Genomic DNA, 57,671 nt, shown 5'->3' with positions numbered 1-57,671 from the left:
CGATGATTGGCGGAAGCTTGCAAAAGATCAGCGCACACCTCGCCGGCCAGTTGCATGGCAATGACGCAAAATTCGCCGGCGTGTCTATCGACAGCCGCAAGGTGTCTGCCGGAGAGCTGTTTATCGCAATCCAGGGAGAACATTTCGATGGCCACGATTTCGTACTTGCCGCCGCTGGTACAGGGGCGGCTGGCGCGCTCGTTCATCGGTTGCAGCAGGTTGACCTGCCTCAGGTCGGCGTCGGTGATACGCGGCTGGCGCTGGGCCAGCTGGCGGCTGCGTGGCGGCAGGAATTCGACATTCCGGTGATCGCCGTAACCGGCAGCAACGGCAAGACCACGGTCAAGGAAATGCTGGCGTCGATCATGGGGCGGCGCGGACCGGTACTCAGTACGCGCGGCAACCTGAATAACGATATCGGCGTGCCGCTGACATTGCTGCGGCTGGCGAAGGAGGATCGCTCCGCGGTGATCGAGATGGGCGCGAACCATGCCGGCGAGATAGCTGGACTGACCGCGCTTGCCTGCCCGACGATCGGCGTGGTCAACAACGCAGACAGCGCACACCTCGAGGGTTTTGGTAGCCCGGAAGGAATAGCCCGGGCGAAAGGTGAGTTGTTCGAGGGGTTGCCGGCCGACGGCACTGCGATCATCAACACGGATCAGGAATACACCGGGCTCTGGAAGCAACTGGCCGGCACGCGGGAGATCATCAGTTTTGGACTGGGCAGGGACGCCCGGTTCACCGCCGGCGACGTGTCCCAGGGCGTTCGCAATGGACAACCCTGGCTCAGTTTTTCCATGACCACACCGCTTGGCAGTTTTCCGCTTGAATTGAATTTTGCCGGTACCCATAACGTGATGAATGCGCTGGCCGCGGCGGCAGCGGCATCCGCGGCGGGTGCGGGAATCGATGATATTCGTGATGGTCTGCAGGCTGCCCGGCAAATGGGCGGACGCCTGCAATTACTCAGTCGAAAAGGCGGCGGTTGGTTGATCGACGATTCTTATAACGCCAACCCGGTATCCGCCCGCGCCGCAATGGAATTCGCAGCCAGTCTTGGCGGGCGGCACTGGCTGATCCTTGGGGATATGGGCGAACTCGGGCCCGATTCCGAGCTCATGCATCACGAGCTGGGGCTGGCAGCCGGCGAACTCGGCTTCGATCGGATTTACAGCTGCGGTGAGTTGGCGGCCAGGGCGGCGGCAGCTTTCCCGGGCGAGAGCCGGTGCTTCGACGGGCTTGACGCATTGATCGATGCACTCAAAAAGGATTTGCCGGTGGTGCCGGAAAATGGCGGCGGCGCACAGGTTATTCCTTTGCTCAAGGCATCGAGGAGCATGCGTTTTGACAAGGTCGTCGATGCGCTTTGCAAGAACGCAACGGCAAGCGACGACTCTCTGGGGGATTAAAAGGTGCTGCTGTATTTAACGGATTATCTCAGCCAGCTTTATTCGGGCTTCAATGTATTCGGTTACCTGACCTTGCGGGCGATTCTCAGTGCGTTGACCGCGCTTAGCATTTCTTTGTTGGTGGGCCCTTTGATGATACGCCACCTGAGTATTCGCCAAATCGGTCAGCAGGTTCGCGAGATCGGCCCGGAAACCCACTTGCTCAAGGCGGGCACGCCGACCATGGGCGGCGCCCTGATTCTGATCGCGATCGTGCTGAGTACGCTGCTGTGGTCCAGGCTCGATAATTATTATGTCTGGGTCGTACTCGGGGTGACGCTTGCATTCGGCACCATCGGTTTCGTCGATGACTACCGTAAATTGATTTTGAAAGACTCGCAGGGCCTGTCGGTCAGGGCGAAATTGTTCTGGCAGTCGGTGGCCGCGATCTCGGCCGCGCTGATCCTTTATTACAACGCGCAGGACCCGGCCATCGAGCATGCTTTGCTGATCCCCTTTTTCAAGGATTGGCTCATTCCGCTGGGCGGCTTTTACCTGGTGTTCACCTATTTCGTCATCGTCGGCACCAGCAACGCGGTCAATCTCACCGATGGCCTGGATGGCCTGGCGATCATGCCTTGCGTGCTGGTTTGCGGTGCGCTGGGAATTTTCGCTTATGCATCGGGCAATATCGTCATCGCCGAGTACCTCGGTATCCCATACATCGCCGGTTCGGGTGAAATGATGGTGTTCTGTGCCTCGCTGGCCGGCGCCGGGCTGGGCTTCCTTTGGTTTAACACTTATCCGGCACAGGTTTTTATGGGCGATATCGGTGCGCTTGCGCTGGGCGCCGCCATCGGTGTTGTTGCCGTCATTGTGCGCCAGGAATTAATCCTGCTGGTGATGGGCGGTGTATTCGTCATTGAAACGGTCTCGGTCATGTTGCAAGTGGCTTCGTTCAAGCTTACCGGCAAGAGAATTTTTCGCATGGCGCCTTTGCATCATCACTATGAGCTCAAGGGATGGGCGGAGCCCAAGGTTATTGTCCGGTTCTGGATTATTACGGTGATCCTGGTGCTGGTCGGTTTGTCGTCGTTGAAGATTCGCTGACAGGTTTTTCCAATGCTAGGTAGCGGGCAAAAAAATAACTTGATGGCAGGCGCCGAGCCGGGCGGTAATGGCGTGCGTTGCCGCAGCCTGGTGATCGGGCTCGGCGCCACCGGTTTGTCGCTTGCCCGTTTCCTGTCGGCGCGGGGCGATGCGGTGCTGATCGCCGATACCCGGGAGAAACCGCCGGGACTGGAGGCTTTGCAAAAAGAAGGCCTGGATGTAGAACTGGCGCTGGGGGCATACCCGGCAGGCTGGCTGGATCGGGTCGATCGTATTTGGGTTTCGCCGGGCGTTTCCCTCGACCACCCCGTGTTACTGGAGGCGAAGGCCCGCGGCCTGCCGCTGGGTAACGACATCGGGCTGTTGGCGCAGCGCGCCCGCGATACGGGCGTGCCGTTGGCCGCCATCACCGGCTCCAACGGCAAAAGCACGGTCACCACCATGCTGGCCACGATGCTCGAGAGGGCCGCGGTCCGGGTAAGGACCGGTGGCAACCTGGGCCCGCCCGCGCTCGAGTTGCTGGGCGGAGACACGCCCGAGCTGTACTTGCTGGAATTGTCCAGCTTTCAGCTTGACCTGGTGTCCGGCCTGCAGGCAAAAGTCGCGACGTTGCTCAATGTGTCGGCAGACCACCTGGATCGCTATGCGGACTTTGCCGCCTATGCGGCCAGCAAGGCGAGGATTTTCGAACGCTGCGAAAAAGCCATCGTCAATCGCGACGATGCCACAGTGATGTCGCTGCTGCCGCCTGGCTGCGAGTACCTGAGTTTTGGCCTGGATGCACCCGCCGGAAATAATTTTGGATTGCTTGGCAATGGATTGAATGGCGCGGATTGTTTTCTTGCGCGCGGCAATGAAGAGCTGCTCGCCGTAGCCGAGTTACCGCTTAGCGGCCGGCACAACCTGGCCAACGCGCTGGCGGCACTGGCGATGGCCGATGTCTTGTCCGTGCCCATGGATACCTGTGCGCGCGCGCTACGCATGTACACCGGCCTGCCCCACCGAACCCATCTTGTTGCCGAACAAGATGGCGTTCGCTGGGTCGATGATTCCAAGGGAACCAATGTGGGTGCTGCGGTCGCCGCGGTCGAAGGCTTGCAAGGTCCGTTGCTGCTGATCGCCGGGGGTCAGGCCAAGGCCCAGGATTTTGCCCCGCTGGCGGCGGCGCTGGCCGGCAAAGCGAGGTCTGCGATCCTGCTTGGCCAGGACGCTCAGGTACTCGCCGAGGCGCTGCTGCCGATTTGCCCGGTCAGTCATGCCGGCAGTATGCGTGAAGCGGTTGAGATCGCCCACGCGCAGGCGCGTCGCGGGGACACGGTGCTGCTGTCGCCGGCTTGCGGCAGCCAGGACATGTTTGACGATTTCCGCGATCGCGGCCGGGTTTTCTCCGCTGCGGTGGCAAAGGCGCTTTCGTGAACACGCCGGCGATCACCCTGCATAACGCCGGACTACCGCGGCGAACCAGCCTGGACCCAGTGCTGGTTGGGCTGGCGGCAACCCTTTTACTGCTGGGCCTGGTCATGATGACCTCGGCCTCGATAAGCATTGCCGAAAGTGAAACCGGCAATGCGTTTTATTACCTGCAAAAACAGGCAATGTTCCTTTTGCTCGCTCTCACCGGCGGCTTCATGGCCATGTTGATCCCGACCCAGGTCTGGCAGCGGACGGGCCCGTTGTTGCTGTTGTCCGGGCTGGCGTTGCTGGTCCTGGTTTTGTTGCCTGGTGTCGGCAACACGGTCAATGGGGCGACTCGCTGGATAAGTTTCGGGCCTGCTTCGCTGCAGGTTTCTGAACCGGCCCGTTTGTTGATCCTGATGTACCTGTGCGGGTACCTGGTACGGCGGCGCGAGGCCCTGCAGACGAGTTTTACGGGTTTGGCCGGGCCGGTATTCCTGGTTGGCCTGGCCTGTGCCCTGTTACTGGCGCAACCGGACTTTGGCGCGGCGACGGTGCTGATGGGAACGACCCTGGGCCTGTTGTTTCTCGGTGGCGTGCGCTTGCGCGATTTTCTGATGCTGTTTGTCGCTGTGACGGGCGCCCTGGCAGTCCTCGCAATCTCTGCGCCATACCGGCTCAAAAGACTCACCGGATTTCTTGATCCTTGGGCAGATCCGTTCGATTCCGGCTTTCAGCTTACCCAGTCGCTTATCGCTGTGGGTCGCGGCGAATGGCTGGGTGTCGGGCTGGGGAACAGCGTGCAGAAAATGTTCTACCTGCCTGAGGCGCACACCGATTTCGTGTTTGCGGTGATTGCCGAGGAACTGGGTCTTGCCGGTGTGCTGCTGATTGTCTGTCTGTACCTGCTGGTGGTCTGGCGCGCTTTCTGGCTGGCACGATATTCGGCCGAGGCCGGCCGCTATTACCAGGCCTACCTGGCTGCCGGCCTCGGTATCTGGCTGGGGCTGCAGGCGTTCATCCATATGGGCGTCAACCTGGGCCTGCTGCCCACCAAGGGCCTGACTTTACCCATCCTCAGTTACGGTGGCAGCAGCCTCCTGGTGACCTTTATCGCGCTCGGATTGTTGCTGAGGATTCGCCTGGAACTGGGCCAGGTCGGTAGCCAGGGTGGCGCCCGAAAACGGCAGGTGGTCCGCAGCCGGAGGCCTCGCCGATGAGCGGCCCGGTCATGATCATGGCGGGGGGGACGGGAGGACACGTGTACCCGGCGCTGGCCGTTGCCCGCGGCCTTGCCGCCATGGGCAGGGATGTCGTTTGGCTGGGTACGCGGCGCGGGCTGGAAGGCAGGGTCATCCCGCAGCAGCAAATACCGATCGAATGGATTTCGGTCTCCGCTTTGCGCGGCAAAGGCGTGGTCAGCTGGTTACTGGCGCCGTTTCGATTGCTAAGAGCGCTTTTTCAGTCGCTATCCATTCTGCGAAAAATCAGGCCGGCGGTGGTGCTCGGCATGGGTGGTTTTGTTTCTGGCCCCGGTGGGCTGGCGGCGCGCCTGCTAGGTCGCAGGCTGGTTATACATGAGCAAAACGCTGTCGCCGGTCTGACCAACCGCTCGCTCGCACGAATTGCGGATCGTGTTCTGGAAGCTTTTCCGAGTAGCTTTCCAAACCCGGAGCGCATCAGCTCCGGGGTCGAGACGGTCGGCAATCCGGTTCGCGATGAAATCCTTTCGCTGCCCGAACCGGTCCTGAGAATGGCGGGCCGGAGCGGCAGCCTGCGCCTGCTGGTGCTGGGCGGCAGTCAGGGTGCGTTGCGTCTCAACACGATGGTGCCGCTGGCGCTGGCGCAGATAGATAGCGGCCAGCGGCCGCAAGTCTGGCATCAGGCCGGCGAGAGGACCCTGGCGCAGGCAAAGGCCGCCTACCGGCAGCATGACATCGATGCGCGCGTGGAACCGTTTATCGAACAAATGGCCGATGCCTATGGCTGGGCGGACCTGGTGGTTTGCCGTGCCGGTGCACTGACCGTATTCGAGCTGGCGGCCGCCGGGCTGGCAGCGGTGCTGATACCGTTTCCGTCAGCCGTCGATGATCACCAGAATCTCAATGCCAATTGGCTGGTTCGCGCGGGGGCCGCGGTACTGCTGCCCGAAGCGAATCTGTCGGCAGATTCGCTGGCCGCCATAATTCTGAGATTTGCCGGCGACCGGCAAAGCCTGCTTGAGATGGCTGGCCGGGCCAGGTCGCTGGCTGCTCCCGGCGCCTGTGGCAAGGTCGTGCGGGCGTGCCTTGGCGCCATGGCCGATGGGCCGGGTTTTTCCCCGGACCGGCACAAGGGGGTGTCATGAACACTCGTATGCGGCAGATTAACCGGATTCACTTTGTCGGTATCGGTGGGGTCGGCATGGGCGGGATCGCCGAGGTGATGATCAACCTGGGTTACCAGGTTCAAGGCTCGGATCTGCGCCACGGTCGGGTTACCAGGCGGCTCGCGTCGCTGGGCGCGAGTATTGCGATCGGTCATGCGGCTGAGAATGTCGGTGCTGCGGATGTGATTGTCGTGTCCAGTGCGGTTAGCGAAAACAACCCCGAGATCGAAGCGGCCAGACAGCGGCGTCTGCCGGTCGTACAGCGTGCGGAAATGCTGGCTGAGTTGATGCGCTTCCGCTATGCGATCGCGGTCGCCGGCACCCACGGCAAGACCACGACGACCAGCCTGATCGCGTCAGTGCTGGCCGAAGGCGGCGAGGACCCGACATTTGTCGTCGGTGGATTGCTCAAGAGCGCCGGCACCAATGCGCGCCTGGGTACCGGCCGCTACCTGGTTGCCGAAGCCGACGAGAGCGACGCGTCTTTTATGCATCTGCAGCCGATGCTCGCTGTGCTGACCAACATCGACGCCGACCACCTGGAATCCTATGGCGGCGATTTCTCCAGGCTGCGGCAGAGCTTTATCGAATTCATCCATAACCTGCCTTTTTACGGGCTCGCCGTACTCTGCCTGGACGACGAGGGCGTTGCCGATGTGCTCGATGAGATCGCGCGACCGGTGACGACTTATGGCCTGAGCGCGGCTGCCGATGTGCGGGCGGAGAATGTCCGGCAACAGGGTGCGATTTGCAGTTTCACTGCGCTTCGGCCGGACCGTGAGCCGCTGGCGATTACCCTGAATCTTCCCGGTGTGCATAACGTCAGAAACGCCCTGGCGGCGATCAGCGTGGCCCATGAACTCGATATCGCCGACGATGCCGTAGCGCGGGCATTGCGGGAATTCGCCGGCATCGACCGGCGCTTCCAGGTCCAGGAAATTCAGTTGGGCGGTCGTCAGGTTCTGCTGATTGACGACTACGGCCACCATCCGACCGAAGTGAGCGCAGTATTGGAAACTATCCGCACCGGCTGGCCGGGCCGGCGCCTGGTGCTCGCCTACCAGCCACACCGGTATACCCGGACCCGGGATTTGTTCGCCCGGTTTGCCGAAGTCTTGTCCGGCGCCGACGTATTGCTGTTGTGCCCGGTCTATCCCGCCGGTGAAGAGCCGATAGCTGGTGCCGACAGCAAGGCGCTGGCCGAAGCCATACGCTCGCGCGGAGAGCTAGAGCCGATATTGTTGGGCGAACTCGATGACTTGCCCGGGATGTTGACCGAAATCCTCGCCGAGGATGACATTCTTGCCCTGCTGGGCGCAGGCGATATCGGCATACTCGCTGCAAATCTGCAAAAGCAGTCGCCCAACGACCTGCCGACCGCGGAAACCGGATCATGAATGCACTGGCCGGCATCTCGATCCGCGGGCGGATACGGTACGACGAGCCGATGAGCCGACATACATCCTGGCGTGTGGGCGGTCCCGCCGATATTTATTTCCAGCCGGCCGATGCGCAGGACCTGGCCGATTTTCTGGTCGGGCTGGACAGCGGCACCGAAATTCATTGGCTCGGCCTCGGCAGTAATTTGCTGGTTCGCGATGGCGGATTGCGCGGGGTCGTAATCGCGACCCACCCCGGCCTGTCAAATCTGCAGCGGCTCGACAACGGGTTGGTGCGGGCCGAGGCCGGCGTTGCCTGCGCCAAACTAGCCAGACAATGCGCCCGCTGGAAACTCGGGCCGGCCGAATTCTTCGCTGGGATACCGGGCACCGTTGGCGGAGCGCTGGCGATGAATGCCGGGGCCTTCGACGGCGAGACCTGGCAACAGGTTGCCGCGGTCGAGACGGTTGACCGGGCCGGCCGGATTCGGACCCGGCAACGGCTTGAATTCGAGGTGTCCTACCGCGAAGTTAAAATGCCAGCCGTTGAATGGTTTGTCGCCGGCTTGTTCGAATTCGACGAACAGGCGGATGCCAGCGTAGCCGGAATTCGCAGATTGCTCGCGCGGCGCAAGGAGAGCCAGCCGATCGGACTGCCCAGCTGCGGCTCCGTTTTCCGCAACCCGCTGGACGATCATGCGGCACGCCTGATCGAAGCCTGTGGGATGAAGGGCATGCGCCTTGGCGGTGCGGAGGTTTCCGGCAAGCACGCCAATTTCATTATTAACACCGGCGATGCGACAGCGGCCGATGTTGAACGCCTGATTGAAAAAATACAGGAGCAGGTGCGCCAGGAGCAGGGCGTGGAGCTGGTCGCCGAGGTCAGGATTGTGGGAGAGAGTCTTGCAGACTGAATCGCGTACCAGGATTAGCGATGCAGACGCCTTTGGCCGCGTCGCCGTGGTCTATGGCGGACTCTCGCCCGAGCGGGAAATTTCCTTGTTGACCGGCAAGCCCGTGCTCGCGGCGTTGCAGGAGAAAGGCGTGGACGCTCACGGTATCGATGCCGGCGTCGATTTGCTCGAGGTGCTGGCGAACGGCCGTTTTGATCGGGCCTGGATCGCGTTGCACGGGCGCGGCGGTGAAGACGGCAGTCTGCAGGGCGCGCTGCAGCTCATGGGTCTGCCGTATACCGGAAGCGGCATACAAGGATCGGCGCTGGGGATGGACAAATACCGCAGCAAGCTGCTGATGATCGGTTGCGGCCTGCCGACGCCACCGTTTCGGGTGTTGGCGGGCGTGGCCGATCTGGCTGGCCTGGCAGACGAACTCGGTTTGCCGCTGGCAATCAAACCGGCCTGCGAAGGCTCCAGCCTGGGGATGGCCAAAGTCACCGATGCCGCGGATCTCGAGGCGGCATACGAGTTGGCTTGCCGGCATGACGATTGCGTCATCGCGGAGCTTTGGCTGGATGGCGGCGAGTACACGACCGGCATATTGCAAGGCGAAGCCCTGCCGATCATTCGCATTGAAACACCCCGCAGTTATTACGATTACCAGGCCAAGTACTTCAGCGACAGTACCCGGTATCACTGCCCGGCAGGCCTGTCCGCTGAGCAGGAGCTTCGTTTCCGCAAGATGTCCTTGCAGGTCTTTGCCGATATCGGCGGCGAAGGATGGGGGCGTGTCGATTTCGTACTCGATGATCGGGGCGAGCCGCAGATCCTGGAAATCAACACCGTGCCGGGCATGACCAGCCACAGTCTCGTGCCAATGGCGGCACAGCGGCAGGGGATCGATTTTCCCGAGTTGTGCTGGCGCATACTCGAAACCAGCTTCATCGCCCGCCAGCCGGCAGGGGGTGGCCATGCTTAACAGACGCAATCGCAAACGCCCGCAGCAGGAACCGCTGTTCGACTGGGTTGCGATCAGGCGGTTTGCGCTGGCTGGCGGGACCTTGCTGGCTATCACTGCCTCGGTGATCTTCGTGTTCTTGCTGCTGGACCGGCCGGTCGCAACCATCCAGGTGGATGGCCCGTTCGCAAGGGTCAATGCCAGCCAGATCGAGGCCGAGGTTCTCGCCAACCTGCATGGCGGCTTCATATCGCTGGATCTCGATAGATTGTCGACGACCATAAGGCGATTGCCGTGGGTGGACCAGGTTCGCATCAGCCGGCAATGGCCGAACGGTTTGCACATTACGCTGATCGAGCAACGCCCGGCGGCTCGCTGGGGTGCATCGGGCCTGCTCAATGTTCGCGGCGAGTTGTTTATAGCTGACAGCCGTCATGTGCCGGCTGGCTTGCCCTTGCTGGCCGGACCGCCAGGAACGGAAGCTGAAGTCGTCAAAGTTTTTCTGGCGGCGCGTTCATATTTATTGCCGCATGGACTGGATGTCGTGGGACTGGTGCGCGATCCGCGCGGCGCATGGGACATGACGCTCAGCAGTGGTGTAGTCATCAGGTTGGGGCGGCATCGCGTCGACCAGCGGATCAGGCGCTACGGCGACCTGGTGCTGGAGATTGTTGGCGCGGATCCGGGAAGGGTTGAATACGTCGATATGCGCTATAGCAACGGGTTCGCTATCGGCTGGCGGAAACAGGATGAGGCGGCAGTTGCCGCCCGGTTAACCGCACACAGCGGCTAAGGAAAAAGAATGTCGAGAAAAGGTGACAGAAATCTGATTGTGGCGCTGGATATCGGCACCTCAAAGGTGGTCGCGATAGTCGGTGAAATTACCGACGAAGGCGGGGTTGAGGTTATTGGTCTTGGCAGTCACCCGTCCCGCGGACTGAAGAAGGGTGTGGTCGTGAACATCGAGTCCACAGTCCAGTCGATTCAGCGTGCGGTGGAAGAGGCCGAGCTGATGGCCGGCTGCGAAATCCACACCGTCCATGCGGGAATCGCCGGTAGCCATATCCGCAGTCTGAATTCCCACGGCATCGTCGCGATACGCGACAAGGAAGTGACCCGCGGCGATGTCGAGCGCGTGATTGAAGCTGCGCAGGCCGTCGCGATACCGGCGGACCAGAGAACGATTCACGTTTTGCCGCAAGAATTCATCATCGATCACCAGGAAGGCATACGCGAACCGATAGGCATGTCCGGGGTCAGGCTTGAGGCCAAGGTTCACATGGTGACCGGCGCCGTCAGCGCGGCGCAAAATATCATCAAGTGCGTGCAGCGCTGCGGACTACAGGTCGAGGACGTGGTTCTCGAGCAGCTGGCATCGAGTTACGCGGTACTGACCCAGGACGAAAAAGAGCTGGGCGCCTGCCTCGTGGATATCGGCGGCGGCACCACCGATATTGCGGTTTTCAGCGGCGGCGCCATTCGCCATACGGCGGTGATCCCAATTGCGGGAGACCAGGCGACGAACGATATAGCGATCTCCCTGCGCACGCCCACCCAGTATGCGGAGGAGCTCAAGATCCGCTACGCCTGTGCCTTGTCGCAACTGGCCAACCCGGACGAAACGATCGAAGTTCCCAGCGTGGGCGACCGGCCACCGAGGAGACTGGCGCGGCAGACGCTGGCCGAAGTCGTCGAGCCGCGCTACGAGGAATTATTCATGCTGGTCCAGGACGAACTGCGACGCAGCGGTTTCGAGGAGCTGGTTGCCGGCGGCATTGTCCTGACCGGTGGCAGCGCGAAAATGGAAGGTGCGATCGAACTTGCCGAAGAAGTTTTTCACATGCCGGTGCGCCTAGGCGTTCCGCAATTCGTTCAAGGATTATCCGATGTGGTTCGTAACCCGATTTACGCAACCGGCGTGGGCCTGCTGCTCTACGGACAGGAGGCGCTGGCCGACAAGGCGGCTTCTACGCCACTCGGTGGCGATCTCAGGGATGTCTGGGAGCGTATGAAAACATGGTTTCACGGAAATTTCTAAAGGGTATTTGTTGTGTTAAGTGCTGATGCTAAGGAGGGGAGTGATGTTTGAGTTAATGGATTCGTACAGCCAAACCGCGGTTATCAAGGTCATCGGAGTCGGTGGCGGGGGTGGCAATGCGGTCATGCACATGGTCGCGGCGGGAATCGACGGCGTGGACTTTATTTGTGCCAATACCGATGCACAGGCGTTGAAACATTCAAGGGTGAAAACATCGTTGCAGATTGGTTGCAACATCACCAAGGGGCTTGGAGCGGGCGCCAATCCTGAAGTCGGCCGGCAGGCCGCGATGGAGGACCGTGACCGTATTCAGGAAGTGATCGAAGGCAGTGACATGCTTTTTATCACCGCCGGCATGGGTGGCGGAACCGGTACCGGTGCTGCGCCCGTGGTCGCGCAAACCGCCAAGGAGATGGGGATTCTGACCGTCGCCGTGGTGACCAGGCCATTCGAAATGGAAGGCGTGAAGCGGCGCGCGGTTGCTGATCAGGGTATCACCGAACTCAGCCGCTATGTCGATTCGCTGATCACGATTCCCAACGAAAAATTGCTGTCTGTACTTGGCAGTGAAACCACTTTGCTGGATGCATTCAGAGCAGCCAACGATGTCTTGCAAGGAGCGGTCCAGGGAATCGCCGAACTGATCACGCGACCCGGCCTGATCAACGTCGATTTCGCGGATGTCAGAACAGTGATGTCTGAAATGGGTATGGCGATGATGGGTTCGGGAACGGCCTCGGGCCCTGACCGCGCCAGGGAAGCGGCCGAGGCTGCCGCATCCAGCCCGTTGCTTGAGGATGTCAACCTTGCCGGTGCAAACGGTATTCTGGTCAACGTCACCGCGGGCGAAAACCTGTCAATCGGCGAATTTCAGGAAGTCGGCAATACGGTGAAGGAATATGCCTCGGAAAATGCGACGGTCGTGATTGGCACGGTGATTGATCCGAAAATGAAGGACAGTATCCGGGTGACGGTCGTTGCGACCGGGTTGGGAGAAACCGCCCAGGCAGCGCGGCCGCAAATGGAGGTCGTCAAGAAAGCCGCGAACGGCGATCCCAATTACTCGTACCTGGAGACACCGACTGCGGCCCGGCGCAACAAAATGTATGAATCCGGCAGCCGGGCGATGCCCAGCGAAGAAGTACTGGATATACCCGCGTTCCTGCGCCGACAGGCGGATTAGCAGCGCCGGCGTCGCTGGCGGCGTGAGCCGCCGCCGCCAGTTGATGGCGCGATTTTCGCGACTGTGGTATTTTCCGCGGTCTGGAACATATGGCAGGATTATTCAGCTGGGTTTGGCGGACGAGTTGATGGACCGGCACGGATATCAACGGGTCGGTGCGGGTGCGTGTCCTGGCCATTTTTTTTCGCCCAAACGACTGATTTGAAAGATTTATTTGGTAAGTTCATTGCGGCAAAGAACGCTCAAAAATTCGATCCGGGCCACCGGTGTGGGTCTGCACACCGGCAAGAAAGTCTTTATGACGCTGCGCCCGGCTGCGGAAAACACTGGTGTGGTGTTTCGGCGGGTCGATCTGGATCCGGTTGTCAATATTCCCGCCCGGGCTGAATATGTCGGCGATACGATGCTGGGTACTACCCTGGTCAGTGGAGATACCCGCGTCGCGACCGTGGAGCACCTGTTGTCAGCGTTTGCGGGCCTGGGCATCGACAATGCGATCGTCGACGTCAGCGCACCCGAAGTACCGATCATGGATGGCAGCGCCGGGCCATTTGTGTTTCTGATTCAATCGGCAGGCATCCAGGAACAAAAAAGCGCGAAAAAGCTCATTCGTATCAAGCGCCCGGTGCGCGTGGTAGAGGACGATAAATGGGCGCAGATCGTTCCGTTTGAAGGATTCAAGGTCAAATTCCGGATCGAGTTCGACCATCCGGTTTTCAAGAGCCATGTGCAGGAATCGACAATCGATTTTTCTACCTCTTCCTTCCTCAAGGAAGTAAGCCGCGCCAGAACATTTGGTTTTATGCGCGATATTGAAGCTTTACGTGCCAGGAAACTAACTTTGGGCGGCAGCATGAGCAATGCCATCGTGCTGGACGATTTCAGGGTGCTGAACGAAGACGGTCTGCGTTGCGAGGATGAGTTCGTCAAGCATAAAATTCTTGACGTAATCGGCGATCTTTATCTTCTTGGCCATAGCCTGATTGGCGAGTTCAGCGGGTACAAGTCAGGGCACGCACTAAACAATGCATTACTCAGAGCGTTAATTGCCGATCAGGAAGCATGGGAGGAAGTGACTTTTGAGGATGCCGCGGAATCGCCGATTTCCTATGCAACGCCGGTGATGGCAATCTAGGAGCCAGGAAGAGAATTATTTGCTGGGGGCCGCACTTTAATGATGATTCTACCGATCGCCAGACCGGTTTTCGTTTTCAAGCCCTGGCGAACGGTAGACTCGAGATAACGAAAACGACTGGCCCAGGCCGCAGATTCAGTTAGCAAGGTCAGGCTCTGATCTTCTTGCAGCGAGACGCCGTGTAAATGTGCGCGGTGGTCCTGCGGCAGCAGTTCTGCGACCGATTCGCGCAAGGCAGCCATTAGGCTGGCTTGGTGGATTACCCGGGAGAGCCCGCTGCTATTGTCTCGCAGGACTTTGTCCAGCGATCGGAACGAGGGTTTTTTCATAATGAGGACCAGGTCACAAAATTTGGGTTAATCGCTTGTTTTACTTAAATTTTCTCGGCATATTGGTGGAACTGAAAAGAGCAAACCCACCGAAAGACGGGGACGCAAAACCACCGATCTACGGGAATACCTAGGATAGCGGGGTTGCCAGTGTGAGGATAGTTGAACATTACAGATTTGTACCGCCGGTTTCCTGCCGGGGGTCGATGCCTGTTCGCCAGGCTATGCCCGCCTTGCAATCGAATCTGAAACAGCGGGGCGCGGCATGAACCTGATATTGGTCACTCGTCGCCACGGCGTGGCGCGGCAGGTCAATCTGCAGCATCCGGTCAATTTGCTGCTAGTGGTCCTGGGCCTTGGCTTGGTCCTTGCCGCGGCCTTTTCCCTGGGCCGGGTCAGCGGTCTGATCAGCGCCGGTGGTCCTGAGGAGCAACTCGCGGCCTGGCGGGCCGAACTGGATACGCAAGAACAATTGCTCGAAGAAACCCGCAAGGTGAGCCGGGAGAAGATCGACGCTCTTTCCGTAAAACTGGCACAGATGAACGCCCAGGTGATTCGGTTGGAGGCCCTGGGCAGGCGTCTGACGCAAATGGCGGATCTGGACGACGGCGAGTTCGATTTCGACTCCTCGCCGGCCCTGGGCGGCCCCGAACCGGAGGCGCCGGGCCGATCAGTCGCAATGCCGGATATGGAGTTCTTGCTGGATACGCTGGCCATGCAGATCCAGGATCGCCACCGGCAACTCGACATACTCGAAGACTTGATGCTTAACCGCACCCTCAGCGACGAAGTTCATCCCGAGGGCCGGCCGGTTACCGCAGGCTGGATTTCATCCTATTATGGAATGCGCACCGACCCGTTTACCGGCAAGGCTACCAGGCACAAAGGGGTGGATTTCGCCGGCAAGGAAGGCGCGGAGGTAATCGCCGTCGCCGCCGGGGTGGTCACCTGGTCCGGCGATCGCTTCGGCTATGGCGAGATGGTGGAAATCAATCACGGCAACGGATTTTCCACACGCTACGCCCACAACTCCAAAAACCTGGTCGCGGTCGGCGATCAAGTCAGCAAGGGTCAGGTCGTATCGCTGATGGGCCGAACCGGGCGGGCAACCGGACCAAACCTTCATTTCGAAGTGATGCGTGGCGGGAGAAAGGTCGACCCGCTGGAATACATTCGCGGCACGCGTTGATTCTCCAGGCCTGAAAAACCTCCACAACAAGCTACCTAAAGTCTCGGCTTATCCGTAAAATACTGCCCTTTGCCCCCGCGCCTGTGGGTCGCTTGGCTGCGTACAGGTCTTGAAACGGGGTCTTTTGCCACCAGTTTGACCCGGGCGTGCCACGAGGAACATTGATGGAGAATTTCGTTACCCGAATCTTTGGCAGCCGCAACCAGCGCCTGCTCAGGCACTATTCAAAAGACGTAGCCAAAGCCGGGACGTATGAAGCGGATCTTCAGGCCCTGAGTGACAGCGAACTGCGGGCCAGGACCGACCAGCTGAAGGCCGCGGTAACCAGCGGAAAAACACTGGAGGAGGTGCTCCCGGAAGCCTTTGCCGTTGTTCGTGAAGCGTCGGTCAGGACCCTGGGCCTGCGTCATTTCGATGTGCAGTTGATCGGGGGCCTGGTTTTGCATGAAGGCAAAATTGCGGAAATGCGCACCGGAGAAGGCAAGACCCTCGTCGCTACCTTGCCCGCTTACCTGAACGCGCTCGGCGGCGACAGCGTCCAGATCGTCACCGTTAACGAATACCTGGCACAGCGTGACGCGGACTGGATGAGGCCGATTTACGAATTTCTGGGTCTGACGGTCGGGGTGATCAAAAGCGGGATGAATCCCGACGACAAAATCGCGGTTTACGCCTGTGATGTTATTTATGGCACCAACAACGAATTTGGCTTCGACTATTTGCGGGACAACCTGGCATTCCGGCTGGCCGACAAGGCACAACGCGACCAGAGCTTTGCGATCGTCGACGAGGTCGACTCGATTCTCATCGACGAAGCCCGTACGCCGCTGATCATTTCCGGTCCCGCGGAAGGAAGCAGCGACCTGTACCAGCGCATCAATGCGCTGGTCCCGAAATTGGAACGCCAGGAAATGGTGCCGGGGGAGCAATCGTCGCCCGAGATCGAAGCGCCGGGCGATTACAGTGTCGACGAGAAAAGCAAGCAGGCTCACCTGACCGAGGCGGGTCACCAGAAAGTGGAGAAATTGCTGGCCCAGGCCGGCCTGATCAAGGAAGGCGACAGCCTTTATGACGTCGCCAATATTCGCCTGATGCACCATCTGACCGCCGCTTTGCGTGCACACACTTTGTTCCAGAGAGATGTGGACTACATCGTCAACCAGGGCGAGATCGTCATCGTCGACGAATTTACCGGCAGGACCATGCCGGGGCGCCGCTGGTCGGACGGGCTCCATCAGGCCGTCGAGGCAAAGGAGGGCGTGGCGATCAAGGAGGAGAATCAGACTGTTGCCTCAATCACTTTCCAGAACTATTTCAGGATGTACGACAAACTGGCCGGCATGACCGGAACGGCCGATACGGAAGCATTTGAGTTTCAACAGATTTACGGGCTGGAAGTCGTGGTTATTCCGACCCATATGGAGATGATCCGTGACGACGAGCCGGACCTGGTTTTTCTGACCCGCGACGATAAATTCAAGGCGATTATCGAGGATATACAGGATTGTCAGAAACGTTCGCAGCCGGTGCTGGTTGGCACTACGTCTATAGAAACGTCTGAATATTTATCGAGTATTCTGAAAAAGACAAATATCGATCACCAGGTCCTGAATGCCAAGCATCACACTCGCGAGGCAGTAATGATCATCCAGGCCGGCCGGCCGGGCCAGGTTACGATCGCTACCAACATGGCCGGGCGCGGTACCGATATCGTGCTGGGCGGTAACCTGGCGGGTGAATTGCAGGCGCTGGGCGAGATCGAAGAGCCGCAGAAGAACCTGCACACCGAGAATTGGCAAGCAAGACATCGGACCGTTATCGATGCCGGGGGTCTGCGGATTATCGGTACCGAGCGCCACGAATCACGGCGTATCGATAACCAGCTGCGCGGTCGCAGCGGACGCCAGGGGGATCCCGGATCCAGCCGTTTCTACCTGTCGCTCGAAGACAACTTGATGCGCATTTTTGGCGATCCCGAGCGGGTCAAGAGATTGCTGTCACGCGTCGGTATGCGCGAGGGTGAAGCGATCGAAAGCAAGATGTTGAGCCGCCAGATCGAGAGGGCGCAGAGAAAAGTCGAGACGCACAACTTCGATATCCGCAAGCAACTGCTGAAATACGATGACGTCGCCAACGATCAGCGGCGCGCGATTTACTACCAGCGCGACGGCCTGATGGAAGCCGCCGACATGGAAGAAGATATTCGCGCCATCCGGCGCGATGTTGTCGACCAGGTCATTGATAAATTCGTGCCGCCCGGCAGCGTCGAAGAGCAATGGGACGTTCCCGGCTTGTCGCAGGCACTGGAAAACGACTTCGTGACGCGGGTCGATATCCAGGGCTGGCTGGTCGCCGATGACGACCTGGTCGAAGAAGACCTGCGCGGGAAAATTTGTGATGCCGTGGAAGAAGCCTATGAAGAAAAAGTGAAATCCATTGGTGAACCCGTCATGCGCCATTTTGAAAAAGCCGTGATGTTGCAGCAGCTGGATTCACAGTGGCGCGAACATTTGGCCGCGCTGGATTATCTCCGCCAGGGGATTCATCTGCGAGGTTACGCACAGAAAAACCCCGAGCAGGAATATAAACGCGAAGCCTTTGGGATGTTTACGTCCATGCTTGACTCGATCAAGCATGATTCGATCAGCATACTGTCGCGCGTACAGGTGCGCAGCGAAGAAGATGTTGCCGCGGTTGAAAGCCAGCGCCGGGATACCAGCGGGATGAAATTTGAACATGCCCAGGCCAGCAGTCCTGCTGCGCCCGGCGCGACCGCTCAGGGGCGGCCCGCGCAGGATTCCGAACCGGCCGTGCCGTTTGTCCGGGTTCAGCCAAAAGTCGGTCGTAACGTACCTTGCCCGTGTGGTTCGGGCAAAAAATACAAGCATTGCCACGGCCGCCTCAAGTAGAGAGCCCGAATGATCAGGGTGGCCGTGGGAATTTTGCAGCGCGAGGATGGCAGGACGTTGCTGATGCAGCGTCTGCCTGGCACTTTCCGCGAAGGGCAGTGGGAATTTCCCGGCGGCAAGATCGAATCCGGTGAGAATTCCCGCAGCGCCCTGGCACGGGAGCTGCACGAAGAACTGGGGATCGAGGTAAGCGGTGCGCGGCGCCGCATTACACTGCGGCATGCATACCCGGAAAAGACCGTGCTTCTCGAAGTCTGGCAAGTCACCCATTTCACCGGCCAGCCGCGCAATACTGAAGGGCATAGGTTGTGCTGGGTGGAGCCCGCTGAATTAAGACGCATCGGGTTGCTCGATGCCGACCGGCCTATCGTCACCAGCCTGGAACTGCCCGCCACCTATGTCATTACGCCATCCCCGCCGATCGACGATAAAAATGCCTCGGCCAAATGGCTGGACCAGCTCGAGCAAACTCTGGATCTCGGCATTTCGCTGTTGCAACTCCATTGCCCGGGGTGGTCGGCGAGCAGCTACGGCCGGCTGGCAAAAACTGTTGCGCGCCGCTGCGAGGCCTCCGCGACACGCCTGCTGCTCAATGGCGCTCCATTACAGGTCCTGCCGCTGAGTGAGCGGCTGGGAGCGGCAGGTTGCCATGTTCCCGCGCGCTTCCTGGAGCAACTGGGCAACCTGCAAAAACCCGTTGGACTGGTGGTTGGCGCGTCCTGTCATTCCGCTGCGGAGCTGGCTGCGGCGGAACGCGCCAATGCGGATTTCTGCGTACTCGGGCCGGTCTTGCCTGCCGTCGGTCAGCGGGATCGCGCGGCATTGGGCTGGCCGGGTTTTAGCGCCTTGCTAAGAAAAGTTTCCATGCCGGTTTTTGCGCTCGGCGGCCTGGTGCCCAATGACCTGGAAACGGCCTGGCGCCACGGCGCCCAGGGGGTAGCCGGAATCAGCGGGTTCTGGTGCCAAAAGGCAGGAGCCTGTGCGGCGGCAGGGAATCAGCAAAGATAAAGCAGGAAGTCGATATCATCCGATGTCTGGGTTGGCCGATGATCGGTGTCCTGCCATTCGAGGAAACGCACGGTAAAACGCTGCTGGCTGCCACTGATCTCGGGAAAAACATTGGCGCTTCTCGGGACTGCAACCCGCACCATCTGAACTGACGATCCTTTCTCCAGGGCCTGCTGAAACATGCCGGCCTTGGCGGTCGATTCAGTGGCGGAAATACTTTCCCGAGTCAGCCATAACAGCTCGGCAACGCCATCGCAAAGCGGCCGCAAATCCGCTATCCAATTTTCGTAGTCCTTGCGGCGGTCCTGCATGTCGCGATGGAGCCAATGGTTGTAGTCCGGCAAATCGAATTCGCAGGTGCCGCCGGGTATTGCGCTACGATGCTTGACTGCGGAAAGAAAGTCCGATTCCTTGAGGCGTTGCAAAAAACGGCTTTGCTGCCCGATTAGCTGATCACGCAGGCTGCTGAGGTTGGTCAAGAGCGCCTGCAGGCGACCGCCGTCCACACCCGATTTCGCCTGGTAACGGTTTAGCTCAACAGTGTGGCGCTCGAGTTCTTTCAGTACATCGCCACGTACATCGCCACGGGTCAGGATGGCCATAATCCCCAGCAGGCTGTCGACAGCTGCACGGCTGCTCCACGGCGCATCCATTTCCGAATGATAAAGAGATTGCTGGTAGAGAAATTCTATACGCAGAAAGGTGCGCATGCGCTCCGCCAGGGGCTGCTCATAGACCAGGTAATCGTCCGCTGGCTGTGAATGCTGGCTGGCAGGATTATACATGCGGGTATTCTCTACTACGGGCCGGTATGCGGCAAACTTGTCGCGAGTTCGCGATAGTATTGATCGAGTTGTTTTACCCTTTTTTGCAGTGCCTCCAGGCTGCTTCCGCCGTCAATGATGTCGTCTGCGTGGTCCAGTCTGTCTTGACGGGATATCTGGGCCGCCAGCATATTTTCGGCATTCTCCCTGGATTCATGGTCGCGGTTCATCAGGCGCCGGATTTGTACTTCCTCGTCGCAATCCACGACCAGGACCCGGTCGACATGGCCGTCGCTGTGGCTCTCCACCAGCAGCGGGATCACCAGAACCTGGTAGGGCCCGCGCACGATGGCGCTGGATTCGATCATTCGCTGGCGAATGGCGGGATGGAGAATTTGCTCCAGGAGGTGTCTTTTCTCCGGATCCGAGAACACCAGGCGCCTTAGCGCGCGACGATTGAGCCGACCATCGTCATTGAGGATCGAACTGCCGAAATGCTCGATTACAGATTCCAGCGCTGGCTCACCGGGTTCCACCACATCACGAGCCAGTTCGTCGGTGTCGATGATATGGGCGCCCAGTGCCGCAAACAGGTCGGCAACCGTCGTCTTGCCACAGGCGATACCGCCGGTCAGACCGACTCTGAACATGTTGGTGGCAGCGGTTGGCAAGTCAGATTGGTCCATTTTGCTGCTCGTATCAAACTCTCATTATTGTTGCACAGTGTGTCCGGTCCCCGGCATCATGCCAGACCGGCAATACGAAAATAAAAGGCGCTGATGTCGCTGCCCCACATCAATGCCACCCAGCCCGCGGCAGCAAGATACGGGCCGTACGGGATCGGTATCTGCCGGTCTCGTCCCAGCGCGACGATCATGACAATCCCGGCCGCCGCCCCGACCAGGGCCGAGAAAAAAATGACCAGCGGCAGCTGCTGTAAGCCAAGCCAGGCGCCGAGTGCCGCCAGTAGCTTGAAATCACCATAGCCCATGCCTTCCTTGCCGGTGATTAGGAGAAAGAGCTGGTAAACCGACCACAGCGCCAGGTAACCGATGACGGCGCCGGCAATGCTGTCCGCGGGATCGATGAACAGTGTTTCCGCAGAGACCAGTTTGCCGGCGAGGCTGATCAGCAAACCCGTCCACAGCAACGGCAAGGTCAGCGAGTCGGGCAGCAACTTGTGATCAAGGTCGATCCCGCTCAACGCGATAAGGGTCCAGCTCAGGAACAGGGCCGCCAGTGCTTCCAGCGTAAAGCCAAAACGCCAGACGACCAGAACCGAGACCATGCTGGTCAATAGTTCGACCGCGGGGTAGCGTGGAGATATCCGGGTTGCGCAGGCGGCGCATTTTCCACGCAGCAACAGGTAGCTCAATATCGGGATGTTTTGCCAGGCGGTTATCCGGTGGCCGCACGACGGACAGCTGGAGCTCGGCGTCAGCAGGTTGAACCTGGCTTTTTCTGCCACCGGCTCCAGGTCCATGATCTCAGAACATTGTTGTTTCCACTCCCGTTCAAGCATCACCGGCAAACGATAGATAACGACATTCAGGAAGCTGCCCACCATCAGCCCGGTCAGAAAAGCCAGAACCAGGTACAACATTGGATTGCCGGCAATAAAGTTGATTACATCCATTTTCTTTTGGTAATTCTCTTCATATTCCGTCTAGTCCGCTTTGGTGACATGCGGGCCCAGTTGCAGGACGAGAAAAAAAACGCCGCATCGCGTGCAGCGTTTTGTTTTCTTCACCAGCGGCTTCGTATGGCAATACCGAAAACCACGTATGGCCGGTGGGATCAGATGACCGCACCCATCTTGAATATCGGCAGGTACATGGCGATAACCAGTCCGCCAACCAGCACGCCCAGGATGGCCATGATCATCGGTTCGAGCAGACTGCTCATGCTGTCCACTGCATTGTCGACCTCTGCTTCATAAAAATCCGCAACCTTCGAGGCCATGTCATCCAGCGCACCCGACTCCTCGCCGACCGCTATCATCTGGATGACCATGTTGGGGAACAGGTTGACATTCTCCATGGAAGCCGCCAGGCGCTGACCGGTGGCCACTTCTTCGCGTAGCTGCAGGACCGCAACCTCATAGACGATATTGCCGGTGGCGCCGGCGACCGACTCGAGGGCTTCGACCAGCGGCACGCCCGCGTTAAACATCGTCGACAGCGTCCTGGCGAATCGGGCGATCGCCGCCTTGTTGAGGATCGTGCCTATAATCGGCAGTTTCAGGGAAATCCTGTCGAGCACGTGGCGCAGTTTGCGCGAGCGTTTTTTCCATTCCAGGAATGCCCACATGCCGCCGCCGGCGACAATGGCCATGAACCAGCCCTTGGCTTGCACGAATTCGGAAAGATTGATAACCATCTGCGTGAAGGCCGGCAGATCGGCGCCAAAACCCTTGAACAGATCCTCAAACTGCGGGATCACGAAGATCAGCAAAATTACGGTCACGACCAGGGCGACAACCAGGACCGCGGTCGGATAAGTGAGCGCTTTCTTGATTTTTTTCTTGAGCTCCTCGGTCTTTTCCTTGTAGGTGGCGATCTTGTCGAGCAGCGATTCCAGCGCGCCGGCCTGTTCGCCCGCCCGGACCAGGTTGACGAAAAGATCGTCAAAATACAGCGGGTGTCTCGCCAGTGCGTCGGCAAGCGTCGTACCTCCCTCGACATCGGTCTTGATGTTCAGGATCAGTTTGCGCACGGCCGGCACATCGTGGCCGGCGGCGACGATCTCGAAGGCCTGCACCAGCGGGATGCCGGCGGTCAGCATGGTCGCAAGCTGGCGGCTGAAAATGGCAATATCCGCTGGCGTGACCGTGCCCTGGGACGAAAACAGCGTTCTTTCCTTGCGCACCTTGATCGGCACCAGGCCCTGGCGGCGCAGTGTCGAGCGCAGTGCGGCTTCGCTGCTGGCCAGGGATTTGCCCTTGATGCGCTTGCCCTTGCGATCCGTTCCTTCCCAGATAAAGGGGATTTGTTTGATTGCTGCGTTTGCCATGGCTAGGTGGTCCTCTGTTCCTTAAGGCGGCCTGGTTCTCACTGCCTAATCTATCGTGATCCGGTTGATTTCTTCCAGCCCGGTAATGCCCTTCCTGGCTTTTTCGAGCGCCGAGCGGCGGAGGTCCCAGACGCCCTCGAGAGCGGCCTGATCGGCCACCTGGGTCGCGTTGCCGCCCTGCAGGATGATCTGGCCTATCTCGTGGGTCACCGGCATGACCTGGTATATGCCAGTCCGGCCCTTGTAGCCATCGGTGCAACGCGAACAGCCAACGGGCCCGTAGATGGTCAGCCCCTTCTTGATGTCTTCGCGGGTGAAGCCTTCTGCCAGCAGCGCTTCTGGCGGAATGTCCCGGGCCTCCTTGCAGTCGTTGCAAAGAACCCTGGCTAGGCGCTGCGCGATAATCAGGCTGACCGAACTCGCGATCGCATAGGGTTTGACGCCCATGTCGACCATTCGGGTCAGGGTATTCGGCGCATCGTTGGTATGCAGCGTGGACAGGACCAGGTGACCGGTCTGCGCCGCCTTGATAGCGATATCGGCGGTTTCCAGGTCGCGGATTTCGCCGACCATGATGACATCGGGATCCTGTCGCAGGAAGGCTTTCATTGCGGTCGCGAAATTCAGGCCGACTTTGAAGTTCACGTTGACCTGGTTTACGCCCGGCATGTTGATTTCCACCGGGTCCTCCGCGGTGGATATATTGCGGTCGATACTGTTCAGAATGTTCAGACCGGTATAAAGCGAAACGGTCTTGCCGCTGCCGGTGGGTCCGGTGACCAGGATCATGCCATAAGGTTTGGCGAGCTGGTCTTCGAACAGTTTTTGCTGAAAATCTTCGTACCCCAGATTTTGGATGCCCATCTGGGCGCTGGTGGGATCGAGGATACGCAGGACGACTTTTTCCCCGAACAACGTCGGGCAGGTATTCATCCGGAAATCGATCGACCGGTTTTTCGAAATCCGCATCTTGATGCGGCCATCCTGCGGCACCCGCCGCTCGGCGATATCGAGTCGCGACATGACCTTCAGGCGCGCACAGACTTTGCCGGCCAGTGCGACTGGTGGTTTGGCCACTTCGCGCAGAACCCCGTCCAGACGCACGCGCACCCGGAAAAATTTCTCGAAGGGCTCGAAATGGACATCGGATGCCCCCTTCCTGATGGCGTCGAGCAGGATTTTGTTGACGAAACGGACGACCGGGGCGTCGTCTACGTCGGCGCTGCTGACCTCATCGGGTTGAAAATCCTCGGCGGCGCCGATTTCGAGGTTTTCCAGGTCGAAATCTTCGTCGTCGTAGGCATCCATGCTGGTATCCATGGCTTCCATGGCCTTGCCAATCGCTTCGTCGAGCTTGTCTTGTTCGACGACGATCGCTTCGACGCTGAGCGCGGTCTGAAAACGGATCTCGTCCAGCGCGTGCAAGTTGGTCGGGTCGGATACCGCGATGAAAATACGTTTGCCGCGTTTGACCAGCGGCAAGACCTTGTGCTTGGCCAGCAGGTCCTGGTTGACCAGTTTGCAGACATCGATGTCGACAGTCAGCGCTTCGAGATTCAGCGTCGGCACGCCGAATTCATGGGAAGCCGCCTGAGCTACGTCTTGCGCGTCGGCAAGACGGTTGTTGATCAGGTGGTTAACCAGCGTGGTTTTTTCTTTCTTGGCGGCCGCAATGGCCTGCTGCACGACTTCCTCGGTGCAGATTTCTTCCTGCACCAGGCGTCTGGGCAGACCAGTCAGATGGGTTTTCTTCGCAGCTACCGCCATTTATAAGGCCCCTGAGCCTGCGGCGGGGCAGCAAACCCCACCGAATAAGCCAGACTTTACTGACTTATGTTCAAAAATAAAGTGACACAGGCAGCATTTTTGGAAATATATGCCCGCCGCCTCGCTTGCTTCCATCCCTGCCTGATCGCACAGGCTAGCCCTATAACTTACTGATTTTCAGATACGTTTGCCAAGTTTTCAGATAAAGCTCTCCGGGCAGGCATTGGAACTGCACCTGGAATGAGTCCAGATCGTTTTTTCCCGGTTCGTCTGCGCGGCTCAGTTCCGGCACGCAGACGGTAAAAACTGCCGTGGCACCATCGCCGGCGCCCTGGGCCCGGCATGAACAGCCAGGCCGGTAAGCCCGGCTGGCAAGGGCGCATCGCCGCAATGCCAGATCATCTCGCCATCGATCGATACATAAGGACTGAGCGCCAGCGTATGCCCGGCCAGGCGCGCGCTGGCCCGGTTGCCGAACACCAGTTCCAGCCGCCCGCCTTCCAGCCTGAGGGCCGAAAGGTAATCAGGTACGCGCGGCATGGCCAGGCCCTGACGGGCCAGTTCTTCCTCGGCCAGCGGCGCGCGGCCCGTATCCGCGAAGAATCGCTCCAGCACTTCGCGGGCGGGTTGCGCCGCCTTCAGGCTGTGGTCGACCTGACCGCGAACCCGGTATACATCCACCGCCAGCGCAAGCAGGCCCGCGACTACAGCCAGCACGATGAAAACCAGGACCAGTTCGATGGCGGTGAAACCCTGTTGGCGATTTTCGAGCATTCAGCCTCCGGCAAAAATGGAGACCGTTAAAGCTACCTCAATTAGCGCGTTGGCGAAAACAGAAATCAGCTGATTTTGCCTATGTCTGACCTTTGAGATTAATAGGACCGAAAAAGAAAACCCCTCGCAAGAGGGGTTTCCTTGATCTGGTGTAAAACCAGATCGTGTTCAGACAAGTATTATGGACGGCAAGCAGACGGCATGTACTTGTTCAGAACAGATGTTGCGATTACGGCGGAGGCACCCGTGGGTGCTTCAGCAGTACCGGCCGGCTGACCGGAGTTGCCGCACGCCCATACCACATCCAGGTTTGCGCTGACCCACGGCTTGATTGTCAGCAACGGGAACAGAACCAGTGTCGCGTTGGCGTCGTTACCATAAGTAACGCTGATCGTACCATTGGTCAAAATCAGGTTGGCAACATACCTGCCGGACGGCGAGGCGGTGATGCCAAGGTCAATCAGGGCGGGCGGCCAAAGGCCTGAATCTGCAAATTCTTCAGATACAGACGCCTTCAAAGCGGCCGATAAGTTCAGACCTTCGGTCACCTGCGCGCGAATGGTGTAATCCTGATACGCCGGGATAGCAATCGCGGCCAGGATGCCGATAATCGCGACCACGATCATCAGTTCGATAAGGGTAAAACCCTGTTGGATCTTTTTCATTTCTATCTCCTTGGAGAGGTATATATAAAGGCCATTTGGCTACCTTAATAAGTGCAACCCCCGTGCCAAAAAACTCTATTTTTCATTAAGCAACTGATTTAAAAAGAAAAAAAGAATTATTTGGCCAGAAACAGGCGTAGAGGGCTGGGCTAGCTGTCCCAATCGGTGGCCGCCGCGCGTCAGAAGCTGACAAATTCTGTCACCCGGTCGGTTTTTGCAGACGGTGATTCTGTCAAATAGCAGGTGGTTCGCCGGCTGTTTTTGCTATTCGATTTTCAGCTTCTTGATCCGGTAGCGCAGTGCCCGGAAACTGATGCCGAGCAGTTTTGCGGCCTGGGTCTTGTTGTAACGGGTTTGTTCCAGCGCTGTCACGATCGCCTCGCGCTCGATGCCCTCGAGCTGACTGCCAAGCTTGCTGCTATCGGATACTTTGGCCGGCTTCGCGCTGCCGGGTTCAAGCTGCAGATCTGCCGCGCCGATGATGTTGCCGCTGTTCAGGGTCAGCGCTCTTTCCAGCAGATTTTCCAGCTCACGCACGTTGCCTGGGAACGGATGCGCCAACAAGGCCGACTCGGCATCGGGATCGAGCGCCGGTACCGGCAAGCCCATCTGCTCCGATAGCCGCGCCAGGATAAAACCGGCCAGCTGCAGAATATCGCCGTCACGCTCTCTCAGCGGCGGGACATGCAGCTCGATGACATGGATGCGGTAAAAAAGATCTTCCCGGAATTCCCCCGTCGCCACCAGTTCCGCCAGGTTGCGGTGGGTTGAACTGAGCACGCGCACATCCACCGGCACTTCGCGTTCGCTGCCAACCGGGCGCACGGATTTTTCCTGGATCACCCGCAGCAGTTTGACCTGCATGTGCAGCGGCAACTCCGCCACTTCGTCGAGAAACAGCGTGCCGCCTTCCGCGCTTTGGAAAAGGCCGGGTTTGTCGGCAACCGCGCCGGTAAACGAACCTTTCTTGTGCCCGAAGAACTCGCTCTCCATCAACTCGCTCGGTATGGCGCCGCAATTGACCGGCACGAACGGACCGTCACGCCGCGGCCCGGAATCGTGGATCATGACCGCGACCAATTCCTTGCCGGTCCCCGACTCGCCGCATATATGGACCGGCGCCTGGCTGCGGGCGACCTTGGCAACCAGGTCGCGGACGCGCTGCATGGCCGTGGAATCGCCGATCAGGGTGGTGTCGGGGTCTTCATCGCCCGCCGTTCGGTCGTTGCGCAGGCGCAGCGCTGTTTTGACCATTTTGCGCAGGCCATCGAGATCCAGCGGCTTCGATACGAAATCGAATGCGCCCGCCTTGAGCGCCCTGACCGCGGTCTCGACATTGCCGTGCGCCGTGATTACCGCCACCGGTGTATTCGGCGTTTGTTCCTGCATCCATTCGACCAGGTCCAGGCCGCTGCCGTCGGGTAATTTCATGTCGGTAAAACACAGATCGAAGGATTTTTTCAGCAACAATGCCCGCGCTTCGGCCAGGTCGGCCGCGGTCCGGGTCTGGATATCCATCTGTTGCAAAGTCAGGCTCAGCAATTCGCGGATATCGGGTTCGTCGTCGATGACCAGCGCGGTTGGCTGATTCATGCGTTATTCTCCCAGCGTTGCGGATCGGAAAAAGTAATTCTGAAGATACTGCCGCCATCGGGTCGCGGCTGGTAGATCAGTGTAGCCCGGTTGCATTCGCAAAGTTCACGGCAAATAAACAAACCGAGGCCGGTGCCGCCTTGTTCGCCGGTAAAAAACGGTTCGAAGATACGCTCGGCATCGGCTTCTGATATGCCTTTTCCCCGGTCGCCGACTTCCAGGTATGGACGTTCGGAGCCGCGCAAGCGGCCGATCTTCAGGTCGATCGACCCATCGTCGGGACAGGCGTACTTGATTGCGTTTTCGCACAGGTTCCACAGCACCTGGTGCAAATGGCCGGGATCGATCTGCACTTCGGGGGCCGGGCCGGCGCTGGCAACCCGGAGCCGGCTGCGATCCACCTGCTGGGTCTGGCTGAACTCATCGGCAAAATCGGCCACCCAGGGTTCGAGTTGCAACCGTTCCGGCGCCGTGGTATTGCGGCTGGACAATTGCAGTATGTTCTCGATGATCTGGCTGACTCGCTGTCCATTGGTATGGATGATATCGGTCAGCCGCCGCTCGGTGCTGGTCATGACCGCGGATTCCCTGAGCAACTGGGCCGCATGGCTCATCGCGCCAACCGGGTTACGGACTTCATGGGCGATGCTGGCGGTCAGCCGGCCCAGTGCAGCGAGTTTCGATTGCTGAACTTTTTCCGCCAGCATGCTGGTGTCTTCGAGGAAAACCAGCATCGCGTCGCCCCCGCTTTCCCGCAACGGCGCAAACTGGGGGTTGATCACGCGATCTCCATCGGCGGCAATAAACGAAGGCTGCGCCTGGCGGAATTCTTCCGGGTTCCGCCGCCAGGCTTTTAGCAACATGTACAGCCTCGGCGAGACTTCGGACAGGTGCCTGGCAGGCTGGCGGCGCGGTGAGCCCAGGATGCTGGCGGCTGAGGCATTCATCAACCGAACCTGGTTATCCTTGTCCACGACGACGATGCTTTCCCGCAAATGTTGGACGATGTATTGATTCAGTTCCGCGAGGTTCGCCAGGTCCACCCCGCGTTGTCTTGCCAATGCTTCCGTTTCCTGTATCCGGCGCGCAACCGGAGCCATCAACAACGCCATGGTCAGGATAATGCCGCTGAGTAGCCCCGCCGCGGTAAAGTCCTTGGCGATCGGCGGCGTATCCATGAGCAGCCACGCTTGGTCCCCGAGTATTGCCAGCACCGCCAAAGACCCGGCCAGCAGGGTCCTTTTCCTCGGCAGGACCAGCGCGCTGGCGCCGATGACAATGATCAGCAGGTTTGCCAGGCCAGAACTGATGCCGCCGCTGGCATGACTCAACGTCGTAATGACGGCTATATCCAACGCCACCGACCACGATATCTGGGTGATTCGCGATGGCCAGCGGCGCGCAACCGCAGCCATGTTGCTAACGCCAATTCCCAGGTACAAGCCGCAGATCGCAACGAACAGCGTCGGTTGCTGGGCGCCGAAAATCCTCGGTTGATCGGCGCTGGCAAAAAGCATCAACAGCAATATTGCGGCCAGGACCCGAAATACATTCAGTAGCTGCAGTATTCTCCAACTGAGGTCGTCGGCGGCCTGACGGGGCGCCTGGGTTGCCGGGGCAACTTTTGTCAGGGCCGGACGACTCACTTCGCCGGTGCTCGAGCTTGCCTGCATGGGTGCCTCATTCCGTGGCTGGCATTTTGCCGTGACCATTGTAGAAGCAAAGGCCGCCAGGCCCAAACAGCTTTGCACCGGCTGAGTATTTGCTCCACAATACGCGCCTTCTGAAATCCCGGGTCCGCCAGATGAATCTCCACGAATACCAGTCGAAGCGCTTGTTCAGGCAGTACGACATTCCCGTACCAAAAGGGCTGCCGGCGCACACGCCCGATGATGCAGCCAGCGCTGCCAGGGAGCTGGGCGGTAATGTCTGGGTGGTCAAGGCCCAGGTACACGCGGGTGGTCGTGGCAAGGCAGGAGGCGTCAGGTTGGTCACCAGCGTCGATGAAGTCAAAAAAGCCGCGCTGGAAATGTTGGGGAGCACCCTGGTCACCAAACAGACCGGACCCGAGGGGTTGCCAATTCACACGGTAATCGTGGAGGTGGGTTCCGAAATTGCGCGCGAACTTTATCTGAGCCTGCTGGTGGACCGTGCCAGCGAGCGCATCAGTTTTATGGTGTCCGCGGCGGGCGGCATGGATATCGAGGCAGTCGCAGCGGCGGAGCCGGGCAAGATTCAAACGCTGTCGGTCCACCCGGCGGCCGGTCTGCAGCCGTACCAGGCCCGCCAGATGGGATTCTCGCTGGGACTCGACAAGGAACAGGTCGCTCAGTTCACCAGGATAACGATGCAGTTGTACAAGTTATTTGTCGAACGCGACGCTTCGATGATCGAAATCAACCCGTTGATCGTGACCGCCGATGGCGATGTGGTCGCGCTGGACGCGAAAATCAATATCGAAGACAACGCGCTGTTTCGCCAGTCGCAGATGTTGGAATGGCGCGACCCGACGCAGGAAGACGAAAAGGAAAACGAGGCCAGTGCCCACGATCTCAATTATGTGTCCCTTGACGGCAATATCGCCTGCATGGTCAACGGCGCCGGATTGGCGATGGCGACGATGGACCTGATCAAACTGCACGGCGGCGACCCGGCGAATTTCCTGGATGTCGGTGGCGGCGCGACAGCCGAGCGCGTGGCTGAGGCGTTCAAGCTGATTTTGTCGAACGACCGGGTCAAGGCGATCCTGGTGAACATATTCGGTGGCATCGTTCGCTGCGACCTGATTGCCGAGGGAATTATTGCTGCGGTGAAAGAAGTGGGCGTCGAAGTGCCTGTGGTTGTGAGACTGGAGGGCACCAATGTAAACGAGGGCAGGGAACTGCTGGCCGGCAGCGGACTGGATATTATCGCCGCCGATGACTTGACCGATGCGGCGAAAAAAGTCGCGGCCGTCGTCGCCTGAGCAAACAGTAAACACCAGCCAGCAATGGGCATACTCGTTAATAAAGACAGCAAGGTCATTTGCCAGGGGTTTACCGGGCGCCAGGGCAGCTTTCATTCCCGTCAGAGCATCGAATACGGGACTAGCATGGTCGGTGGGGTAACGCCCGGCCGTGGCGGCGAGACTCACCTGGACCTGCCGGTTTTCGATACGGTACACCAGGCCGTTGCGGAAACAGGAGCTGAGGTCAGCATGATCTATGTGCCGGCGCCTTGTGCCGCCGATGCGATCCTGGAAGCTGCCGATGGCGGCATCAAGCTGGTGGTTTGCATCACCGAGGGCATTCCCGTCCTGGACATGGTGCGGGTCAAGGCCACGCTGAACGATTATGACTGCCGGCTGATCGGGCCAAATTGCCCGGGCATCATTACGCCGGGCGAGTGCAAGATAGGCATCATGCCGGGCTTTATTCATCAGCCGGGCAAGGTTGGCGTGGTGTCGCGATCCGGAACGCTGACCTACGAAGCGGTTTATCAGACCACCTGCAACGGGCTTGGCCAGACGACCTGCATCGGTATCGGCGGCGACCCGGTTCGGGGGATGAATTTCATCGACTGTCTCGAACTGTTTGAGGCGGACCCGGCGACCTTAGGTATTATCATGGTGGGTGAGATCGGTGGCACCGACGAAGAAGCCGCGGCCGCTTACATCAAACAACATGTCAGCAAGCCGGTGGTCGCTTACATTGCTGGTGTGACAGCGCCTCCAGACAAACGCATGGGTCATGCCGGGGCAATCATCTCCGGCGGGACCGGTACCGCGGAGGAAAAATTCAAGGCGCTGAATGCGGCTGGCGTTACCACGGTGCGTTCGCCTGCGGAGATGGGCAGCGCCATGTTGCAGCGACTGGGTGGCTGACAGACTTGCGCCGCTGTCTGCGGAAACAACAATCGGCGAGCAATGAATAAACCCTCCAACGATAAAGGTTCCGGGTCCAGGCAAATAACGATTGCGCTGGCGCAGATCAGCATGACCGTGGGCGATGTGCCGGGCAATACCCGGCGGGTCATCGAGACCGCCCACCGTGCTCGCGACCAGTTGCACGCACAGCTCGTGGTATTTCCCGAATGCACGCTGACCGGTTACCCGCCGGAGGACCTGCTGTTCCACAAGGGGCTGAGGCGACAGGTCGCCAACGGCCTGGCTAAGCTGGTGGCGGAACTGGCAGGCGTCCAGGTCCTGATCGGCTATCCCGAGTACACCGAAGACGGCATCTACAATTCGCTGACCCTGATCGGCGAAGGCAAGCAGAGCGTGAATTACCGGAAACGATATCTGCCCAATTTCGCGGTGTTCGATGAAGAACGCTATTTCCTGGCCGGGGACGAAGCAAAGATCATCGATATTGGCGGTATCAGGCTGGGTCTGGCGTTGTGCGAGGACATCTGGCACGACGGTACCGCCGAAGCTGCCCGTGATATCGGCGCTGAGGCCCTGATCATCACCAATGGCTCTCCGTACGAGATTCGCAGCCAGTCCAGGAGGCGGGCGTTGCTGGCGGAACGAAGCAGCGGCAGCGGGATTCCCATGATTTACCTGAACCTGGTCGGTGGCCAGGATGAACTGGTGTTTGACGGCGGTTCCATGGCCCTCGACGCAAAGGGCGAGACCGTGTTTCAGGCTCCCCAGTTTGAAGAAGGCGTCTATCCGCTGGAACTGCGCGCCAGAGCGGACGGGGTGGAAGTGGCGCCGGCGGAAATTTGCGCGGACCTGGGGCCAACCGAAAGCGCATACCGAGCCATCGTCCTGGGCGTTCGCGACTATGTGATTAACCACGGTTTCCCCGGCGTGGTCATCGGTCTTTCCGGTGGGATCGACTCGGCATTGACTCTTGCCATCGCCGTTGACGCGCTGGGTGCCGACCGGGTGCAGACAGTCATGATGCCATCGCGCTTCACCGCCGATATCAGCATCGAGGATGCCGCCGAACAGGCGCGAACGATGGAAGTTCAGTATGACGTATTGCCGATCGAGGATATTTTCGGCAGCGTCCTCGATACTCTCGGGCCATTGTTTGCGGGTTTGCCGGAGGATACGACCGAGGAAAACATCCAGGCTCGCAGCCGGGGCATCATCCTGATGGCGATATCGAACAAAACCGGGAAAATGCTCCTGACCACCGGCAACAAGAGCGAAATGGCGGTCGGCTATGCCACTTTGTACGGCGACATGGCCGGTGGGTTTGCGCCGATCAAGGATTGCTCAAAAACCCTGGTTTATGAACTGGCCAGATATCGCAATTCGCTGGGCCCGGTCATACCGGAGCGCGCGCTGACCCGCGAACCTTCTGCGGAACTGCGCGCAGGTCAGAAAGACAGCGACAATCTGCCGCCCTACGATATTCTCGATCCAATACTCGAGGCGCTGGTCGAGGAAAACCTGTCGGTGGACGAGATTTGCGAACGAGGTTTTGAGCGCGCCATAGTCGGCAAGGTGCTGGCAATGGTCCAGCGCAACGAATACAAGAGACGCCAGGCTCCGCCGGGTGTGCGCATCAGCAGCCGCGCTTTTGGACGCGACTGGCGTTATCCGATCACATCGGGGTACAAGGCCAGCTAGTCTGGGCTGGTGGTGCTCGACATCGCGCCGGACAACCGGCCGGAGTTCAGTTGCAAAACTTGGCGCGTCTGTTGCGCCATCTCGTGCAGGTCGAGCTTTTCGTAAGCATCGATCATCACGCCAAGCGCATCGGCTACCGACGTCGTGCCCTGGTATTCGACCATTACGTTCTGCGCACGTTTTAGCGCCGCGACATACGCACCGCGATCCATGTAGTAATTCGCAACGTGCAACTCGTATTTGGCCAGGTAGTTGCGCAGATAAATCATCCTTTGCCGGGCATTGGCCGTGTAAGGACTATCCGGAAAATTCGTCACCAAGTAATGAAAATTTTCGAAAGAAGTTCGTGCGGAGCTCGGCGGACGTTCGGTCGGGTCAACCTTGAACAACCGGAAAAACTTGTTGGTTTTCTTGGGGAAAAAGACCATGCCCTTGATGTAATTGGCGTAATCGACACGCGGGTGGGTCGGATTCTCCAGGATGAACTGATCGGCCGCGTCGACCGCCGCGTCGGGTTCGCGGTTCATGTAATAGCAAAAAATGATGTCGAGCTGGGCTTGTTTGGTTTGGTTAGAGAAAGGAAAACGGCCTTCCAGTCGCTCAAATCGCATGATTGCATTGCTGAAATTTCCGGTAATCATGCTTTGTCTTGCTTTTTCGTACAGCTTTATTGCGCCCAGGTTCGGGTCGACTTCCTGCGGGCTGCCGCCGCAGCCGCTCAGCGTTGCGGCCAGCAACAAGACGATCAACCAGCGAACTATGTTGTTCAAATCAGCCACATTTTTTCCTACGTGCTTAGCGGGGGCACGGAGTATACCGTAAACTGCGCGGGGTTCAGCCACGTCGGTCGGGATGCAGTGACAGGAAGCCGTGAACACAATCTGGTAATACCGTCGGATCAGGCAGGTTTTCGTTTAGACCAGGTCCTGGCCCGATTGTTTCCGCAGTTTTCGCGGAGCCGCATCAAGCAATGGATAGAAAGCGGCGATATTCTCCTGGATGGCAAGACGACCCGCCCGAGACAGAAGCTGACCGGTGGCGAGCAGGTGCTGATTCGCGAGTCTCTGGAGCCACGAACTGTCGATCGGCCACAGGACATCCGGCTGGAGATCGTGGATCAGGGCGATGATTTTCTGGTGATCAACAAGCCGGTCGGGCTGGTCGTGCACCCAGGCGCCGGCAACCCGGATGGCACCTTGGTCAATGCCTTGCTGAATTTTGACGCGCGGCTGGAAGCAATGCCGCGGGCGGGGATCGTCCACCGGCTGGACAAGGGTACCAGCGGCTTGCTGCTGGTTGCGCGCGATGCCGAAATCCAGCAACAGTTCAGCGATATGCTGGCGCTCCGGGAGATTACCCGTGAATATCAGGCGGTTTGCCTGGGTGTGCTGACCGCGGGCGGGACCGTGGATCAGCCGCTCGATCGCCACCCGAATGACCGCCGGAAGATGGCCGTTAGACCCGCAGGCCGGAATGCAGTCACCCATTATCGCGTGATCGAACGATTTCGCGGGCACAGCCATGTTCGGGTCAGCCTCGAAACCGGGCGCACCCACCAGATTCGTGTGCATTTCGCTTACCTGCGCCATCCCCTGATCGGCGATCCTGTCTATGGCGGCCGACTGGCCATACCGGCAGGCGCCAGTGCAGAACTCGCAGATATCCTGCGTAAATTCAGCCACCAGGCCCTGCACGCAGGTCGCCTGGCTTTATCCCACCCGCGCAGCGGGAAAGCGCTGGATTGGAGTGCTGAAATCCCCGGCGATTTAGCTGCATTGATCCAGGTACTGCGCAAGGACGCGGCCAACAAGGACGGAGCGCGAACGTGATCGGAATCGAGCTGATTATTCCGGACTGGCCGGCGCCAGGGAATATCCGTGCCTTCGCGACTACACGCATCGGCGGCGTCAGCCGGGGAGAATTTTCCAGCCTGAATCTGGCGGGCCACGTTGGTGACCGCGATGACAATGTCGCCGAAAACAGGAAGCGCTTGCGCGCCTTTGCCGGTTTGCCGGCAGAGCCTCGGTGGTTGCCACAGGCGCACGGTAACCGCGTTGTCGATCTTGCGTCAGAGTCAATGCCGGTTGCCGCCGATGCATCGGTTAGCAGCAGGCCAGGCCAGGTTTGTGCGATTCTGAGCGCCGATTGTCTGCCCATTTTGCTGTGTAGCGACGACGGCAAGCAGGTCGCCGCGGTACATGCTGGCTGGCAGGGCCTGGCCGGTGGCGTTATCGAAGCGGCATTGAAAAAAATGTCCCGCGACGGACCACAACTGCTCGCCTGGCTGGGGCCGGCGATCGGGCCGGCTGCCTACCAGGTCGGCGCGAAGGTCAGGCAGGCGTTTGTCGAGAAAAGCCAGGCCAGCGCGACTTCCTTCGCCGAGGACGATACCAGTCACTGGAAGATGGACCTGTATGGCCTGGCGCGCCATATCCTGGAAGCGCGGGGGGTTAGCGTGTTTGGCGGAACTTTTTGCACGTTCACCGATGTGCAGCGGTTTTTTTCTTACCGGCGCGAAGACCGCTGCGGGCGCCAGGCGTGCATGATCTGGCTGCAGTGACAACAAGATATGCGTTGTGCCTTGCCGGCCATACATCGTTACAATCAGCCGGTCCGTAATCAATAAAACTTTTGGGGGATTGGGTTAAATGCCGGTGCTGGCCTGGATAGTCTTTTTTACCTTCCTCGGCGGTGTGCTGAGCGCACTGGCGGCCAGCGTCCTGTTGATGTTTTCGAGTCGGCGGCGCACCGGCCTTTTACCTCACCTCGTGAGTTTCGCGACCGGCGCCTTGCTTGCAGCGGCATTACTCGGCCTGCTGCCCCATGCGCTGGATGGCGCCGGCGTCGACAGTTACCATCGAATCGGTGCGACCGTACTGACCGGTATCCTGGTATTTTTCCTGCTCGAAAAGCTGGTGCTTTGGCGTCACTGTCACCACGACGACTGCGAAGCGCACGGGCCCAGCGACCAGCACCGGGCGAGCGCATCCGGGGTGATGATCCTGGTCGGCGACGGGATTCATAATTTTCTCGATGGATTGTTGATTGCCGCCGCTTTTCTGACGGATATTCACCTCGGTGTCGTAACCTCAATTGCGGTGATCGCACATGAAATTCCGCAGGAAGTGGGCGATCTCGCGGTCCTGCTTAATGCCGGCTTGAAGAGAGGCAAGGCATTCACCCTGAATTTGCTGGCCAGCCTGACCTCGGTCCTCGGAGGCATCGCCGGCTGGGTTTTGCTCGATCAGGCCACGGAATTGTTGCCCTATGTCCTGGCCATCGCCACATCGAGTTTTCTGTATATCGCCGTTGCCGATCTGATCCCCGGCTTGCACCGCAATGTCGAAGTCAGGGCCAGCTTGCTGCAGGCATTGTTGATCGGTGTCGGCGTGTTTGTCGTCGCCACGACCCACCAGGTGGTCCATTAGGGCTCGCCGCCAATAACTTGATTTAGTTCGTCAGAACCCCCATTTAACAGGCAATCAGAGCCTGGCGCTGAGAGCTTTGCGCCAGGCCGCTTTTTGCCGGGGTATCCACTATGCGAATGGACAAATTAACCAGCAAGCTGCAGATTGCGCTGGCCGATGCCCAGTCACTGGCATTGGGTCGCGACAACCAGTTTATCGAACCGGTGCATCTGATGATCGCGTTGCTTAATCAGCAAGGCGGCAGCGTACGGCACCTGCTCACCAAGGCAGGCGCCAATGTCAACCTGCTGCGGTCTCAGTTGGGCGAGGCGGTCGACAGGCTGCCGCAGGTCGAAGGGACGCCCGGCGAGGTGCATATTTCCAATGAGCTGAATCGCTTGCTCAATGTCATGGACAAGCTCGCTCAGGACCGCGGCGACCAGTTTATTACCAGCGAGATGTTTGTCCTCGCGGCGCTGGGCGGGAAAAGCGGACTTGCCAAACTGCTGGGCGATTGCGGTGTGGTCAAGGGCGCCGTGGAAAAAGCGATCGACGATCTGCGCGGTGGTCAGACCATCAGTGACCCCAATGCAGAAGATACTCGTCAGGCGCTGCAAAAATACACCATCGATCTGACCGAACTGGCCGAACAAGGCAAGCTGGACCCGGTGATCGGCCGCGACGACGAAATTCGCCGCACCATCCAGGTATTGCAGCGACGGACCAAGAACAACCCGGTCCTGATCGGCGAACCCGGTGTCGGCAAGACCGCGATCGTCGAGGGCCTGGCCCAGCGCATCGTCAACGGCGAGATTCCCGAGAGCCTGCGTGACAAACGCCTGCTGTCGCTGGACATGGGCGCGCTGATCGCCGGTGCGAAATTTCGCGGAGAATTCGAAGAACGATTGAAAGCCGTTCTCAATGACCTGGCCAAACAGGAAGGCCGGATCATCTTGTTTATCGATGAGATGCACACGATGGTCGGCGCCGGCAAGGCGGAAGGATCGATGGATGCCGGCAATATGCTCAAGCCGGCGCTCGCGCGCGGCGAACTGCATTGCGTCGGCGCCACGACGCTGGACGAGTATCGCAAGCATGTCGAGAAAGACGCGGCGCTGGAACGGCGTTTCCAGAAAGTGCTGGTCGATGAGCCGAGCGTGGAAGATACCATTGCGATACTCAGGGGCCTGAAAGAGAAATACGAAGTACACCATGGCGTCGAGATTACCGACCCGGCTATCGTCGCCGCCGCGACGTTGTCGCACCGTTATATCAGCGACCGGCAGCTACCGGACAAGGCGATCGACCTGATCGACGAGGCCGCCTCTTTGATCCGCATGGAAATAGATTCCAAGCCCGAAGAACTGGATCGCAGGGAACGGTGGCTGATCCAGTTGAAAATTCAGCGCGAGGCACTGAAAAAGGAAACCGACAAAGCATCGAAAAAGCGGCTTGCAGACCTGGAAAAGGAGATCGCAGAGAAGGCAGTCGAGTATTCCGATCTGGAGGAAATCTGGAAGGCGGAGAAGGCGCTCGTGCAGGGCGCTTCGCACATCAAGGAAGAACTGGAACGCGCGCGCACGGAATTGGAAACAGCGCATCGTGCGCAGGACCTGGCGCGGGCATCCGAACTGCAGTACGGGCGGATCCCCCAACTCGAAGCCGAGCTCGAACAGGCGGCTGAAGCCGAGTCCCGGGAACTCCAGTTGTTGCGCAACAAGGTCACCGAAGACGAAGTGGCCGATGTCGTGTCCAAGTGGACCGGGATCCCGGTCAGCAAGATGCTGGAAGGAGAAAAAGACAAGCTGCTGCGGATGGAGGCGGAGATCGCCAGGCGGGTGGTCGGGCAGAAGGAAGCGGTGACCGCGGTGGCCGATGCGATCAGACGATCGCGCGCGGGGCTGTCAGACCCGAACCGGCCCAATGGTTCCTTCCTGTTTCTAGGGCCGACCGGCGTAGGCAAGACCGAACTCACCAAGGCGCTCGCTGCGTTCCTGTTCGATACCGAAGACGCCATGGTGCGCATCGACATGTCCGAGTTCATGGAAAAGCACTCGGTTGCCAGGCTGATCGGCGCGCCGCCAGGCTATGTCGGTTATGAAGAAGGCGGTTACCTGACCGAAGCGATCCGGCGCCGGCCGTATTCGGTGATCCTGCTGGACGAAATCGAAAAAGCGCATCCGGATGTCTTCAATATCCTGCTGCAGGTACTCGACGACGGCCGGCTGACCGATGGCCAGGGACGCACCGTCGATTTTCGCAACGCCGTGATCGTGATGACCTCCAATCTTGGTTCGCAGCGCATCCAGGAACTCAGCGGCGAGGCGAATTACGCGCAGATGAAAACCGAGGTGCTCGAAATCCTCGGCCAGCACTTCCGGCCGGAGTTCATCAACCGGGTGGACGATATCGTCGTGTTCCATCCGCTGTCGCGAGAGAATATTCGCGCCATCGTGGATATCCAGGTCGCTCACCTGGCCAAGAGGCTTCACGAGCGCGATATCGGTCTGCAGCTGAGCGATGCAGCCAGCGACCGGATCGCCGACGCCGGCTTCGACCCGGTTTACGGGGCCCGGCCGCTAAAGCGTGCGATCCAGCAGCAACTGGAAAATCCGCTCGCGCAGCGGATTCTCGCCGGAGATTTCGGTCCAGGTACCACGATCAAGGTCGATGCCGGCAAGGACGGATTAAGCTTCAGCAGTTGATACGCCGCTAAACTGAGCGGAGTGTGCTTAAATCCGGTTAGCCACTGGAGGTAGCCGTCCATGCATTTGAAACTCCCGGGCCTGCTGGCCATCCTGCTCGCCATTCATTGTGTATCCGCTGACGATGCGCACGCACAAAGCGCCGATGCCGCCGAACTGATTGCCAGCCTCGGACTGCGGGCAAGCAATACCGCGAGCCGCGACCTGCCCAACTGGCGGATGCCGGCAAAAATCGTCGTGCTGACCGACTCGCAGCAGCGCATCGACTGGCTGGCCGAGGCCGCACCCGGAGTCGAACTGGTTGCCGCGGCAAACCCTGATGCGATCATGCGGGAGATTGCCGATGCCCAGGTTTTCGTGGGTTTTTGTTTGCTGCCCGCGATCAAGGCCGGTATCGGGCTGACCTGGGTGCAGTCCATGTCCGCCGGCGTTGGCCGATGTGTCGCGGACAATACTTTGCAGGAGCGGGGCGTGCTGCTGACCAACGCGCGAAGCCTTTACGGGCCGGCCATGTCGGAACACACGATCGCCTTGTTGCTGGCGTTGAACCGGCGCCTTGACAGTTCCGCGATGCAGCGGGCGCAGTCGTGCTGGGGTTGCGGCCGGGACCGCTCCGACCCGAGCCGCTGGGAGCTGCCGGGCCGGACCATGCTGGTGGTCGGGCTGGGCGGCATCGGCACCGCGGTGGCGAGGAAAGCCCACGCTTTGGGTATGCGCGTGATCGCGACCCGCAACAGCCGTCGCGAAGGACCGGAGTTTGTCGAGTATGTCGGGCTGGCCGATGAACTGATGGGGCTGGTACCCAAAGCCGATGCGATCGTCAATGTGACGCCGCTGACGCCGGCGACGACCGGTCTGTTCGATGCCGCATTTTTCAAGGCGATGAAACCGACCGCCTATTTCATCAATATCGGCCGCGGCCGCAGCGTGGTGACCGACGACCTGGTCGCGGCGATCAAAAATGGCGAACTGGCGGGCGCCGGGCTCGATGTGACCGACCCCGAGCCGCTGCCCTCGGATCATGAATTGTGGACCCTGCCGAGGGTCATTATCACGCCGCACGTATCGGCGAGTTCCGACAAGTCTTCCGACCGCCGCTGGATCCTGGTCAAGGAAAACCTGCGCCGCTACATCGCCGGCGAACCGATGTTGTCGGTGGTTGACCTGGAGAGGGGGTACTGATCATTTGCGAAGACAAGCCAAAATCCCACTTTCAAACCGATGGAGACGCTCTGAGATTAAGGTGCAGGAGGGCCTTCAGGCCCGATGCGACCAGTAGCCATTCCAACGTATAATGGGTCTGAAGTGGTATGGATAAGGAGCGAACAGTATGTCCAAAGACCGCAGCCCGAATAAAGAAGGCAAGAAGCAACCGACGATGACGCCTAAAGAAAGGAAGGCAGCGAAGAGGGCCAAGAAAGAGGCTATGAAGTCTCAGCTCCGCTGAAGCTCTGTCCGCGACGAAACCGCCGGGGGAATCCACGGCCTTAACTCAACCGCCGGTGGCAACGGGGTAGAATCCGACCATTACGCAAAATTCACGTTTCAATCATTGATTGTGCATTGCTCATATGCGCAAAAAAATAGTGGGTTTGTGACGCAGCTCAACGACTTCATTTCTCAAAAGTATTTAATATCGAATTGGGTAATCGGGAACACCCTTTTATCCAGATGGCAACCATAAGGGGGTAAATATTCGGAGGATGCTATGAAATCGTTAATCGGTATAATTCTATTTCTTGCCGCTTGTACGTCACAGTATCCCTTTAATCCGCAGAAACAGGGCTACCACCCTAACGTCCCCGAAGTAAAAAACCACATGACCTGTCTCGAATATTGCGAGCTCACGGGCGATTGTAATGCTTGGACGCACAGGCGGGCGAAATCTCACAGTTACGGTTGCCGCTTGTATTTCCCGCGACAAAAGAACGGCTCAGGTTTCTAGATTGATTTCCCCCAGTATCGATGGCACTCGGGCGCGCTGGCCGAATAACATTGTGATGTTGATTCGACGATTTTCCAGGCCGGTTTTGAAACGGATGTTGTCGGTCTTGTGGATCAGGTTGGAATGAAACAGTACCGCGCGGTTGCAGCGATGAGTCACGACCACCGAATCTGATCCTTTGGCAAAAGCCTCGATCGCGTCGTACTCATTATTGTACTTGTCAAAATCCCATTCCACTGGCGCCTCTTTCGTGTAGACAATCAAGCCGCCGCTTGCGGGGTCCTCGTTGGCCTCATCGGGCGTGATCCAGAAATTGAGATTGACGGCGGCGGCATCGGCATGGGCCGTGATCCCGCTCATCTCGCTGTCATAAATGTAACCCCACATCTGGTTCAGCGGGTGTTGCCCCAGGATTTCCGGCAGTTTCTCGCGCAGTTCACCGGCCAGTTGCATCAACAGGTCATTGCCAAAGCCGTCCTGCATGTAACTGCCGCAATAGCCGCCGGCTTTGCGGAAATCAAACCAGACCGTGGATTCCAGGCAGTAATCGCGCAACCGCTTGAGCGCATCGGCTTTCAGGAAATTGTCGATAACCACCAGACCGGGGCTTTGTGCGCGATAGCTTCCGTCGATGCCCGCAAAGTCCAGATCAGGATTGAGCGCCCCCCCGGGCACGGTGTTGGCCGGGGTCAGGTGCATCAGGCGGCCATTGGTCGGGCCGATGCGTTTGAATTGCTCTTCGTTCATGACGATTCGGTGTGAAGTAGGTCTGGTTGCCTCGATTTCCGCAATAACTTCGCGGTAGCGGCCGGCCAGACCGGCATTGGCCGGAGACAGCCGGCCCCGGGCGCCCAGGTATTCCAGTTGTTCGGCCTGCAACTTCAGATGATGTAAGGATGTCAGCCTGGCCTCGGGATTTTGCTGCAGCACTTTCGCCAGATCGCCGGGACAGGGCAACCGATACAAGCGCATGGCTCGCTCGTAGCAGTTCAGTGCATCGGCAAGCTGGTCCTTGTCTTTTAGCAAAGTGCCCAGGTTTTGCCAGACTTCGTGGTTGCCGGTCTCCGTCTCGAGCACCTGCCGGTACAGTGATTCGGCTTCATCCAAACGACCCTGGGCCTGGAAAACGGCCGCCAGGTTGCGTCGCGCCAGTTGCAACTTCGGCTCCCGGTCCAAAGCCATCCGGTATTGCGCCGCGGCTTCATCGAGCAGACCGGCCTGGTGGTAGCTCAGGCCGGCGTCGAGCATAGCTTCGGGATGATCTTCGGACTGATCGACAAAATTTTCCAAGGTGGCGCGTCCCCGGTCCGTGTGTCCCGCTGCCAGCCGGGCCTCGCCCAGCTCAAGCAGTTCTCGTGGATCGCAACTTGCCTCGTCGGTACAGGCTTCGAAACACCTGACGGCTTCATCGTTTTTGCCCAGGACACGCAAGCAGCGCCCCATCCAGCGCCGCGCAGCAGCCATCTCCGGCGCAATCTGCAAAACCGATTGGAGATGACCGACCGCGATCGATGGATTAGCTCGCGACACCTCTATCATGGCCAGCCCGAACCGGCTTTGTGGGTCACGGGGGTATTCGCTCGCCAGAGCCTGATACAATCCGGCGGCATCTTCCAGCCGTCCTTGTTGCTGCAGACGGTTGGCTTGTTGCAGGCGCTCTTCGGCGGTGGGATCCATCGCGATTACTGGCTTTTTGGGCTTATTGACTGAGGAACGGAAAGCAATGGCAGGCGACTATAACAAAAGCGTACTGGTGACGGGTTGCTCCTCCGGTATTGGGCGGGCGAGCGCCGATTTGCTCAAGGATGAGGGGTTTCGGGTGTTTGCCACTGCGCGTACCCGCGAAGATATCGAAGAGCTTGTGCATGCCGGTTTTGAGACGATCAGCCTGGATGTCAGCGATGCTCAGTCGGTACGCAATTGTATGGTGGAAGTGGACCAGGCTTGCGACGGGAAACTGTTTGGCCTGGTCAACAATGCCGGCATCGGTCAGCCAGGCGCTTTGGAGGATATCAGCCGGGAAACGCTGGAGAAGCAATTCCAGGTCAATGTGTTCGGCTGCCACCAGTTGACCCGTCATGCCCTGCGCATGATGCGCGAACAGGGTAGCGGACGAATCGTGCAGATCAGCTCGATGCTGGGATTCGTCGCGCTGCCGTATTTCGGCGCATACAACGCCAGCAAATACGCGCTTGAAGGGCTGAGCGACACGCTGCGCCTGGAACTGATAGGCTCGGGAATTTTCGTATCGCTGGTCGAGCCCGGCCCGATTGAAAGCCATTTCCGGAACACCGCAACCAGCCTGTTCACGGAGGAGATTACGGCCGCCGGCAGTGCCCACCAGCAGGCATACCAGAAAATGCATGAGCGTTACCAGCGTGGGCAATCGACTTCAAAATTTGCGCTGGGACCGGAAAAAGTGGCCGCGGTCGTGCTCAAGGCGATGACCAGCACAAAACCGAAAGCTCGCTACCGGGTGACTACGCCGGCCAAGCTGACGGCCGTCTTAAAGCGTTTGTTGCCGACCCGGTGGCTGGACCAGCTCATGCTGCGAATCGGCTGATGGCGCTAAGCACTTGAAAAACGACGCCAAGGCCTTATCTTTCGATGCCCTCGGTCCTCAAGGAGCCGTCAGTGCCAATTTACGAATACCAGTGTAAGGCGTGCGCGCACAGTCTCGATGCCTTACAGAAGATCGGTGCCGAGCCGTTGCTGACTTGCCCATCGTGTGGCCAGCAGAGTTTGAAACGATTGGTGTCGGCGCCGCGATTCCGGCTCAAGGGCAAGGGCTGGTACGAAACCGATTTCAAGACAGGGGGTCAACGCAACCTGGCGGGTGACGACAACAAGGGTGCGCCTGCGGACAAAAAAAAGGCCGCGTCCGAAAAGTCCGGCGACAGCAAATCGGCAGCGGGGAAAAGCGCCGGCGACGCCGCAAAATCCACCGCCGGCAAGTCGTCTGCCTGAAGACCGCCCTGGCGGAAAATCTTGCCGGCCGCTGGCAGACCTGCAATCAACCGATTTGGCTTGCCAGCCAACCGGCCAGACCCTAGAATTTTGCGTCTTTTACACGGCGGCAAACGCCGCTGCAACGGATAATCAGCATGCGCAGCCATTATTGTGGCCAGGTCAATGAAAGCCATATAGACCAGACCCTGGAAGTCTCGGGCTGGGTCCACCGCCGTCGTGACCATGGGGGCGTCATTTTTATCGATTTGCGGGATCGTGAAGGATTGCTGCAAGTGGTCTTCCATCCGGATGCGCCGGAGATTTTCACACTGGCCGAGCGCGTGCGCGGGGAGTACGTGCTCCAAGTCAAAGGCCGGGTACGCCGGCGTCCCGAGGGTACCGCCAACCCGAAAATGCCGACCGGCCAGGTGGAACTGCTGGCCGAAGAACTGACCATCCTGAACACCTCGGACACGCCGCCGTTTCATCATGACGAGCATGCCAACGAAGAGTTGCGCTTGCGCTATCGCTATCTCGACCTGCGCAAGGCTAAGGTGCAGGCCCGGTTTTTCATGCGTCACCAGGTCACGCGCGCGTTGCGCCGTTATCTCGATGACAACGGCTTCATCGACATTGAAACCCCGATGCTGACGCGCGCGACGCCGGAAGGCGCCCGCGATTACCTGGTACCCAGCCGGACCCACCCGGGGCAGTTTTTTGCCTTGCCGCAGTCGCCGCAACTGTTCAAGCAGCTACTGATGATGTCGGGCATGGATCGCTACTACCAGATCGTGCGCTGTTTCCGCGACGAGGACCTGCGCGCCGACCGGCAGCCCGAGTTCACCCAGCTCGATATCGAGACTTCGTTCATGGACGAGGCGGGCATCATGGGCCTGATGGAAGTGATGATTCGCGAGTTGTTCAAGGAAATTCTGGATGTCGATCTGGCCGATCCGTTTCCGCGGATGAGCCACGCCGAGGTGGTGCAGCGCTTCGGGACCGATTGCCCGGACCTGCGCATACCGCTGGAACTGGTCGAAGTCTCCGACTTGATGGCTGGCGTCGAATTCAAGGTATTCGCAGGCCCTGCCGCGGATGCGAATAGCCGCGTGGCGGTACTCAAGGTCCCGGGCGGCAGCCAGCTGACGCGCAAGGCGATTGACGACTACACCACCTTTGTCGGCCGCTATGGCGCTCGCGGGCTCGCCTATATCAAGGTCAATGAGGCCGGCAAAGGCCGCGAGGGTTTACAGTCGCCGATCCTCAAATTCCTGCCGGACGCCGTGGTCGACAATCTGCTCGAACGGACCGGCGCCGAAGATGGCGACCTGCTGTTTTTCGGCGCGGACAAGGCACAGGTGGTCAACGATGCGCTGGGGGCTTTGCGCGAAAAACTCGGTCGTGACCTCGGTCTGATCGAGGAAGGCTGGCGGCCGCTGTGGGTTGTCGATTTTCCGATGTTTGAACGCGACTCGGAGAATGCGCGCTGGAACGCATTGCATCATCCGTTTACCGCGCCCGCAAACCCCGACCCCGAGGCGTTGAAAGCCGATCCCGAAAACGCGCTGTCACGCGCTTACGACATGGTGTTGAACGGATCTGAAGTCGGTGGCGGCTCGTTGCGTATTCATGATCGCGAGATGCAGACAGCCGTGTTTGAGTTGCTGGGTATCGGCGCAGACGAAGCCCGCGAAAAATTCGGTTTCCTGCTGGAGGCTCTGCGCTACGGCTGCCCGCCCCACGGCGGCATCGCCTTTGGCCTCGACCGGCTGGTGATGCTGCTCGCCGGTGCCGACAGTATTCGCGAAGTGATTGCCTTCCCGAAAACGCAATCCGCACATTGTCCGCTGACCAACGCTCCAAGCGTTGCCGATGAGCAGCAATTGCGCGAACTGGGCATACGCATTCGCCGCCCGCAGGCTGAGGAAAAACCGCAGTAACGGGTTGGCGGTCGAGTGAATCCTGCCGACCAATGTGTTGTTGTTGTCCATGGATTGTGGATGCACGGGTTTACCTCGTTGCCGATGGCCGGGCACCTGCGCCGAAACATGCATTGCCCGGTTTATACCTTCGACTACTGGTCTATGCTGAGCTCCCTCGATCATAACTCGGACCGGCTGTTCGATTACTGCCAGGCCCTCGATGAACACACTGTGCACTTGGTCGGACATAGCCTGGGCGGCCTCGTCGTCGTCAATATGCTGAATCGCCACGACTTCGACCCACCGGGGCGCGTGGTGGCTATCGGCTCGCCATTTGCCCATTCCGAGTCGGGTAAACGGTTCGCTAGAATCCCTCTGCTCGGGATGGCTCTTGGGCGCAGCATCACCCAGGCGCATGGCCGGGAACCGATGACTTACCGCGGTGAGCGCGAGATCGGCGTCATTATCGCCACCAAGCCACGGGGACCGGGGAAAATCCTCGGCAGCATGGATGCGACGCACGACGGCATCGTATTTGCCGATGAAACGCGTTTGCCCGGTGCAAAAGAAATCCTGGAGATGCCCGACCAGACCCACACGACGTCCTATTTCTCGCGTCAGGCCGCCGACCGGGCCGCGGATTTTCTACGCAACGGAAAATTTTAACGGGTCTGCATATCGCCCGGGCGATAGCCGCATTATTTCTCGATCATCTGTTTCAGGCGATAAACCAGGTCCAGCGCCTGGCGTGGGGTCAGGCCATCCGCATCGATCGTTTGCAACAGCTCGGTCGCCGGGTCGGGTTCGGGCTCGTCCATTGCCGGCGGCGCCAGCGCCAGTTCGGCCTGGCCGTCGCGCCCGGCCATCCTGAGTTGCTGTTGTTCCAGTCTTTCCAGGTATTGCCGGGCATGGCGGATCGCTCGTTGCGGCATCCCGGCCAGCGCGGCGACCTGCAGTCCGTAACTTTGGTTGGCCGGGCCTTCCCTGACGCTGTGCAGGAAGACCAGTTTGCCGTTGTGTTCGATCGCGTCCAGGTGCACGTTGTGGCAGCTTGGCAATTCCTTGGCCAGGTCGGTCAGTTCGAAGTAGTGGGTGGCGAACAGGGTAAACGCGCCAATATGTTCCGCAATATAATGGGCGCTCGCCCAGGCCAGCGACAGGCCGTCAAAGGTGCTGGTGCCGCGGCCTATTTCATCCAGCAAAATCAGGCTGCAACGCGTTGCGTTGTTCAGGATGTTTGCCGTTTCCGACATCTCGACCATGAACGTCGAGCGGCCACCGGCCAGGTCATCTGCCGCGCCAATGCGGGTGAATATACGATCCAGCGGTCCGATGACCGCTCTTTTGGCCGGCACGAAACTGCCGATGTGGGCAAGGATCGCGATCAGCGCGGTTTGCCGCATATAGGTGGATTTGCCGCCCATGTTGGGTCCGGTGATCACCAGCGTGCGGCGTTGTTCGCCGAGGTCGAGGCTGTTGGGTACAAAGGGGTCATCGAGGACCTGTTCGACGACAGGGTGGCGGCCGTCCGTGATTTGCAATATTGGCTGATCGCGCAGTTCGGGGCGGCACAAGTCCAGTGTGATCGACCGTTCCGCCAGGTTGCCCAGCACATCGATCTGCGCCAGCGCACTGGCGCTGTCCTGCAAAGCAGGCAACACCTCGCCCAGCGTCTCCAGCAATTCCTCGTATAACTGTTTTTCCCTGGACAGTGAGCGTTCCCTGGCGCTCAGGACTTTTTCCTCGAAGGCCTTGAGTTCTCCGGTGATGAATCGCTCGGCCGATTTCAGCGTTTGCCGGCGCGTGTATTCGGCGGGTACCTGGTCCGAATACAGACGCGATATCTCGATGTAATAACCGTGCACGCGGTTGTAGCCGACCTTGAGTCCGCGGATACCGGTTCTTGCTTTCTCCCTGGCCTCGAGGTCGAGCAGAAACTGATCGGCGTTTTCGCTCAGCGAGCGTAGTTCGTCCAGTTCTTCGTCGTAGCCGGTGGCGATCACGCCGCCATCGCGAATCAGTACCGGCGGCGTTTCAATGATGGCGCGTTCCAGCAAGTCGCGGGTTTCGGGGTGTTCTCCGGCCAGGCCGCGCAAGCGGCGCAGCAGATCGGCTTTCGCGTTCGCCAGGATCGCGCCGAGGCGGGGCAGTCGCCCGAGGCTGTCCCGCAGTTGCGCCAGGTCCCTGGGTCTGGCCGATTTCAGCGCGATCCGTGCAAGAATTCGTTCCAGGTCGCCGACACCGGCAAGACACTCGCGGCTGTCGCGGTGAGCGTTGGTTTCCGCCAGTTCCGCCACCGCCTGGTAACGGCCTTCCAGTATCGACGGGTCGCGCAGCGGCCGGTTGATCCAGCGGCGCAAAAGGCGGCTGCCCATGGCGCCGGCGCAATGATCCATGATCCCGGCCAGGGTTTTTTTGTGATCGCCACTGAGGCTGAATTCGAGCTCGAGGTTGCGCCGGGTCGCGGCATCCATGACCAGCGCCTGGTCGCGCGTTTCGACGCGCAGACTCCTGATGTGCGGTACCGCGCTGCGCTGGGTGTCGGCAACGTACTGCAACAGGCACCCGGCCGCGCACAGCGCCGGACCGAGGACGTCGCCGCCAAAACCACTGAGATCGCGGGTGCCGAATTGCCTGCAGAGCAGATCGATCGCGGTTTCCTGGTCGTAATGCCAGGGCGGTCGCCGCCTGGTACCCGGTTGCTTGCCGGCGACGGCGGGTAATTCCAGATCCTCCGGGATCAGCAGTTCCGCCGGTCGCAGACGTTCCAGGTCGCCGGCCAGCTCGCTCTCGCCCACCGGTTCGCAAACACAAAAGCGGCCGCTGCTGATATCCAGCCAGGCCAGACCGTAGCCGCGTTGGTCACGGTATACCGAGGCCAGCAGCGTATCGCGTCGCGATTCCAGCAGCGAATCCTCGGTCACGGTACCCGGCGTCACGATACGCACGACTTTTCTTTCGACCGGGCCTTTCGCCGTGGCCGGGTCGCCGATCTGCTCGCAAATGGCCACCGATTCTCCCTGCCTGACCAGGCGGGCCAGGTAGTTATCGAGGGCATGTACCGGCACGCCGGCCATCGGTATTGCCTGTCCCGCGGTCTTGCCGCGTGAGGTCAGGGCGATATCGAGCAGCCTCGATGCGCGGCGCGCGTCATCGAAAAACAACTCGTAAAAGTCGCCCATGCGATAGAACATCAGCAAATCGGGATGCTCGGCCTTGATGCGCAAATACTGCTGCATCATCGGCGTGTGTTTTTCGGCGGCGGCGCTGCTCACGGGTGATTGTCGCTGGTCGGTTTCAAGGCAATGCATGCTAGTCGGCGCCTCGCGTGCTGGCAAATCGCAAGGATAACTTGCAAAAATATGGGATGATGGCGTGGTGAAAGATCGTCCGCGCCGAAACCAGATGCGTCCCGATTCCATACTCATCGTCCGTTTATCCGCCATGGGCGATATCGTGATGGCGACGCCGCTTGCCTCGGCGCTGAAAAGAACCTACCCGATGGCGAAAATCTGCTGGCTGGTGCAGCCGGAATGGCGCGATTTGCTGGCCGGCCACCCGGCGGTCGACGAGGTTCTGGTCTGGCCCAGGAATGAGTGGGCGGCGCTTTGGCGCGAGAAAAAACTGTGGTCGTTGCTGCGCGCGGTACGGTCTTTTGGCGCGTATCTTAAAAGCTTTGCTTTTGACCTGGGAATCGATGCACAGGGACTGTTGAAGAGCGCTTTGTTGCTAAGGCTGTCCGGCGCCCGGCATCGCATCGGTCTCAAATCAAAGGAGCGCTCGCACTGGCTACTGGACCAGGCGGTGGCCGCCAACCCCGACAACAGCCGGATCAGTTCGGAGTATCTGAGCCTGGCCAGGGCGCTTGGCCTGGTCACCGGGTCTTTCGAGCCCACGCTCGAGCTCGATGGTGAGCAGCGCGCGGCGAGCAAGCGATTGCTCGCCAGCCTGGACGTGTCTCGCCCGTATCTCACCCTTTGCCCTTTTACCACCCGGCCGCAAAAACACTGGCCGGAAGCGTATTGGGCGGAACTCGGGAGCGCATTGTGTCAGCAGTCGGGGGGGCCGGTGCTGTTGCTCGGCGGCAAGGCGGATGAGGCCGCGGCTCGCCGCATCGTTGATCTGGCCGGCGCAAACAGAAACGGGCGGTTGTTGAACCTGGCGGGCCGGACCACCATCGCGGAGGCGGCCGGGCTGGTTGCCGGCAGCGAGCTGGTGGTTGCCGTCGACACGGGTCTCGGGCACATGGGTGTCGCCTTCAACCGGCCGACCGTCATGCTGTTTGGCTCGACCCGGCCCTATACCGTGACCACCCAGGACAATGTCGAGGTCCTTTATCGCGATATGCATTGCGCCCCTTGCCGCAGGCGGCCGACCTGTAACGGAGCGTACACCTGTATGAAGAATCTGGCGGTCGGTGATGTGCTGCAGCATTGTCGCGAACTGGCGCCGGATCTCGCAAGGCCGCGGCCATGAAAATACTGCATGTAGAAACCGGCCGGCACCTGTGGGGCGGCGCGCAGCAGGTTCTCTACCTGATCCACGGCCTGGGGCGGCTGGGCATTGCCAATGTGCTGGTTTGCACCGAAAACAGCGCGGTCTCCGATAACGCCGCAAAAGACTGTTCGGTGGTTGCGCTGCCGATGGCCGGCGATCTGGACCTGGCCTTCATCGGCAGGCTCAAGGCGGTCTTGAAAGCAGAACAACCCGACCTGGTTCATGTCCACAGCCGGCGCGGCGCCGACCCCCTGGCCGCGATTGCGGCCCGCCTGCATGGCGTCCCGGTGATCGTATCGCGGCGCGTCGACAATGCGGAAAATCGCTGGCTGGCACGATTGAAATACCGCCTTTACCAGAAGGTGATCGTGGTTGCCGATGGTATCCGCGATGTGTTGCTGGCCGAAGGCGTGCCCGAGGACCACCTGAGACTGGTACATAGCGGTGTCGACCAACGCAGGTTCAAGCCGGATCCCGATCGCGGCTGGCTGGCAGCGAATCTCGGTATCGCCGAGGAGACGATCGTCATCGCCATGGTCGCGCAATACATCCATCGCAAGGGTCATCACATCATGCTCGACGCCCTGCCAGCGGTGCTTGAAAAACACCCCGATCTGCAGGTGCTTTGTTGCGGCAGTGGCCCGGAAAAGGAGGCGCTGGCAGAGCAAGTCGAAAAGCGCGGTTTGGCGGAGCATGTCCGGCTGCTGGGATTTCGCGACGACCTGGAGAAAATTTTGCCGTGTTGCGCCATCGCGCTGCACCCGGCGCTGACCGAAGGGATTTGCGGTGCGGCGTTGCAGGCGCAAAGCTGCGGCGTACCGGTCATTGCCACCAGGGTCGGGGGCTTGCCGGAAGCGGTGGCCGAGGATATCAGCGGTCTGCTGGTTAGCGCCGGCGACGTGGAGCAGTTGAGCCGCGCAATACGCCGCTTGCTCGACGACGGGGTATTGCGGCAACGGCTGGGAGCTGCGGGGCCCGGGTACGTGGCGGACCGGTTTTCGATTTCCGCGATGGTGCAGGGTAATCTGGAGGTCTACAGGGAAGTTCTGAATCGGCATTGAGATCCGGCCGAGGATGAAGGATGGCAAATGTACAACGACAAAGAGCTTTATGAACTGGCCGAAAAGGTTGGCCGGCATTTGAAAAGCAGCGGCCGCAAGCTGACGATCGCTGAATCGTGCACCGGTGGCTGGATCGCCAAGGCCATTACCGATGTGCCCGGCAGTTCACAATGGTTCGAGTACGGTTTTTCTGTTTATGCCGACATTGCCAAGCGCGATTTGCTGGGGATCGATATCAACACGCTTGAAGCCGAGGGCGCGGTCAGCCAGCCGATCGTGACCGCAATGGCCGAAAGCGCGCTGGACCGGGCCAAGGCCGACGTGGCGGTAGCCGTCAGTGGCGTCGCCGGCCCGGATGCCTCGCCAGACGGTAAGGCGATCGGCACGGTCTGGATGTGTTGGTCGTCGCGGCGCGGCCAGGCGGTGGAGAGCAGCGCCAGGATCAAGTTTTTCAAGGGCGATCGTGAGCAGATTCGCCGTTACGCGGTCGGCAACGCACTGAAGGGTCTGCTCAAATTGTGAAACGCCGCCGGTGAGCGAACCCGCCCAACGGCTGTTCTTCGCGCTGTGGCCGGACCAGGCCCAGCGTTCCCGGCTTGCCGAAGTGACCCGCCACGCACGCCGGAAACTCAGCGAAGCCGGCGCGCGAACGGTCGATACCGCCAATATCCATATCACGCTGGCTTTCCTTGGTAATGTGCCGGATGGGCAATACCAGTGCGTGGCAAGGTCCGCCGGTCGCGTCCAGGCAAGCCGTTTCGATCTGCTGCTCGATCGCTGGGGCTTTTTCCGCCGGGCCCAGGTGTGTTACCTGACGTCGGCCGCGGTGCCCGGCGAGCTCGAACGGCTGGTGGGCCGGTTATGGGACGTGGCCGAGTCCTGCGGCCTCAAACCAGACCCGCGGCCTTACCAGCCGCACCTGACGCTGGCGCGCAAAGTCACTGCGAGGCTCGATCTGCCTGCGCCCGAGGGCGTCCTGTGGACGCCGGCCGATTTTGTCCTGGTGTCGTCCAAGACCCGTTCCGGCGGCCCCGTGTACCGGGTTCTGCAGCGCTGGCCCCTGATTGCCGCCGGCCGCGGGAACGGCCCGCACAAACAGTGGGATAGACCGACAAACCCGGCTGTTTAGCGGAGCATAATGTGGAATAATGAGTCTTTTCCGGGATCGCTTCTGGATCCCGGGGGCGACACGACAGGTGAGTAATGGACGACAACAGGAAGAAAGCCCTGGCCGCGGCACTCGGGCAAATCGAAAAGCAGTTTGGTAAAGGTTCGGTCATGCGCCTAGGCGATGCCGGCGCGATACGGGACATTGAGGTGGTATCGACCGGTTCGCTCGCGCTGGACGTTGCGCTGGGTGTCGGTGGCGTTCCCCGGGGACGGGTGGTTGAGATTTACGGCCCAGAAGCGTCCGGCAAAACGACGCTGGCGCTGCAAATCGTCGCGGAATGCCAGAAACTCGGCGGCACGGCCGCCTTCGTGGACGCCGAGCACGCACTGGACCCTGTTTACGCCGGCCATATCGGCGTCGATATCGATGAGCTGCTGGTCTCGCAACCGGATACCGGCGAGCAGGCGCTGGAGATCACCGACATGCTGGTGCGCTCAGGCGCGGTGGATATTATCGTCATCGACTCGGTGGCGGCATTGACCCCGAAGGCCGAGATCGAAGGCGACATGGGTGACCATCACGTTGGCCTGCACGCACGCCTGATGTCGCAGGCATTGCGCAAGCTGGCGGGCAACATCAGCCGCTCGAACACAATCGTCGTTTTCATCAACCAGATCCGTATGAAGATCGGCGTGATGTTCGGCAACCCGGAGACCACGACCGGTGGCAATGCGCTGAAATTCTATGCGTCGGTCCGTCTTGATATTCGCCGCATCGGCGCGATCAAGAAAGGCGACGAAATCATCGGCAACGAGACCCGGGTCAAGGTCGTCAAGAACAAGGTGGCGCCGCCGTTTCGGACCGCCGAATTCGAGATCCACTATGGCAAGGGAATCTCCCGTGAGGGCGAATTGATCGTCATGGGCGTGGCCAATGGTTTGGTCGAAAAAGCGGGGGCCTGGTACAGCTACAACGGCGAACGGATTGGCCAGGGCAAGGAAAATGCCCGCCGTTACCTGATGGATAATCCCGAGGCGGCGGCCGAAATCGAGAAAGCGCTGCGCACCAAGCTGTTGCCGACCAAGGTTGTGGAGGTCGAGACCGAAGCGCCGAATGAACTGGCAAAGGAAGCCTGAGCCCGCGGCAGAAGCGCTGGACGAAGCAAGCGCCCGGCGGTTGGCAATGAACCTGCTGGCGCGCCGTGAACATTCACGGCAGGAACTGAGCGACAAACTCGGCCGGCGAAACATCGAGCCGCGGACGCTGGAGTCGGTCATCGACCGGCTGAGCGCAGAGGGCCTGCAAAGTGACGGGCGCTTCGCGGAAAGTTATTCTCACAGCCGAATGCAACGCGGCCAGGGGCCGGTACGGATTCGTATGGAGCTGGGGCAACGCGGCGTGTCGGCAGCACTGATCGAAACAGCGATCGCGGCGTTGGCCGTGAACTGGCGGGATCTGGCCCGCGATGTACGGTGCAGGAAATTTGGCAGCGGCGCACCGGGCAGTTATAAGGACAAGGCACGCCAGTCGCGTTTCCTCCAGCATCGCGGATTCAGCCACGAGCAGATCCGCGCGGCGACGGCCATGGCAGACGACCCACAGGATGATTAGCCCAGGACAGCAATGAACAGCGCGCAACTCAGACAGGCGTTCCTCGATTTTTTTGCCGGCAAGGGCCACGAGATCGTGGCCAGCAGTTCATTGGTGCCTGGCGACGATCCGACGCTGCTGTTTACCAATGCCGGCATGGTGCAGTTCAAGGACGTCTTTACCGGCAAGGAAAAACGTCGCTATAAAACGGCGGTCAGTTCGCAGCGCTGCGTGCGTGCCGGCGGCAAGCACAACGACCTGGAAAACGTCGGTTATACTACCCGGCATCACACTTTTTTCGAAATGCTGGGCAATTTCAGTTTCGGCGATTACTTCAAGCAAGAAGCGATCGAATACGCCTGGGAATTCCTGACGAAAGACATGCAACTGCCGGCCGAGCGCCTTTGGGTCACCGTTTATGAAGAAGACGACGAGGCGGCCGATATCTGGCTGCAGCACATCGGCGTCGACCCGGCGCGATTTACCCGTCTGGGGATGAAGGAGAATTTCTGGGCGATGGGCGAAACCGGGCCGTGCGGGCCTTGCAGTGAAATTTTTTATGATCATGGCCCGGATGTGAGCGGCGGCGCGCCCGGCTCGGCGGACGAAGAAGGTGATCGCTATGTCGAGATCTGGAACCTCGTGTTCATGCAGTTCGACCGCTCCGCCGATGGTGAAATGACGCCATTACCCAAACCGTCCGTGGATACCGGCATGGGTCTCGAGCGCATGGCCGCGGTCATGCAGGGCACGACCAACAATTATGAAATCGACCTGTTTAAAAACCTGATCGAGTGTGCGGCAAAACTGACCGGCACCAAGGATTTGGGCAACAACTCGCTGCAGGTGATCGCCGATCATATCCGCGCCTGCAGTTTCCTGATTTGCGACGGCGTACTGCCGGCCAATGATGGCCGCGGCTATGTATTGCGGCGGATCATCCGGCGTGCGATCCGCCACGGCTTCATGCTCGGCATGGAAGAGCCGTTCTTCCACAAACTGGTCAAACCGCTGGTCAAGGAAATGGGTAAAGCCTACCCGGAACTCAAAAAAGCCCAGTCACACATCGAGAAAATGCTGCTCCAGGAAGAACGGCGTTTCGCCGAGACCCTGAGCCAGGGCATGGGCTTGCTGGAAGCAGTGATTGCCAGGCTCGAGGGCAAGGAGATTCCCGGCGACACGGTGTTCAAGTTGTATGATACCTATGGTTTTCCGCTGGACCTGACCGCCGATATCGCCAGGGAAAAAGGCCTGAGCATCGACCGCGAGGGTTTCGAACAGGCGATGGACGGCCAGCGCAGCAGGGCGAGGGCGGCCAGCAAGTTTGGTCAGCAACGGCAACAGGCGATCGAATTGGATGTAACAAGCGAATTCACCGGTCATGAATCACTGGCCAACGACGGTCGGGTCGTTGCGCTCTTCGATGAAAACGGACCGGCCGATACGCTGGGCAAGGGCCAGTCAGGCGAGATCGTGCTCGACAGCACCCCTTTCTATGGTGAAAGCGGTGGCCAGGTCGGCGATACTGGTGTGCTGGGCGCGAAAGGCGTCGAGTTTCGGGTCGAGGATTGCCGGAAATCCGGCGATGCCATCGTGCATGTCGGCACGGTCGCCAAAGGCAGCATCAAAAAAGGCGACCAGCTTGCCGCCGCGGTCGATGCCGGGCGACGCAATGACATAGTCTTGAATCACTCGGCCACCCACCTGTTGCATGCGGCATTGCGAACTTTGCTCGGTAATCACGTAACCCAGAAAGGATCGCTGGTCGCACCCGACCGGCTGCGCTTCGATTTCTCGCACTTCGAGCCACTCAGTGCGGAGAAGCTGGTCGAGATCGAGAGCCGGGTCAACCTCGAAATCCGGAAAAATACCGAGGCACAGAGCCGGACGATGAGCTATGACGATGCGATCGGCGCCGGCGTCATGGCCTTGTTCGGCGAGAAATACGGCGACCAGGTGCGGGTCATGAGCATCGGCGATTTTTCGACCGAGCTGTGTGGCGGCACCCACGTTCGGCGCACCGGCGATATCGGTTTTTTCAAGATTACCCAGGAAACCGGCGTGGCCTCCGGTGTCCGCCGGATCGAGGCGCTGACCGGCGAGGGCGCCATGGCCTGGTTGCAGGCGGAAGAGGATGCGAGCAATGCGCTGGGCGGAATGCTCAAGGCATCGCGCGGGGAACTGCCCGGCAAGGTGCGGAACCTGGTCGAACGCAACCGCCAGCTCGAAAAAGAGCTGGCCACGCTGCGCAAGCAACTGGCCAGCGGGCAGGGCGCGGACCCGGTCAGCGAGGCAGTGGATGTGCGGGGGGTCAAAGTGCTGGCCCGGCGTATCGATGGCGCAGATGCAAAAGCACTCAGGGACGCGGTCGATCAATTCAAGAACCAGCTCGGTAGCGCGGTCGTGGTTCTGGGCGCGGCCGATAACGGCAAGGTTCGCCTGGCGGCCGGGGTCAGCAAGGATCAACTCAAAGTCCTCAATGCGGGCCAGATCATTGGCATTGTTGCCAAGGCGGTCGGCGGCAAAGGGGGCGGCCGGCCCGACTTCGCCCAGGCCGGTGGCAACGATCCATCGAAGCTGGATGAGGCGTTGGCCAGTGTTTCCTCGCTGGTCGAGGCTGCGCTCAGCGACTGATCGTGTCGAGCTGAGTTGAGCAAACCTGTGACATGTCACTGATCGTTCAGAAATACGGCGGCACCTCGGTCGCATCGGTGGCGTTGATGGAAAACCACGCCCGGCGCGCCATGGAACTGCGCGAACAAGGCCACCAGGTGGTCCTGGTCCTGTCCGCGATGGGGGACAGCACCGACCGGCTGAACGATCTGGCCAATAGCGCCTGTCCCGATCCCGATCCCAGGGAACTAGATGCTCTGCTGGCCACTGGCGAGCAAGTCGCGGTATCGGTCATGGCGATCATATTGCGGCGCCTCGGTTGTCCGGCGCGCTCCTATACCGGCGCCCAGATTGGGATTCGGACCGAATCGGTGCCCGGCAAGGCCTGCATTACCGCTGTCGATACCGAGGTACTTAGCCGCGATATCGATGAGGGGTGCATCCC

Annotated in this window: 49 protein-coding genes and 1 riboswitch (1 of these 50 running past the window's edge); of the genes, 36 read left to right on the top strand and 13 right to left on the bottom strand. The window is 59.7% G+C overall.

Going from position 1 to position 57,671, the window contains the following annotated elements; genetic code table 11:
• The 13 genes from IIA05_04015 to IIA05_03955 all read left to right on the top strand — a co-directional run.
• Window positions 1-6 carry the final stretch of a UDP-N-acetylmuramoyl-L-alanyl-D-glutamate--2,6-diaminopimelate ligase gene (locus tag IIA05_04015; protein MCH9026270.1) on the top strand. Its footprint begins 1,503 nt before the window's first position, so the window shows 6 of its 1,509 coding nt (coding positions 1,504-1,509); its start codon lies beyond the left edge, outside the window; its stop codon occupies window positions 4-6.
• A complete protein-coding gene (locus IIA05_04010; protein ID MCH9026269.1) occupies window positions 3-1,412 on the top strand; it encodes a UDP-N-acetylmuramoyl-tripeptide--D-alanyl-D-alanine ligase in 1,410 nt (469 codons plus the stop codon). Before IIA05_04015 ends, IIA05_04010 begins: the two co-directional genes overlap by 4 nt.
• A 3-nt stretch (window positions 1,413-1,415) precedes the next feature.
• The gene (locus IIA05_04005; GenBank protein ID MCH9026268.1) at window positions 1,416-2,501 is read left to right on the top strand and encodes a phospho-N-acetylmuramoyl-pentapeptide-transferase; all 1,086 of its coding nucleotides are present in this window, start codon (window positions 1,416-1,418) and stop codon (window positions 2,499-2,501) included.
• A 42-nt stretch (window positions 2,502-2,543) separates the two neighbouring features.
• Window positions 2,544-3,917: a UDP-N-acetylmuramoyl-L-alanine--D-glutamate ligase gene (gene murD / locus IIA05_04000; GenBank protein MCH9026267.1), complete on the top strand. Its 1,374-nt coding sequence runs from the start codon at window positions 2,544-2,546 to the stop codon at window positions 3,915-3,917.
• Window positions 3,914-5,116: a putative lipid II flippase FtsW gene (gene ftsW, locus IIA05_03995; GenBank protein ID MCH9026266.1), complete on the top strand. Its 1,203-nt coding sequence runs from the start codon at window positions 3,914-3,916 to the stop codon at window positions 5,114-5,116. The genes murD and ftsW overlap by 4 nt, the downstream gene beginning before the upstream one ends.
• Window positions 5,113-6,243: an undecaprenyldiphospho-muramoylpentapeptide beta-N-acetylglucosaminyltransferase gene (murG, locus tag IIA05_03990; GenBank protein MCH9026265.1), complete on the top strand. Its 1,131-nt coding sequence runs from the start codon at window positions 5,113-5,115 to the stop codon at window positions 6,241-6,243. The genes ftsW and murG overlap by 4 nt, the downstream gene beginning before the upstream one ends.
• 8 nt (window positions 6,244-6,251) lie before the next feature.
• Window positions 6,252-7,661 (top strand): UDP-N-acetylmuramate--L-alanine ligase, encoded by a 1,410-nt coding sequence (murC, locus tag IIA05_03985; protein MCH9026264.1) that lies wholly within the window; start codon window positions 6,252-6,254, stop codon window positions 7,659-7,661.
• Window positions 7,658-8,557 carry a UDP-N-acetylmuramate dehydrogenase gene (gene murB / locus IIA05_03980; GenBank protein MCH9026263.1) on the top strand — a complete coding sequence of 300 codons (900 nt, stop codon included), beginning with the start codon at window positions 7,658-7,660 and terminating at the stop codon, window positions 8,555-8,557. The genes murC and murB overlap by 4 nt, the downstream gene beginning before the upstream one ends.
• A gap of 13 nt (window positions 8,558-8,570) precedes the next feature.
• Entirely contained in the window at window positions 8,571-9,518 is a 948-nt protein-coding gene (locus IIA05_03975) for a D-alanine--D-alanine ligase (GenBank protein ID MCH9026262.1), read from the top strand.
• Window positions 9,511-10,290 carry a cell division protein FtsQ/DivIB gene (locus IIA05_03970; protein MCH9026261.1) on the top strand — a complete coding sequence of 260 codons (780 nt, stop codon included), beginning with the start codon at window positions 9,511-9,513 and terminating at the stop codon, window positions 10,288-10,290. Before IIA05_03975 ends, IIA05_03970 begins: the two co-directional genes overlap by 8 nt.
• A 9-nt stretch (window positions 10,291-10,299) precedes the next feature.
• Window positions 10,300-11,535, top strand: a complete 1,236-nt coding sequence (gene ftsA, locus IIA05_03965) for a cell division protein FtsA (protein MCH9026260.1) — start codon at window positions 10,300-10,302, stop codon at window positions 11,533-11,535.
• 43 nt (window positions 11,536-11,578) lie between these two features.
• Window positions 11,579-12,718, top strand: coding sequence for a cell division protein FtsZ (ftsZ, locus tag IIA05_03960; GenBank protein ID MCH9026259.1), 1,140 nt, complete (start codon window positions 11,579-11,581; stop codon window positions 12,716-12,718).
• A gap of 226 nt (window positions 12,719-12,944) precedes the next feature.
• Window positions 12,945-13,853, top strand: a complete 909-nt coding sequence (locus IIA05_03955) for a UDP-3-O-acyl-N-acetylglucosamine deacetylase (protein MCH9026258.1) — start codon at window positions 12,945-12,947, stop codon at window positions 13,851-13,853.
• On the opposite strand, the gene IIA05_03950 is transcribed toward IIA05_03955, so the two are convergent.
• Complete coding sequence (locus tag IIA05_03950; GenBank protein ID MCH9026257.1) at window positions 13,850-14,182, bottom strand: DUF721 domain-containing protein; 333 nt, start codon at window positions 14,180-14,182, stop codon at window positions 13,850-13,852. The genes IIA05_03955 and IIA05_03950 overlap by 4 nt on opposite strands.
• Before the next feature lie 69 nt (window positions 14,183-14,251).
• Window positions 14,252-14,334, top strand: a riboswitch (cyclic di-GMP riboswitch).
• Window positions 14,335-14,447: 113 nt separating this feature from the next.
• Here IIA05_03950 and IIA05_03945 point away from each other — a divergent pair.
• The 3 genes from IIA05_03945 to IIA05_03935 all read left to right on the top strand — a co-directional run bounded on the left by IIA05_03945 (window position 14,448) and on the right by IIA05_03935 (window position 19,288).
• A complete protein-coding gene (locus tag IIA05_03945; protein ID MCH9026256.1) occupies window positions 14,448-15,371 on the top strand; it encodes a M23 family metallopeptidase in 924 nt (307 codons plus the stop codon).
• A gap of 161 nt (window positions 15,372-15,532) precedes the next feature.
• Window positions 15,533-18,280 (top strand): preprotein translocase subunit SecA, encoded by a 2,748-nt coding sequence (secA, locus tag IIA05_03940; GenBank protein ID MCH9026255.1) that lies wholly within the window; start codon window positions 15,533-15,535, stop codon window positions 18,278-18,280.
• Between the two features lie 9 nt (window positions 18,281-18,289).
• Window positions 18,290-19,288, top strand: a complete 999-nt coding sequence (locus IIA05_03935) for a Nudix family hydrolase (GenBank protein MCH9026254.1) — start codon at window positions 18,290-18,292, stop codon at window positions 19,286-19,288.
• Here IIA05_03935 and zapD read toward each other — a convergent pair.
• The 9 genes from zapD to IIA05_03890 form a co-directional block, all read right to left on the bottom strand.
• Window positions 19,276-20,073: a cell division protein ZapD gene (zapD, locus tag IIA05_03930; protein MCH9026253.1), complete on the bottom strand. Its 798-nt coding sequence runs from the start codon at window positions 20,071-20,073 to the stop codon at window positions 19,276-19,278. The two genes, IIA05_03935 and zapD, sit on opposite strands and share 13 nt — an antisense overlap.
• Before the next feature lie 14 nt (window positions 20,074-20,087).
• The gene (locus IIA05_03925) at window positions 20,088-20,702 is read right to left on the bottom strand and encodes a dephospho-CoA kinase (GenBank protein MCH9026252.1); all 615 of its coding nucleotides are present in this window, start codon (window positions 20,700-20,702) and stop codon (window positions 20,088-20,090) included.
• Window positions 20,703-20,794: 92 nt separating this feature from the next.
• On the bottom strand, window positions 20,795-21,688 hold the full coding sequence (locus IIA05_03920; protein ID MCH9026251.1) for a prepilin peptidase: 894 nt from the start codon (window positions 21,686-21,688) through the stop codon (window positions 20,795-20,797).
• A 161-nt stretch (window positions 21,689-21,849) separates the two neighbouring features.
• The gene (locus tag IIA05_03915) at window positions 21,850-23,064 is read right to left on the bottom strand and encodes a type II secretion system F family protein (GenBank protein MCH9026250.1); all 1,215 of its coding nucleotides are present in this window, start codon (window positions 23,062-23,064) and stop codon (window positions 21,850-21,852) included.
• A 45-nt stretch (window positions 23,065-23,109) separates the two neighbouring features.
• Window positions 23,110-24,831, bottom strand: coding sequence for a type IV-A pilus assembly ATPase PilB (gene pilB, locus IIA05_03910; GenBank protein MCH9026249.1), 1,722 nt, complete (start codon window positions 24,829-24,831; stop codon window positions 23,110-23,112).
• Between the two features lie 279 nt (window positions 24,832-25,110).
• Window positions 25,111-25,605, bottom strand: a complete 495-nt coding sequence (locus tag IIA05_03905) for a pilin (protein MCH9026248.1) — start codon at window positions 25,603-25,605, stop codon at window positions 25,111-25,113.
• A gap of 179 nt (window positions 25,606-25,784) precedes the next feature.
• On the bottom strand, window positions 25,785-26,270 hold the full coding sequence (locus tag IIA05_03900) for a pilin (protein MCH9026247.1): 486 nt from the start codon (window positions 26,268-26,270) through the stop codon (window positions 25,785-25,787).
• 264 nt (window positions 26,271-26,534) lie between these two features.
• The gene (locus IIA05_03895) at window positions 26,535-27,863 is read right to left on the bottom strand and encodes a sigma-54-dependent Fis family transcriptional regulator (protein MCH9026246.1); all 1,329 of its coding nucleotides are present in this window, start codon (window positions 27,861-27,863) and stop codon (window positions 26,535-26,537) included.
• Window positions 27,860-29,536, bottom strand: a complete 1,677-nt coding sequence (locus IIA05_03890; protein MCH9026245.1) for an ATPase — start codon at window positions 29,534-29,536, stop codon at window positions 27,860-27,862. Before IIA05_03890 ends, IIA05_03895 begins: the two co-directional genes overlap by 4 nt.
• Before the next feature lie 131 nt (window positions 29,537-29,667).
• Here IIA05_03890 and sucC point away from each other — a divergent pair, with 131 nt between their 5' ends.
• The 3 genes from sucC to IIA05_03875 are packed head-to-tail and all read left to right on the top strand — an operon-like array spanning window position 29,668 to window position 33,426.
• Window positions 29,668-30,828 (top strand): ADP-forming succinate--CoA ligase subunit beta, encoded by a 1,161-nt coding sequence (sucC, locus tag IIA05_03885; protein MCH9026244.1) that lies wholly within the window; start codon window positions 29,668-29,670, stop codon window positions 30,826-30,828.
• Between the two features lie 24 nt (window positions 30,829-30,852).
• Window positions 30,853-31,725, top strand: coding sequence for a succinate--CoA ligase subunit alpha (gene sucD / locus IIA05_03880; GenBank protein ID MCH9026243.1), 873 nt, complete (start codon window positions 30,853-30,855; stop codon window positions 31,723-31,725).
• A 42-nt stretch (window positions 31,726-31,767) separates the two neighbouring features.
• Complete coding sequence (locus IIA05_03875) at window positions 31,768-33,426, top strand: NAD+ synthase (GenBank protein ID MCH9026242.1); 1,659 nt, start codon at window positions 31,768-31,770, stop codon at window positions 33,424-33,426.
• On the opposite strand, the gene IIA05_03870 is transcribed toward IIA05_03875, so the two are convergent.
• Window positions 33,423-34,205, bottom strand: a complete 783-nt coding sequence (locus IIA05_03870; GenBank protein ID MCH9026241.1) for an outer membrane protein assembly factor BamD — start codon at window positions 34,203-34,205, stop codon at window positions 33,423-33,425. The genes IIA05_03875 and IIA05_03870 overlap by 4 nt on opposite strands.
• A gap of 108 nt (window positions 34,206-34,313) precedes the next feature.
• Between IIA05_03870 and rluD the strand changes: the two genes are divergently transcribed.
• From rluD to IIA05_03845, 5 genes are all read left to right on the top strand, one after another.
• Complete coding sequence (gene rluD / locus IIA05_03865) at window positions 34,314-35,255, top strand: 23S rRNA pseudouridine(1911/1915/1917) synthase RluD (GenBank protein ID MCH9026240.1); 942 nt, start codon at window positions 34,314-34,316, stop codon at window positions 35,253-35,255.
• A 5-nt stretch (window positions 35,256-35,260) separates the two neighbouring features.
• Window positions 35,261-35,986, top strand: a complete 726-nt coding sequence (gene pgeF / locus IIA05_03860) for a peptidoglycan editing factor PgeF (protein MCH9026239.1) — start codon at window positions 35,261-35,263, stop codon at window positions 35,984-35,986.
• A gap of 88 nt (window positions 35,987-36,074) precedes the next feature.
• On the top strand, window positions 36,075-36,854 hold the full coding sequence (locus IIA05_03855) for a ZIP family metal transporter (protein MCH9026238.1): 780 nt from the start codon (window positions 36,075-36,077) through the stop codon (window positions 36,852-36,854).
• A gap of 116 nt (window positions 36,855-36,970) precedes the next feature.
• Window positions 36,971-39,538, top strand: a complete 2,568-nt coding sequence (gene clpB, locus IIA05_03850) for an ATP-dependent chaperone ClpB (protein MCH9026237.1) — start codon at window positions 36,971-36,973, stop codon at window positions 39,536-39,538.
• Window positions 39,539-39,598: 60 nt separating this feature from the next.
• Window positions 39,599-40,720 (top strand): D-2-hydroxyacid dehydrogenase, encoded by a 1,122-nt coding sequence (locus IIA05_03845; protein MCH9026236.1) that lies wholly within the window; start codon window positions 39,599-39,601, stop codon window positions 40,718-40,720.
• Between the two features lie 751 nt (window positions 40,721-41,471).
• Here IIA05_03845 and IIA05_03840 read toward each other — a convergent pair.
• Window positions 41,472-43,160 (bottom strand): tetratricopeptide repeat protein, encoded by a 1,689-nt coding sequence (locus tag IIA05_03840; protein ID MCH9026235.1) that lies wholly within the window; start codon window positions 43,158-43,160, stop codon window positions 41,472-41,474.
• A 46-nt stretch (window positions 43,161-43,206) separates the two neighbouring features.
• Between IIA05_03840 and IIA05_03835 the strand changes: the two genes are divergently transcribed.
• From IIA05_03835 to IIA05_03820, 4 genes are all read left to right on the top strand, one after another.
• Window positions 43,207-44,046, top strand: a complete 840-nt coding sequence (locus tag IIA05_03835; GenBank protein ID MCH9026234.1) for an SDR family NAD(P)-dependent oxidoreductase — start codon at window positions 43,207-43,209, stop codon at window positions 44,044-44,046.
• Between the two features lie 71 nt (window positions 44,047-44,117).
• Window positions 44,118-44,450 (top strand): zinc ribbon domain-containing protein, encoded by a 333-nt coding sequence (locus IIA05_03830; GenBank protein ID MCH9026233.1) that lies wholly within the window; start codon window positions 44,118-44,120, stop codon window positions 44,448-44,450.
• Window positions 44,451-44,587: 137 nt separating this feature from the next.
• Window positions 44,588-46,372 carry an aspartate--tRNA ligase gene (aspS, locus tag IIA05_03825; GenBank protein MCH9026232.1) on the top strand — a complete coding sequence of 595 codons (1,785 nt, stop codon included), beginning with the start codon at window positions 44,588-44,590 and terminating at the stop codon, window positions 46,370-46,372.
• A 60-nt stretch (window positions 46,373-46,432) separates the two neighbouring features.
• Window positions 46,433-47,020, top strand: a complete 588-nt coding sequence (locus IIA05_03820; protein ID MCH9026231.1) for an alpha/beta fold hydrolase — start codon at window positions 46,433-46,435, stop codon at window positions 47,018-47,020.
• A gap of 32 nt (window positions 47,021-47,052) precedes the next feature.
• On the opposite strand, the gene mutS is transcribed toward IIA05_03820, so the two are convergent.
• Window positions 47,053-49,596, bottom strand: coding sequence for a DNA mismatch repair protein MutS (gene mutS, locus IIA05_03815; protein MCH9026230.1), 2,544 nt, complete (start codon window positions 49,594-49,596; stop codon window positions 47,053-47,055).
• A gap of 163 nt (window positions 49,597-49,759) precedes the next feature.
• Between mutS and waaF the strand changes: the two genes are divergently transcribed.
• The 8 genes from waaF to IIA05_03775 form a co-directional block, all read left to right on the top strand.
• Window positions 49,760-50,830: a lipopolysaccharide heptosyltransferase II gene (gene waaF / locus IIA05_03810; GenBank protein MCH9026229.1), complete on the top strand. Its 1,071-nt coding sequence runs from the start codon at window positions 49,760-49,762 to the stop codon at window positions 50,828-50,830.
• Entirely contained in the window at window positions 50,827-51,912 is a 1,086-nt protein-coding gene (locus tag IIA05_03805; protein ID MCH9026228.1) for a glycosyltransferase, read from the top strand. Before waaF ends, IIA05_03805 begins: the two co-directional genes overlap by 4 nt.
• Window positions 51,913-51,939: 27 nt before the next feature.
• Complete coding sequence (locus IIA05_03800) at window positions 51,940-52,434, top strand: nicotinamide-nucleotide amidohydrolase family protein (protein ID MCH9026227.1); 495 nt, start codon at window positions 51,940-51,942, stop codon at window positions 52,432-52,434.
• Between the two features lie 10 nt (window positions 52,435-52,444).
• A complete protein-coding gene (gene thpR, locus IIA05_03795; protein ID MCH9026226.1) occupies window positions 52,445-53,041 on the top strand; it encodes an RNA 2',3'-cyclic phosphodiesterase in 597 nt (198 codons plus the stop codon).
• 74 nt (window positions 53,042-53,115) lie between these two features.
• Window positions 53,116-54,159, top strand: a complete 1,044-nt coding sequence (recA, locus tag IIA05_03790; GenBank protein MCH9026225.1) for a recombinase RecA — start codon at window positions 53,116-53,118, stop codon at window positions 54,157-54,159.
• Entirely contained in the window at window positions 54,137-54,634 is a 498-nt protein-coding gene (locus IIA05_03785) for a regulatory protein RecX (protein ID MCH9026224.1), read from the top strand. The genes recA and IIA05_03785 overlap by 23 nt, the downstream gene beginning before the upstream one ends.
• 12 nt (window positions 54,635-54,646) lie before the next feature.
• Window positions 54,647-57,247: an alanine--tRNA ligase gene (gene alaS, locus IIA05_03780; protein MCH9026223.1), complete on the top strand. Its 2,601-nt coding sequence runs from the start codon at window positions 54,647-54,649 to the stop codon at window positions 57,245-57,247.
• Window positions 57,248-57,279: 32 nt separating this feature from the next.
• Window positions 57,280-57,671: aspartate kinase (locus IIA05_03775; protein ID MCH9026222.1), on the top strand; the 392-nt coding region annotated here is incomplete at its 3' end.

Source organism: Pseudomonadota bacterium, assembly GCA_022572885.1.
GTDB lineage: Bacteria > Pseudomonadota > Gammaproteobacteria > Steroidobacterales > MnTg04 > MnTg04.
Note: the sequence above shows the minus strand (reverse complement) of the source record. Positions and strands in the feature narration are given on the sequence as shown.

Coding starts and splice junctions, on each gene's coding strand:
- IIA05_04010 (MCH9026269.1), top strand. CDS start 3: ATGATTGGCGGAAGCTTGCAAAAGATCAGCGCACACCTCGCCGGCCAG.
- murD (MCH9026267.1), top strand. CDS start 2,544: ATGGCAGGCGCCGAGCCGGGCGGTAATGGCGTGCGTTGCCGCAGCCTG.
- murG (MCH9026265.1), top strand. CDS start 5,113: ATGAGCGGCCCGGTCATGATCATGGCGGGGGGGACGGGAGGACACGTG.
- murC (MCH9026264.1), top strand. CDS start 6,252: ATGCGGCAGATTAACCGGATTCACTTTGTCGGTATCGGTGGGGTCGGC.
- murB (MCH9026263.1), top strand. CDS start 7,658: ATGAATGCACTGGCCGGCATCTCGATCCGCGGGCGGATACGGTACGAC.
- IIA05_03970 (MCH9026261.1), top strand. CDS start 9,511: ATGCTTAACAGACGCAATCGCAAACGCCCGCAGCAGGAACCGCTGTTC.
- ftsA (MCH9026260.1), top strand. CDS start 10,300: ATGTCGAGAAAAGGTGACAGAAATCTGATTGTGGCGCTGGATATCGGC.
- ftsZ (MCH9026259.1), top strand. CDS start 11,579: ATGTTTGAGTTAATGGATTCGTACAGCCAAACCGCGGTTATCAAGGTC.
- IIA05_03950 (MCH9026257.1), bottom strand. CDS start 14,182: ATGAAAAAACCCTCGTTCCGATCGCTGGACAAAGTCCTGCGAGACAAT.
- IIA05_03945 (MCH9026256.1), top strand. CDS start 14,448: ATGAACCTGATATTGGTCACTCGTCGCCACGGCGTGGCGCGGCAGGTC.
- IIA05_03935 (MCH9026254.1), top strand. CDS start 18,290: ATGATCAGGGTGGCCGTGGGAATTTTGCAGCGCGAGGATGGCAGGACG.
- zapD (MCH9026253.1), bottom strand. CDS start 20,073: ATGTATAATCCTGCCAGCCAGCATTCACAGCCAGCGGACGATTACCTG.
- IIA05_03925 (MCH9026252.1), bottom strand. CDS start 20,702: ATGTTCAGAGTCGGTCTGACCGGCGGTATCGCCTGTGGCAAGACGACG.
- IIA05_03920 (MCH9026251.1), bottom strand. CDS start 21,688: ATGGATGTAATCAACTTTATTGCCGGCAATCCAATGTTGTACCTGGTT.
- IIA05_03915 (MCH9026250.1), bottom strand. CDS start 23,064: ATGGCAAACGCAGCAATCAAACAAATCCCCTTTATCTGGGAAGGAACG.
- pilB (MCH9026249.1), bottom strand. CDS start 24,831: ATGGCGGTAGCTGCGAAGAAAACCCATCTGACTGGTCTGCCCAGACGC.
- IIA05_03905 (MCH9026248.1), bottom strand. CDS start 25,605: ATGCTCGAAAATCGCCAACAGGGTTTCACCGCCATCGAACTGGTCCTG.
- IIA05_03900 (MCH9026247.1), bottom strand. CDS start 26,270: ATGAAAAAGATCCAACAGGGTTTTACCCTTATCGAACTGATGATCGTG.
- IIA05_03895 (MCH9026246.1), bottom strand. CDS start 27,863: ATGAATCAGCCAACCGCGCTGGTCATCGACGACGAACCCGATATCCGC.
- IIA05_03890 (MCH9026245.1), bottom strand. CDS start 29,536: ATGCAGGCAAGCTCGAGCACCGGCGAAGTGAGTCGTCCGGCCCTGACA.
- sucC (MCH9026244.1), top strand. CDS start 29,668: ATGAATCTCCACGAATACCAGTCGAAGCGCTTGTTCAGGCAGTACGAC.
- sucD (MCH9026243.1), top strand. CDS start 30,853: ATGGGCATACTCGTTAATAAAGACAGCAAGGTCATTTGCCAGGGGTTT.
- IIA05_03875 (MCH9026242.1), top strand. CDS start 31,768: ATGAATAAACCCTCCAACGATAAAGGTTCCGGGTCCAGGCAAATAACG.
- IIA05_03855 (MCH9026238.1), top strand. CDS start 36,075: ATGCCGGTGCTGGCCTGGATAGTCTTTTTTACCTTCCTCGGCGGTGTG.
- clpB (MCH9026237.1), top strand. CDS start 36,971: ATGGACAAATTAACCAGCAAGCTGCAGATTGCGCTGGCCGATGCCCAG.
- IIA05_03845 (MCH9026236.1), top strand. CDS start 39,599: ATGCATTTGAAACTCCCGGGCCTGCTGGCCATCCTGCTCGCCATTCAT.
- IIA05_03840 (MCH9026235.1), bottom strand. CDS start 43,160: ATGGATCCCACCGCCGAAGAGCGCCTGCAACAAGCCAACCGTCTGCAG.
- IIA05_03835 (MCH9026234.1), top strand. CDS start 43,207: ATGGCAGGCGACTATAACAAAAGCGTACTGGTGACGGGTTGCTCCTCC.
- aspS (MCH9026232.1), top strand. CDS start 44,588: ATGCGCAGCCATTATTGTGGCCAGGTCAATGAAAGCCATATAGACCAG.
- IIA05_03820 (MCH9026231.1), top strand. CDS start 46,433: ATGCACGGGTTTACCTCGTTGCCGATGGCCGGGCACCTGCGCCGAAAC.
- mutS (MCH9026230.1), bottom strand. CDS start 49,596: ATGATGCAGCAGTATTTGCGCATCAAGGCCGAGCATCCCGATTTGCTG.
- waaF (MCH9026229.1), top strand. CDS start 49,760: ATGCGTCCCGATTCCATACTCATCGTCCGTTTATCCGCCATGGGCGAT.
- IIA05_03805 (MCH9026228.1), top strand. CDS start 50,827: ATGAAAATACTGCATGTAGAAACCGGCCGGCACCTGTGGGGCGGCGCG.
- IIA05_03800 (MCH9026227.1), top strand. CDS start 51,940: ATGTACAACGACAAAGAGCTTTATGAACTGGCCGAAAAGGTTGGCCGG.
- recA (MCH9026225.1), top strand. CDS start 53,116: ATGGACGACAACAGGAAGAAAGCCCTGGCCGCGGCACTCGGGCAAATC.
- IIA05_03785 (MCH9026224.1), top strand. CDS start 54,137: ATGAACTGGCAAAGGAAGCCTGAGCCCGCGGCAGAAGCGCTGGACGAA.
- alaS (MCH9026223.1), top strand. CDS start 54,647: ATGAACAGCGCGCAACTCAGACAGGCGTTCCTCGATTTTTTTGCCGGC.